This is a genomic window from Streptomyces sp. NPDC003284 (assembly GCF_053589675.1).
This window is the reverse complement of sequence record NZ_JBSFSI010000025.1, coordinates 1-55,344: the sequence shown is the minus strand read 5'-3', so window position 1 is coordinate 55,344 and position 55,344 is coordinate 1. Positions and strand designations below refer to the sequence as shown.

Annotated in this window: 53 protein-coding genes, 3 pseudogenes and 1 riboswitch (1 of these 57 only partly in view); of the genes and pseudogenes, 28 read left to right on the top strand and 28 right to left on the bottom strand. The window is 72.4% G+C overall.

The genetic code is table 11. From position 1 onward, the window contains the following. The 3 genes in view from cobN to ACWDYF_RS33335 are tightly spaced (each overlapping or abutting the next) and all read right to left on the bottom strand, a layout consistent with a single transcriptional unit that may run on beyond the window. Positions 1-35, bottom strand: the 5' end (the start) of a protein-coding gene (cobN, locus tag ACWDYF_RS33345; protein ID WP_389473072.1) for a cobaltochelatase subunit CobN. Its footprint begins 3,619 nt before the window's first position; the window shows 35 of its 3,654 coding nt (coding positions 1-35); it begins with the start codon at positions 33-35; the stop codon falls past the left edge of the window. Further along, positions 32-1,552 (bottom strand): cobyric acid synthase, encoded by a 1,521-nt coding sequence (locus tag ACWDYF_RS33340; RefSeq protein WP_389473074.1) that lies wholly within the window; start codon positions 1,550-1,552, stop codon positions 32-34. Before ACWDYF_RS33340 ends, cobN begins: the two co-directional genes overlap by 4 nt. Then, positions 1,549-2,523: a cobalamin biosynthesis protein gene (locus ACWDYF_RS33335; RefSeq protein WP_389473076.1), complete on the bottom strand. Its 975-nt coding sequence runs from the start codon at positions 2,521-2,523 to the stop codon at positions 1,549-1,551. The genes ACWDYF_RS33340 and ACWDYF_RS33335 overlap by 4 nt, the downstream gene beginning before the upstream one ends. 100 nt (positions 2,524-2,623) lie before the next feature. Beyond that, a riboswitch (cobalamin riboswitch) is annotated at positions 2,624-2,764 on the bottom strand. 127 nt (positions 2,765-2,891) lie between these two features. Between ACWDYF_RS33335 and ACWDYF_RS33330 the strand changes: the two genes are divergently transcribed. Continuing rightward, complete coding sequence (locus ACWDYF_RS33330) at positions 2,892-3,143, top strand: DUF397 domain-containing protein (protein WP_078509980.1); 252 nt, start codon at positions 2,892-2,894, stop codon at positions 3,141-3,143. A gap of 270 nt (positions 3,144-3,413) precedes the next feature. Here the strand turns inward: ACWDYF_RS33330 and ACWDYF_RS33325 are convergent, their stop codons facing one another. From ACWDYF_RS33325 to ACWDYF_RS33310, 4 genes are all read right to left on the bottom strand, one after another. Then, on the bottom strand, positions 3,414-3,878 hold the full coding sequence (locus tag ACWDYF_RS33325) for a hypothetical protein (protein ID WP_037893784.1): 465 nt from the start codon (positions 3,876-3,878) through the stop codon (positions 3,414-3,416). Between the two features lie 46 nt (positions 3,879-3,924). Then, positions 3,925-4,782 carry a helix-turn-helix domain-containing protein gene (locus ACWDYF_RS33320; protein WP_389473078.1) on the bottom strand — a complete coding sequence of 286 codons (858 nt, stop codon included), beginning with the start codon at positions 4,780-4,782 and terminating at the stop codon, positions 3,925-3,927. Positions 4,783-5,027: 245 nt separating this feature from the next. Then, positions 5,028-5,249 (bottom strand): hypothetical protein, encoded by a 222-nt coding sequence (locus ACWDYF_RS33315; RefSeq protein WP_018567688.1) that lies wholly within the window; start codon positions 5,247-5,249, stop codon positions 5,028-5,030. Positions 5,250-5,295: 46 nt separating this feature from the next. Beyond that, positions 5,296-6,606 carry an inorganic phosphate transporter gene (locus ACWDYF_RS33310; RefSeq protein WP_389473080.1) on the bottom strand — a complete coding sequence of 437 codons (1,311 nt, stop codon included), beginning with the start codon at positions 6,604-6,606 and terminating at the stop codon, positions 5,296-5,298. Positions 6,607-6,774: 168 nt separating this feature from the next. Here ACWDYF_RS33310 and ACWDYF_RS33305 point away from each other — a divergent pair, with 168 nt between their 5' ends. The 3 genes from ACWDYF_RS33305 (at position 6,775) to ACWDYF_RS33295 (ending at position 10,578) form a co-directional block, all read left to right on the top strand. Next, entirely contained in the window at positions 6,775-7,563 is a 789-nt protein-coding gene (locus tag ACWDYF_RS33305; RefSeq protein WP_389473081.1) for a class II aldolase/adducin family protein, read from the top strand. Between the two features lie 179 nt (positions 7,564-7,742). After that, positions 7,743-8,864: an alpha/beta hydrolase gene (locus ACWDYF_RS33300; protein WP_381743891.1), complete on the top strand. Its 1,122-nt coding sequence runs from the start codon at positions 7,743-7,745 to the stop codon at positions 8,862-8,864. Between the two features lie 412 nt (positions 8,865-9,276). After that, positions 9,277-10,578, top strand: a complete 1,302-nt coding sequence (locus ACWDYF_RS33295) for a hypothetical protein (RefSeq protein ID WP_389473084.1) — start codon at positions 9,277-9,279, stop codon at positions 10,576-10,578. Between the two features lie 22 nt (positions 10,579-10,600). Here the strand turns inward: ACWDYF_RS33295 and ACWDYF_RS33290 are convergent, their stop codons facing one another. Beyond that, on the bottom strand, positions 10,601-11,014 hold the full coding sequence (locus tag ACWDYF_RS33290) for a VOC family protein (protein WP_018567693.1): 414 nt from the start codon (positions 11,012-11,014) through the stop codon (positions 10,601-10,603). A gap of 258 nt (positions 11,015-11,272) precedes the next feature. Here ACWDYF_RS33290 and ACWDYF_RS33285 point away from each other — a divergent pair, with 258 nt between their 5' ends. The 3 genes from ACWDYF_RS33285 (at position 11,273) to ACWDYF_RS33275 (ending at position 14,451) form a co-directional block, all read left to right on the top strand. Then, entirely contained in the window at positions 11,273-12,871 is a 1,599-nt protein-coding gene (locus ACWDYF_RS33285; RefSeq protein WP_018567694.1) for an ABC-F family ATP-binding cassette domain-containing protein, read from the top strand. 377 nt (positions 12,872-13,248) lie between these two features. Continuing rightward, on the top strand, positions 13,249-13,470 hold the full coding sequence (locus tag ACWDYF_RS33280; RefSeq protein WP_018567695.1) for a helix-turn-helix domain-containing protein: 222 nt from the start codon (positions 13,249-13,251) through the stop codon (positions 13,468-13,470). Between the two features lie 159 nt (positions 13,471-13,629). After that, positions 13,630-14,451, top strand: a complete 822-nt coding sequence (locus tag ACWDYF_RS33275) for an enoyl-CoA hydratase/isomerase family protein (protein ID WP_389473087.1) — start codon at positions 13,630-13,632, stop codon at positions 14,449-14,451. 147 nt (positions 14,452-14,598) lie between these two features. On the opposite strand, the gene ACWDYF_RS33270 is transcribed toward ACWDYF_RS33275, so the two are convergent. From ACWDYF_RS33270 to ACWDYF_RS33255, 4 genes are all read right to left on the bottom strand, one after another. Next, positions 14,599-15,354, bottom strand: a complete 756-nt coding sequence (locus ACWDYF_RS33270; protein WP_381743896.1) for an SDR family oxidoreductase — start codon at positions 15,352-15,354, stop codon at positions 14,599-14,601. 63 nt (positions 15,355-15,417) lie between these two features. Further along, entirely contained in the window at positions 15,418-16,248 is an 831-nt protein-coding gene (locus ACWDYF_RS33265) for an SURF1 family cytochrome oxidase biogenesis protein (RefSeq protein ID WP_389473089.1), read from the bottom strand. 85 nt (positions 16,249-16,333) lie between these two features. Further along, the gene (locus tag ACWDYF_RS33260) at positions 16,334-16,567 is read right to left on the bottom strand and encodes a hypothetical protein (protein WP_389473091.1); all 234 of its coding nucleotides are present in this window, start codon (positions 16,565-16,567) and stop codon (positions 16,334-16,336) included. Positions 16,568-16,662: 95 nt separating this feature from the next. Then, a complete protein-coding gene (locus ACWDYF_RS33255) occupies positions 16,663-17,649 on the bottom strand; it encodes a DEDDh family exonuclease (RefSeq protein ID WP_389473093.1) in 987 nt (328 codons plus the stop codon). Between the two features lie 201 nt (positions 17,650-17,850). Here ACWDYF_RS33255 and ACWDYF_RS33250 point away from each other — a divergent pair, with 201 nt between their 5' ends. Then, a complete protein-coding gene (locus ACWDYF_RS33250; protein ID WP_018567701.1) occupies positions 17,851-18,561 on the top strand; it encodes a VIT1/CCC1 transporter family protein in 711 nt (236 codons plus the stop codon). 108 nt (positions 18,562-18,669) lie between these two features. Here ACWDYF_RS33250 and ACWDYF_RS33245 read toward each other — a convergent pair whose 3' ends face one another. Together ACWDYF_RS33245 and ACWDYF_RS33240 are read right to left on the bottom strand one after the other, a co-directional pair. After that, positions 18,670-20,100: a CoA transferase gene (locus ACWDYF_RS33245; protein WP_389473095.1), complete on the bottom strand. Its 1,431-nt coding sequence runs from the start codon at positions 20,098-20,100 to the stop codon at positions 18,670-18,672. An 82-nt stretch (positions 20,101-20,182) separates the two neighbouring features. After that, positions 20,183-21,715: a S8 family serine peptidase gene (locus tag ACWDYF_RS33240; protein WP_389473097.1), complete on the bottom strand. Its 1,533-nt coding sequence runs from the start codon at positions 21,713-21,715 to the stop codon at positions 20,183-20,185. A gap of 541 nt (positions 21,716-22,256) precedes the next feature. Here ACWDYF_RS33240 and ACWDYF_RS33235 point away from each other — a divergent pair. From ACWDYF_RS33235 to moaA, 3 genes are all read left to right on the top strand, one after another. Further along, on the top strand, positions 22,257-22,613 hold the full coding sequence (locus tag ACWDYF_RS33235; RefSeq protein ID WP_018567704.1) for a DUF485 domain-containing protein: 357 nt from the start codon (positions 22,257-22,259) through the stop codon (positions 22,611-22,613). After that, complete coding sequence (locus ACWDYF_RS33230; protein ID WP_389473099.1) at positions 22,610-24,250, top strand: solute symporter family protein; 1,641 nt, start codon at positions 22,610-22,612, stop codon at positions 24,248-24,250. The genes ACWDYF_RS33235 and ACWDYF_RS33230 overlap by 4 nt, the downstream gene beginning before the upstream one ends. 257 nt (positions 24,251-24,507) lie before the next feature. After that, positions 24,508-25,497: a GTP 3',8-cyclase MoaA gene (gene moaA, locus ACWDYF_RS33225; protein ID WP_389473101.1), complete on the top strand. Its 990-nt coding sequence runs from the start codon at positions 24,508-24,510 to the stop codon at positions 25,495-25,497. 67 nt (positions 25,498-25,564) lie between these two features. On the opposite strand, the gene ACWDYF_RS33220 is transcribed toward moaA, so the two are convergent. Continuing rightward, positions 25,565-25,786, bottom strand: coding sequence for a hypothetical protein (locus tag ACWDYF_RS33220; RefSeq protein WP_018567707.1), 222 nt, complete (start codon positions 25,784-25,786; stop codon positions 25,565-25,567). Between the two features lie 222 nt (positions 25,787-26,008). Then, positions 26,009-26,497 carry a DUF3099 domain-containing protein gene (locus tag ACWDYF_RS33215; RefSeq protein ID WP_389473104.1) on the bottom strand — a complete coding sequence of 163 codons (489 nt, stop codon included), beginning with the start codon at positions 26,495-26,497 and terminating at the stop codon, positions 26,009-26,011. A 241-nt stretch (positions 26,498-26,738) separates the two neighbouring features. Between ACWDYF_RS33215 and ACWDYF_RS33210 the strand changes: the two genes are divergently transcribed. Beyond that, positions 26,739-27,026, top strand: coding sequence for a GlsB/YeaQ/YmgE family stress response membrane protein (locus tag ACWDYF_RS33210; protein WP_037893825.1), 288 nt, complete (start codon positions 26,739-26,741; stop codon positions 27,024-27,026). A 66-nt stretch (positions 27,027-27,092) separates the two neighbouring features. Here the strand turns inward: ACWDYF_RS33210 and tyrS are convergent, their stop codons facing one another. The 3 genes from tyrS to ACWDYF_RS33195 form a co-directional block, all read right to left on the bottom strand. After that, positions 27,093-28,361, bottom strand: a complete 1,269-nt coding sequence (gene tyrS, locus ACWDYF_RS33205; protein WP_389473106.1) for a tyrosine--tRNA ligase — start codon at positions 28,359-28,361, stop codon at positions 27,093-27,095. Positions 28,362-28,489: 128 nt separating this feature from the next. Next, a complete protein-coding gene (locus ACWDYF_RS33200; RefSeq protein WP_381743904.1) occupies positions 28,490-29,884 on the bottom strand; it encodes a metallopeptidase TldD-related protein in 1,395 nt (464 codons plus the stop codon). An 82-nt stretch (positions 29,885-29,966) separates the two neighbouring features. Next, a complete protein-coding gene (locus ACWDYF_RS33195) occupies positions 29,967-31,529 on the bottom strand; it encodes a TldD/PmbA family protein (RefSeq protein WP_451584319.1) in 1,563 nt (520 codons plus the stop codon). A gap of 230 nt (positions 31,530-31,759) precedes the next feature. Here ACWDYF_RS33195 and fabG point away from each other — a divergent pair, with 230 nt between their 5' ends. Beyond that, positions 31,760-32,464 (top strand): 3-oxoacyl-[acyl-carrier-protein] reductase, encoded by a 705-nt coding sequence (gene fabG / locus ACWDYF_RS33190; RefSeq protein ID WP_381743906.1) that lies wholly within the window; start codon positions 31,760-31,762, stop codon positions 32,462-32,464. A 5-nt stretch (positions 32,465-32,469) separates the two neighbouring features. After that, positions 32,470-33,237 carry an enoyl-ACP reductase FabI gene (fabI, locus tag ACWDYF_RS33185; protein WP_381743907.1) on the top strand — a complete coding sequence of 256 codons (768 nt, stop codon included), beginning with the start codon at positions 32,470-32,472 and terminating at the stop codon, positions 33,235-33,237. 112 nt (positions 33,238-33,349) lie between these two features. Here the strand turns inward: fabI and ACWDYF_RS33180 are convergent, their stop codons facing one another. Further along, a complete protein-coding gene (locus ACWDYF_RS33180) occupies positions 33,350-34,042 on the bottom strand; it encodes a FadR/GntR family transcriptional regulator (RefSeq protein ID WP_389473111.1) in 693 nt (230 codons plus the stop codon). Between the two features lie 91 nt (positions 34,043-34,133). On the opposite strand from ACWDYF_RS33180, the gene ACWDYF_RS33175 reads away from it, so the two are divergent. The 4 genes from ACWDYF_RS33175 to ACWDYF_RS33160 all read left to right on the top strand — a co-directional run bounded on the left by ACWDYF_RS33175 (position 34,134) and on the right by ACWDYF_RS33160 (position 36,764). After that, positions 34,134-35,510: a CynX/NimT family MFS transporter gene (locus ACWDYF_RS33175; RefSeq protein ID WP_389473113.1), complete on the top strand. Its 1,377-nt coding sequence runs from the start codon at positions 34,134-34,136 to the stop codon at positions 35,508-35,510. 48 nt (positions 35,511-35,558) lie between these two features. After that, positions 35,559-35,678 (top strand): SGM_5486 family transporter-associated protein, encoded by a 120-nt coding sequence (locus tag ACWDYF_RS33170; RefSeq protein ID WP_018567718.1) that lies wholly within the window; start codon positions 35,559-35,561, stop codon positions 35,676-35,678. A 249-nt stretch (positions 35,679-35,927) separates the two neighbouring features. After that, a complete protein-coding gene (locus ACWDYF_RS33165; RefSeq protein WP_018567719.1) occupies positions 35,928-36,134 on the top strand; it encodes a hypothetical protein in 207 nt (68 codons plus the stop codon). A gap of 111 nt (positions 36,135-36,245) precedes the next feature. Then, a complete protein-coding gene (locus tag ACWDYF_RS33160) occupies positions 36,246-36,764 on the top strand; it encodes a SixA phosphatase family protein (RefSeq protein WP_018567720.1) in 519 nt (172 codons plus the stop codon). Between the two features lie 341 nt (positions 36,765-37,105). Here ACWDYF_RS33160 and serB read toward each other — a convergent pair whose 3' ends face one another. Next, on the bottom strand, positions 37,106-38,314 hold the full coding sequence (gene serB, locus ACWDYF_RS33155; RefSeq protein WP_381743910.1) for a phosphoserine phosphatase SerB: 1,209 nt from the start codon (positions 38,312-38,314) through the stop codon (positions 37,106-37,108). 886 nt (positions 38,315-39,200) lie between these two features. On the opposite strand from serB, the gene ACWDYF_RS33150 reads away from it, so the two are divergent. Beyond that, a complete protein-coding gene (locus ACWDYF_RS33150) occupies positions 39,201-41,741 on the top strand; it encodes an ABC transporter ATP-binding protein/permease (protein WP_389473120.1) in 2,541 nt (846 codons plus the stop codon). Between the two features lie 153 nt (positions 41,742-41,894). On the opposite strand, the gene ACWDYF_RS33145 is transcribed toward ACWDYF_RS33150, so the two are convergent. After that, complete coding sequence (locus ACWDYF_RS33145) at positions 41,895-42,635, bottom strand: transglycosylase SLT domain-containing protein (RefSeq protein WP_381743912.1); 741 nt, start codon at positions 42,633-42,635, stop codon at positions 41,895-41,897. Between the two features lie 619 nt (positions 42,636-43,254). Here ACWDYF_RS33145 and ACWDYF_RS33140 point away from each other — a divergent pair. The 3 genes from ACWDYF_RS33140 to ACWDYF_RS33130 all read left to right on the top strand — a co-directional run bounded on the left by ACWDYF_RS33140 (position 43,255) and on the right by ACWDYF_RS33130 (position 45,528). After that, positions 43,255-44,400, top strand: a complete 1,146-nt coding sequence (locus tag ACWDYF_RS33140) for a GAF domain-containing sensor histidine kinase (protein WP_026252518.1) — start codon at positions 43,255-43,257, stop codon at positions 44,398-44,400. Next, a complete protein-coding gene (locus ACWDYF_RS33135) occupies positions 44,393-45,034 on the top strand; it encodes a response regulator (protein WP_018567725.1) in 642 nt (213 codons plus the stop codon). The genes ACWDYF_RS33140 and ACWDYF_RS33135 overlap by 8 nt, the downstream gene beginning before the upstream one ends. A gap of 248 nt (positions 45,035-45,282) precedes the next feature. Continuing rightward, positions 45,283-45,528, top strand: a complete 246-nt coding sequence (locus ACWDYF_RS33130) for a chaplin (protein WP_018567726.1) — start codon at positions 45,283-45,285, stop codon at positions 45,526-45,528. 114 nt (positions 45,529-45,642) lie between these two features. Here the strand turns inward: ACWDYF_RS33130 and ACWDYF_RS33125 are convergent, their stop codons facing one another. Next, the gene (locus ACWDYF_RS33125; RefSeq protein ID WP_381743914.1) at positions 45,643-46,440 is read right to left on the bottom strand and encodes a hypothetical protein; all 798 of its coding nucleotides are present in this window, start codon (positions 46,438-46,440) and stop codon (positions 45,643-45,645) included. Positions 46,441-46,592: 152 nt separating this feature from the next. Between ACWDYF_RS33125 and ACWDYF_RS33120 the strand changes: the two are divergent. From ACWDYF_RS33120 to ACWDYF_RS33110, 3 genes and pseudogenes are all read left to right on the top strand, one after another. Beyond that, a pseudogene (locus ACWDYF_RS33120) lies at positions 46,593-47,123 on the top strand (ABC transporter ATP-binding protein); the annotation flags it as partial. A 427-nt stretch (positions 47,124-47,550) separates the two neighbouring features. Next, a complete protein-coding gene (locus ACWDYF_RS33115) occupies positions 47,551-47,982 on the top strand; it encodes an NfeD family protein (RefSeq protein ID WP_381743915.1) in 432 nt (143 codons plus the stop codon). Between the two features lie 126 nt (positions 47,983-48,108). Continuing rightward, entirely contained in the window at positions 48,109-49,089 is a 981-nt protein-coding gene (locus tag ACWDYF_RS33110; RefSeq protein WP_389473124.1) for an SPFH domain-containing protein, read from the top strand. 126 nt (positions 49,090-49,215) lie between these two features. Here ACWDYF_RS33110 and ACWDYF_RS33105 read toward each other — a convergent pair whose 3' ends face one another. The 3 genes from ACWDYF_RS33105 to ACWDYF_RS33095 form a co-directional block, all read right to left on the bottom strand. Then, positions 49,216-49,722: an HNH endonuclease gene (locus tag ACWDYF_RS33105; RefSeq protein WP_018567731.1), complete on the bottom strand. Its 507-nt coding sequence runs from the start codon at positions 49,720-49,722 to the stop codon at positions 49,216-49,218. Between the two features lie 164 nt (positions 49,723-49,886). Further along, a complete protein-coding gene (locus tag ACWDYF_RS33100) occupies positions 49,887-50,426 on the bottom strand; it encodes a YbhB/YbcL family Raf kinase inhibitor-like protein (protein WP_037893844.1) in 540 nt (179 codons plus the stop codon). 59 nt (positions 50,427-50,485) lie between these two features. Beyond that, a complete protein-coding gene (locus tag ACWDYF_RS33095; protein WP_389473127.1) occupies positions 50,486-51,268 on the bottom strand; it encodes a sporulation protein in 783 nt (260 codons plus the stop codon). Positions 51,269-51,428: 160 nt separating this feature from the next. On the opposite strand from ACWDYF_RS33095, the pseudogene ACWDYF_RS33090 reads away from it, so the two are divergent. Beyond that, positions 51,429-51,569, top strand: a pseudogene (locus ACWDYF_RS33090) (DNA-3-methyladenine glycosylase); the annotation flags it as partial. Positions 51,570-51,610: 41 nt separating this feature from the next. Further along, entirely contained in the window at positions 51,611-52,222 is a 612-nt protein-coding gene (locus ACWDYF_RS33085) for a DNA-3-methyladenine glycosylase (protein WP_389473129.1), read from the top strand. On the opposite strand, the gene ACWDYF_RS33080 is transcribed toward ACWDYF_RS33085, so the two are convergent. Beyond that, positions 52,150-53,064, bottom strand: coding sequence for a helix-turn-helix domain-containing protein (locus ACWDYF_RS33080; protein WP_389473131.1), 915 nt, complete (start codon positions 53,062-53,064; stop codon positions 52,150-52,152). The genes ACWDYF_RS33085 and ACWDYF_RS33080 overlap by 73 nt on opposite strands. 228 nt (positions 53,065-53,292) lie before the next feature. Then, a complete protein-coding gene (locus ACWDYF_RS33075) occupies positions 53,293-54,663 on the bottom strand; it encodes a recombinase family protein (protein WP_389473133.1) in 1,371 nt (456 codons plus the stop codon). A 69-nt stretch (positions 54,664-54,732) separates the two neighbouring features. Between ACWDYF_RS33075 and ACWDYF_RS33070 the strand changes: the two are divergent. Continuing rightward, positions 54,733-55,000: pseudogene (locus ACWDYF_RS33070) on the top strand (DNA-3-methyladenine glycosylase); the annotation flags it as partial. Positions 55,001-55,344 lie beyond the last annotated feature (344 nt).

The following is a 55,344-nucleotide window of genomic DNA, read 5'->3' as shown; positions in this document are numbered from 1 at the left end:
GTGTCGGCGGTGGACAACAACAACACTGTGCTCATGCGGGCGCTCCCGGTGGAATGAAAGGCAGTCCTTGCGGCGCGCCGGACTCGATGAGCCGCCACAGCGCGTCCGTGTCCGCGTGCTGTTCGATCAGGTCGCCGAGCCGGTCGAGCTGCTCCTCGCGCAGCGCGGCGAACGACGTGGTGGGCGAGGGCACGAAACGGCGGCCCGCGGCGGCGGCGACCACCCGCAGGAAGGCCCGGCGGAAGCCGTCCGACTCCAGCGAGCCGTGCCAGTGCGTGCCCCAGACCGAGCCGGCCCGGCAGCCGTCCAGGAACGGTTCGCCGCCGGTGACGTCGGCGACGCCGTGATGGATCTCGTAGCCCTCGACCCGCTCGCCCAGGGCCGTGCCCTCGGGCCGGGCGAGGGTCTTGTCCGGGGCGAACCGGACGCGTACGGGCAGCAGTCCGAGCCCGTCGACCCGGCCGCGACGGCTCTCGACGTCGTCCTCGATGTGCTCGCCGAGGAGCTGGAAGCCGCCGCAGACACCGAGGACGGGCCGCCCCTCGGCGGCCCGGCGCCGCAGGGCGTCCGCGAGGCCCCGCTCGCGCAGCCAGTCCAGCGCCCGCACGGTGCCGCGGGTGCCCGGGACCACGACGAGATCGGCGTCGGCCAGTTCCTCGGGCCGGTCCACGAACCGCACGACGACGCCCGGTTCGGCGGCCAGCGCGTCCACGTCGGTGAAGTTGGACATCAGCGGGACGGCGCAGACGGCGACCCGCAGCACGTCCTCGCCGACCGGCGGCGCCACGGCGGACTCCCGTACGGCACCGCGCAGCGACACCCGCAGTCCGTCCTCCTCGTCGATGCCGAGCCCGTGCCGGAAGGGCAGCACCCCGTAGGTGTGCCGCCCGGTGAGCCCGTGCAGCATGCCGATGCCGGGTTCGAGCAGCGAGACGTCGCCGCGGAACTTGTTGACGAGGAAACCGGCGACCAGTTCCTGGTCCTCGGGGGAGAGCAGGGCCACGGTGCCGAAGAAGGAGGCGAAGACGCCGCCGCGGTCGATGTCGCCGACGACGACCACCGGCAGCCGCGCGCCGCGCGCGATGCCCATGTTGACGATGTCGGTGCGGCGCAGATTGATCTCGGCCGGACTGCCCGCGCCCTCGCAGATCACCGCGTCGTAGGAGCCGCGCAGTTCGGCCAGGCAGTCCAGCACCGTGCCCAGCAGCCGCTGCTGGCGCCCGCCGTGGTAGCCGCGCGCGCTCATCTCGCCCACCGGCCTGCCCAGCAGCACCACTTGGCTGCTCTGCTCGCCGCCCGGCTTGAGCAGCACCGGGTTCATCAGCGCGGTCGGCTCGATCCGGCACGCCTGCGCCTGCATGGCCTGCGCCCGGCCGATCTCGGCGCCCTCGCGGGTGACGAACGAGTTGAGGGACATGTTCTGCGCCTTGAACGGCGCGACCTTGACGCCCTGGCGCGCCAGCCACCGGCAGATCCCGGCGGTGACGACGCTCTTCCCGGCGTCGGAGGTGGTCCCGGCGACGAGCAGCCCGCCGCCCCGGCCACCGCTCATGACGTACGTCCCTTCGTCCGACGGCCGCGACGGCCGCACAGGAGCCTCACGGCGGCGCATGTGCCGAGCGCGAGCCAGCTCACGCGCCGTGAGAGCCGTACGGCCCGGTCGATGTCACCGGCCTGCACCGCGCGCCCCGCCGCGCCGTTCAGTACCGGCCGGTGCTCCACGCGCCCGGCGTACGACAGCGTGCCGCCGAGGCGGACGCCGAGCGCGCCCGCGAACGAGGCTTCCACCGGCCCGGCGTTGGGGCTCGGGTGCCGTCCGGCGTCCGCGCGCCAGGCGCGCACGGCGCCGCGCGGATCGCCGCCCGCCGCGGTGGCCAGGACGGCGGTCAGCCGGGCGCCCGGCCAGCCCGCCAGGTCGTCCAGGCGGGCGGAGGCCCAGCCGAAGCGCCGGTGGCGGGGCGACTTGTGGCCGACCATGGCGTCCAGGGTGTTGACGGCACGGAAGCCGAGCAGGCCGGGCACGCCCGCGACGGCGCCCCAGACGAGGGCGCCGACCACGGCGTCGGAGGTGTTCTCGGCGACCGACTCGACGACCGCGCGGGCGATCTGGGCGGCGTCCAGCGCCTGCGGGTCGCGCCCGCACAGATGCGGCAGCCGCGCCCGCGCGGCCTCGATGTCGCCGGACTCCAGGGCCTGTCCGACGGCGCGGGCCTCGCGGGCCAGCGAGGTGCCGCCGACCACGGCCCAGGTGGCGGCGCCGGTCAGCAGGACGGAGGCGGTGTACGGGAAGCGGGGGGCGCGGGCGGCGCGGGCGGCGGCGGCCCCCAGCGCGACGGCGCCGCCGGCGCACACGGCGGTGTGCAGCGCGCCCCAGCCACGGTGGTCGTGCCACAGCACACGTTCGACGGCGCCCGCGGCCCGCCCGAACACGGCGACCGGATGCCCGCGGCGCGGGTCGCCGAGGAGCAGGTCACCGAGGAGGCCGGCGGCGGCGCCGTACGCGAAGACGCGATCGGCACCCATCGGGTCAGCCGGCCGCGGGGTCGGTCAGGGAATCGCTGATGAACCTCGGTCGGCAGCCGCGCATGGCGATGGTCCTCACTCAGGGTGTCCGCGCCCTGGTTCGACGTGACCGGCGGCGAGAGTTCCTGGCTTCCGGGGATGTTCCTCCCCGGTGACAGTGGCGGGACCGCGCCGGATTCGCACCGGCTTCCTCTTCTGCCGCCGTACATGGCCCCGGAAGTCCACCACGGCCCCGGAACAGCCGTCAACTTGCCGTTGACCTGCGGCGGGGTGGTGTGCCGAGGCTCATATCCCCGATCCGGGCCCGCGGACTTGAAACGGCTCCTTCTGGCCTCTTTCCCGGCGGCGAAGCTGGGAAGACTCCTGTCATGAACATCCATGGGGGCTGGAGGAGGCGGGCGTTGGCAGGCAGGGAGCCGACAGGGCGCGCCTGGGTCAGGAGCAGCTACTCGGCGAGCGGCGGAGAGTGCGTGGAGGCAGCTTGGGAGCAGGGCCGTGTGCTCGTGGGCGACTCGAAGCGGCCGGTGGACGGCGCGAGCGGGCCCGTGCTCGCCTTTCGCCGTACGGCGTGGTGTGGTTTTCTGGCGGGGCTGGTGAACCCGGAAGCGGGCGGCTCGTGATCGCCCCGGGGGGGGCGGGAGGTGCACCTATGCGGGACCGAGCTGACGGAACGGCGTCGGCGGTGGGAAACCGCGACGGAACCATGGAGAACCGGACGTCCGCGGCGCTCCCGCTGATCCTCTTCTCCTCGGCCACGGGGATCCTCGCGGTGGGGGCCGGCGCGTTGGCGGCGCTGCTGGTACCGGACGGCGCGGCGCGCGGCGTTGTCTGGCTGCTGGTCACCGCGCTGGTGGCCGCCGGCGGCGGACTGTGGTGGGGGCTCACCCCGCTCACGGAGCGGCTGAGGGTCCTGAACCGGGCCCTTGAGACGGTTCAGCCCCGGGGCGAGCCCCCTCGCTGACCCCGCCGGGCACGGCGGCACCGGAGCGCCGACGCAGCGCTCTGCCCACGGTGGCGCCGAGCGCTGTGAGGACCGCCGCGCCGACCGCCCCGGTGACAGTGGTAGTCAGCGGGGTGGCCGCCGCGAACGGAACGGCGGGAGTGACCCGGGTGGCCACGGCGATGCTCAGCAGGAGGACGCTCGCGCACGCCGTGGCCACCAGCATGCGGGCGGACAGCAGCCGGATCTCGTTGGAGACCCGGGCGTTCTCCAGCTCGATCAGCCGCTGAAGCCACTCGGGCTGCTTGATCGCCTCGACCTTGACGGTGTTGTCGTCGAGTGGAGCAGCGTTCTCCGGCTCGGCGCCCCCCGTACGCAGGCGCTGCCACCACGTTCGTATTCCGAAGACCGCCATGGTCCTCCCACCCCGTTCCCGCCCGGGTCGTCGTCCCGTCCCGGGGTCAGCTGTTGTCCAGGCTCCCTCTGACCGCGCCGAGCAGGTCGGTCATCCGGTCGCCCTCGTACGCGATGGCGCTGATCTCCTCGAAGCACTCCTGGTAGCGGGCCATCAGGGCCAGATCATCGCGGCTCGACAAGCCGCCTCCTGGTCCCTCCACGTAGAGCAGGTCGTCGTCGTCGCGGAAGCTGAGCAGGATGAACGGCGTCGCGACGCTGAAGTGCGCCCCGGCGGAGAACGGCAGCACCCGCAGATTGGTGCGCGGGTGCTCCGTGAGGGACAGCAGATGATCGATCTGCCGTCGCATCACGGCGGGTCCGCCGACCTGCCGCCGCACGGCCGCCTCGTCCAGGACGATGTCGATCCGGGGACCGTCGCTCCCGTCGAAGAACCGCTCCTGCCGGGAGAGCCGGAGGTCCACCTGCTGGCGCAGCAGCGACTCGGGGCCCAGCGCCGACAGCAGCGCCGTGGCGTAGTCCTCCGTCTGCACGAGCCCCGGCAGGATGGTCGGGTTGTACATGCGGATCGTGTCCGCCGACCCCTCGTACCCCAGGTACAAGGCGTACTGGGGCGACACCACGTCGCTGTACTGCGCCCACCATGACTGTCCTTTCGAGCCGCGTGCCGCGTCCTCCAGCTCCGCGACCAGACCGGCGTCCGTGACCTCGTACAGCTGGAGCAGGGCCCGCAGGTCCGTGACCCCGAGACTGACCGTCCCGGCCTCGATCCTGATCAGTTTGGAGAGCGACCATTCGAGGGCCTTCGTTGCGTCCCGCTGGGTCAACCCGGCGTTCTCGCGTGCCTTGCGCAGTTCGATTCGCAGCCTGCGTCGGTTGAGGCTCGGATCGATGTCTCTTGGCATGGTGCTCCCTGCCACATGTCGGCGTTGACTTGTCGGGCTGCCACCATCGAACAGTTAACTACCCACTAGAGTAGGTGGCTTAGAGCTCGGCGACCAGCCTCTGGCAGTATGACATGTGTCCTTTCGGTGAGGTCACGAAGAGGGGTCGAAGGCAGCAAAAACCCCCGTAAGCGTCATAGAACGACTCACGGGGGTCGATGCGGATGGTGCGGCCGGGGCCTGAGTGGCCGCAGGGCTTCCTGTGGTCAGCCCAGGATCAGGGAGATTCCGTAGGCGACAGCCGCCGCACACAGCGCGAAGCACGCATAGGCACCGGCGGTGGCGGCGACGGCCGACTCGCCGCGGGTCGACGCGGCCTCGCGGCGGGACAGGCCCGCGATGCCGAGGGTGAACAGGGCCACCAGGCCGACGGTGGCCACGAGACTGACGCCGAAGACGGAGCCGAGCGCCGCCCAGTCGATCTTCATGTCGGAGCTGCTTTCTTGATTCTCGGGAGCCGGGTGGGGCGCGCGGTCAGACGGCCGCGGCGGGTGGGGTGGCCGCCGCCGGGGCCGCGACCGGGCTCGGGTCGAGGACGGGGACGGGCGCCGGGGCGGGGATGGTGGCCATCAGGCCGTCGGCCGCCGGTGCGTCCGTCAGGGGCGCCGCCGGTGCCGCGGCCGGGGGCGGGGCCACCGCGGCGATCGCCTGGGTCACCACACCGGCCGGTTCCCCGGCGGCGGGCCCGGTCGCGTTGACGTTGGTGTGGTCGACGACCTGACGGCGGGAGATCTTCCAGATCGCGAAGCTCGCGGCCACCAGGAACACGGCGACCAGCGTGGTGCCCCAGTCGCCCAGGCCGGTGACGGCCTCGGCGCCCGCGCCGACCACCGCGGCGGCCGGCAGCGTCAGCACCCAGGCGACGGCCATGCGGCCCGCGGTGGACCAGCGGACCACACCGCCCTTGCGGCCCAGGCCCGCACCCATCACCGAGCCGGAGACGACATGCGTGGTGGAGAGCGAGAAGCCCAGGTGGGAGGAGGCCAGGATGGCCGCGGCCGAGCTGGTCTGGGCGGCGAAGCCCTGCTGCGGCTGGAGATCGGTCAGGCCCGTGCCCATGGTGCGGATGATGCGCCAGCCGCCGATGTAGGTGCCGAGCGCGATGGCCAGCCCCGCGGAGAGGATCACCCAGGTGGGAGGGTTGGCGCCGGGGGAGACGGCGCCACCGGCGATCAGGGCGAGGGTGATGATGCCCATCGTCTTCTGCGCGTCGTTGGTGCCGTGCGCCAGCGAGACCAGGCCCGCGGAGGCGATCTGCCCGGCCCGGTGGCCCTTCTCGGCGGCCTTGCCGTCCGTCTTCGCGCCGATCCTGTACGACAGCCGGGTCGCGACCACCGCGGCGACGCCCGCGACGACCGGCGCGGCGACCGCCGGGATCATGACCTTGGTGACCAGGACGTCGCCGTGCACGGCACCGACGCCGGCCGAGGCGATGGTGGCGCCGATCAGACCGCCCAGCAGGGCGTGCGAGGAACTGGACGGGAGTCCGACCAGCCAGGTCAGCAGATTCCAGAGGATCGCGCCGACCAGGGCGGCGAAGATGACCTCGGGACGGATGCCGGTCTCGTCGACGAGACCCTTGGAGATCGTGTTGGCGACCTCCACGGAGAGGAACGCGCCCACCAGGTTCAGTACGGCGGACATGGCCACCGCGACCTTGGGCTTGAGTGCGCCGGTGGAGATGGTGGTGGCCATCGCGTTGGCGGTGTCGTGGAAACCGTTCGTGAAATCAAACGCGAGTGCGGTTACCACCACAATCGCGAGGATCAGCGAGAAGCTTTCCATTTACCCAGGCAATCGTTCGAGCGTCATTGGCTCGTCGAACGTAGGTAACCCGGGTGAACGGAAGATGAACTGGGACGGTCGCAGTGGTGTCCGAACCTGTGGCTTGTCTCCCACTTCCGGGAGATCCGCTTCCGGTCCGGACCCCCGCCGGGCTGGCAGGATCGCCGCATGGCTGAACGACGGCGGGAGACCGGGCACACGGGACGCGCGAGCGGCACCCAGGAGAAACACAGGACCCAGGAGACACACGGCACCCAGGCGGCACAGGAGACAGGGGAGGCGCCGCCGGACGAGGACGAGACGGCCCGCGCCTGGCGGGACCTGGTGGACACGGCCCGCCGCACCGTCGCCGACGGCCTGGTCGTCGGGACCTCGGGCAATGTGTCGGTACGGGTGGGGGACACCGTCCTCGTCACCCCGTCGGGCGTCCCCTACGACCGGCTCACCCCGGACGATGTGACGGGCGTCGCACTCGACGGCCGACAGGTGCTGGGCACCCTGGTCCCGACCAGCGAACTCCCCATGCACCTGGCCGTCTACCGCACCACCGACGCGCGCGCCGTCGTGCACACCCACGCCGTGCACGCCACGGCCGTCTCGACGCTGGTGTCCGAGCTGCCGCTGATCCACTACATGGCGGGCGCGCTCGGCGGCCCGGTGCGCGTCGCCCCCTACGCGACCTACGGCACCGAGGAACTGGCTGCGCACATGCTGGCCGCGCTCGACGGCCGCTCCGGCTGCCTGCTGCGCAACCACGGCACCCTCACCCACGGCGCCACCCTCGACCAGGCGTACGACCGCACCGCCCAGCTGGAGTGGATGTGCCGCCTGTGGCTGACCGCCTCCTCGGTGCCGGGCCTGACCCCGTCCCTGCTCTCACCGGAGCAACTGGCCCAGGCGTCGGACCGGCTGCGCGGGTACGGGCAACGCGGCGGGGCGCGCGGCACGGGCCGGTGACGGCGACGGCTCGCCGGGGTGGGCGGACACGGGCCGGTGACGGCTCGCCGGGGCGGGCGAACACCGGCCGGTGAAGGCTCGCAGGGGTGAATTCCGCCGTTCCTGGAACTCGCGAGGACATGTCACCCCGACCGCACCTTCCGCTGGCCGGTGACCCGGTACGCCCGGACACTGGACCCGTGCGCACAGTCAAAGCGGCGGCCGCGGCCGTCACCGCGGCCCTGGCGGCCGGCGCGGCGAGCGTCGCCGCCGGCCGGCTCGCCAGCGACGCCGCGCTCAAGTCGCCCCCGGGCCGGCCCCTGCCCACCGAGCCCCGGCTCACGGTGCACAGCACGGCCGCCGGTCAGATCACCCTCACCCGGGACCTGGCCTCACTGCGCCCCGGCAGCTACGGCCTGGCCGGCAACGGCTCGCACGCGGTCGTCGGCCCCGTCCTGCGGGACGCGCCGCACCTGCCCGACACCGTCGTACGCCGCCTCGAACGCGTCACCCACGGCTCGCTGCACCCCCGCGACCGGGTCTGGCTCACCCCCAACCTGCACGTCGGCAACCCCGGCACGGCCCTCGGCCTGAAATACGCCGACATCGACGTGCCCGGCGAACTCGGCCCGCTGCCCGCCTGGTTCGTGCCCGCGGTGCGCGAGACCTGGGTGATCACCGTGCACGGCCTGGGCGCCACCCGCGAGCACCCGCTGAACATCATGGAGTTCCTGCACCGCAGGCACTTCCCGGTGCTGGACCTCGCCTACCGCGGCGACCTCGGCGCCCCCCGCCCCCCGGACGGTCTCAGCCACCTCGGCGCGACCGAGTGGCGCGACCTGGACGCGGCGATCCGCCACGCCGTCGGGAACGGCGCCGAACGCGTCGTCCTGCACGGCTGGTCCACCGGCGCCACCATGGCGCTGCGCGCCGCCCTGCACTCGAAGCTGCGCGAGCGGGTCTCCGGACTGATCCTGGACTCGCCCGTGCTCGACTGGGAGGCGACGCTGCGGGCCCTGGCCAGGGCCCGGCACACCCCCGGCCCGCTGCTGCCGCTCGCGGTGCGCGCCGCGCAGGGCCGCACGGGCCTGTACGCCGACGGCGACACCGGCGCCCCGGCACCGCTCACGGTCCCGACCCTGATCTTCCACGGCCCCGACGACGAGGTCGCCCCCTGGGCGGCCTCCCGCCGCCTCGCCGCCGACCACCCCAACCTGGTCGCCCTCCGCCCGGTCCCGCACGCCTCCCACGGCGCCATGTGGAACGTCGACCCGGAGGCGTACGAGGAGACGCTCCGGCGCTTCCTGACCCCGCTGATGTGAGGCGGGCCGGGTCCCGGTCCGGAACGAGGTGCTCCGGGCCGGGACCCGGCCCCTCCGGCCTCTCTTCTCCGTCCTCCCCGCCGCCTCCCCGCCTTCCTCCGCCCAGCTCCCGCGACCCTCTCCGGAGGTTCCGGTTGAGGGGCGGCGGGATGGCCTGAATGCGGTGTGTCGCGGCCGTCCCGGAGGTCTGCCTTGGCCCTCTCCGTCGCCCGCCGTGACATTCCGTTTGGGTTTTCGGACCGTCAACCGGAAGACTGCACCCGTGACGTCCCGTATCCCGCGCGACTCCAGGCTTCGACTCGTCCGCCCACGACCCCTGGCCGCCGCCCCCCGAGCCGTGAACCAGCGGCGCTCGCGCCGCCCCGCCCCGCGTCCACCGGAGGGCACCCCGGCGCCCGCGGAGCTGGCCAGAATGGCGCGCTCCGGCCTGGCCGGGGCAGCCCGCGTCGCCCGCTGGGCCGATGCCGCCCTCGGACCCGGCCGGGCCGGGGCGACCGCGGACGGCAAGGCCACCCTCTCCCCGGCCACCGCCGAGCGCGCGGCCGATGAGCTGGACCTGACCGCCGCTCAGGTCCGTGCCGAGTGGGACACCGCCCGCCTCGCCGGACTCATCGAGGTGCACGGCGACAGAGCCCGCCCCGGCTGGCGGCTGCGCGCCTGGGACCGCGACGACAGCGCCGTGCTGCGCGGCTGGGTCGCCCTCTTCGACGCCTGGTCGCTGGCCTGCCCGGAGCCCGACGGCCATGAGGCCGCGGCGGTCGCCGAGGTCGTCTCGGCCATGCCGCAGGTGCTCTCCTTCCTCCAGCTCTCCGCCGGTCCGGTCCCCGTCGACCAGCTCCTCGACCTGCTCCAGCAGCGCGTGACCGAACTGCGCACCGAACGCTGCGAGGTCCCCTACGGTCCCCGGACCCAGGAACCGGAACAGAGACAGGAACCGGAACAGGGACAGGGGCAGGCACCGGAACCGGAACCGGCGCAGGAGCCGCTCCCGGCCGCCCTCGCCCCGCTGCTCGACTGGGCCCTGCGCGCCCTCGGCGCCGTGGGAGCGCTCACCTACGGCGAGGGGCAGGCCACGCTCACCCCGCTGGGCAGCTGGGCGGTCTGGGTCAAGCTGGAGCAGATCTGCGTCGCCGCGCAGAGCCCCGCCGGCAACATCGAACAGGCGGCCGAGGGCATGCTGCGCGGCTGCGCCCAGCTGCGCCCCAACGCGGCCCGTGCCGAGTACCGCGCCTGGCTCGCCGCCCGTCCCGTGGGCAGCGCCATCACCGAACTGCTCGGGGCCGCCCGCGGTGAGGACGCCCTGCTGCGCGGCCTCGCCTTCGAGGCGCTGCGCGTCGTCGGCGCCCCCGCCGAGCCCGAGGTGCGGGCCGTGCTCGACGAGCCCGCGCTGCGCCCGTACGCCCTGCTGTGGCTGGCCGAGCACGACGGAGTGGACCCGGAGGACGCCCATGAGGTCCTGACCCGCGAGGAGGCCACCTGGCTGTGGGTGGACACCGCCGCGGCCGTCGCCGACCACGGCGAGGCCCCGATGCTCGTCCGGCACCTGGAGTCGGCGCTCCAGCCCACCGTCCCCGCCCTGCTCGACGAGGTGCGGGCGGTGGGGCACCCGCGCACCGTGCAGGTACTGGTCGCCCTCGCCGCCGCGCACCCGGACCCCGCCCTGGCCAAGGCCGTCCGCAGGGCCGCCTTCCAGGTGCACACCGGCGGGAGCTAGCCCACCGCCGGGCCGTGCGCCGTCAGCCCTCCGTGCGAGGGGCGTACGTGCCGAAGCTCCAGACGTTGCCCTCGGCGTCCCGGGCCATGTAGTCCCGGGAGCCGTACTCCTGGTCCGTCGGGGGCATCAGGATCTCCGCGCCGTGGTCCACGGCCCGCTGGTGGTGGCCGTCCACGTCGTCCACGACGACATAGACCCCCACCGGGCCGGAGCCGCGCATCGCCTCGTCGAAGCGCCCGCCGCGCCCCTTGGAGCCGAGCATCACCGCGCCGTTGCCCTGCACCAGCTCGGCGTGCTGGACGAGCCCGTCCTCGCCCTCGTACACCGACAGCTCGGTGAAGCCGAAGGCCTCGGTGAGCTGCCGCAGGGCCGCCCTCGCGTCCGCGTACAGCAGCGTCGGGTAGATGCTCGGACGTCCGCCGGCCGTGTCCGCCATGCCGATCACTCCCTTGTGCGTCGTGCCGCGCGAGCCGCCGCCCGCCCGGTTTCGCCCCGTCCATCCGGTTCGCGGACCAGTGTGGCACCGGCCACCGACAACGCCCCGCCGCGGCCGCCGCACCCCTGGGCAAACACCCGGGAAAACAGCTTGCACACCCCCGTTAGACTGTTCCGCATGGCCTTTCTCCTCGCGCATTAGACGGCGGGAACGTCCTCAGCCGCCCAACCCGCCAACGACCTGCCCTGGAGTCTGTCCGTGATCTCCGCTTCCGGCATCGAGCTGCGCGCCGGTGCCCGCATCCTCATCGAGAGCGCCACCTTCCGCGTCGCCAAGGGCGACCGCATCGGCCTCGTCGGCCGCAACGGCGCAGGCAAGACCACGCTCACCAAGTGCCTGGCCGGCGAGGGCGTCCCGGCCGGGGGCACCATCACCCGTTCGGGTGAGGTCGGCTATCTCCCGCAGGACCCCCGCACCGGCGACCTCGACGTGCTCGCCCGTGACCGCATCCTCTCCGCCCGCGGCCTGGACGTGCTGATCCGCAAGATGCGCGAGAACGAGCAGCGCATCGCCAACGGCAAGGGCGCCACCCGCGACAAGGCGATGAAGCAGTACGAGCGCCAGGAGACGGAGTTCCTCACCAAGGGCGGCTACTCCGCCGAGGCCGAGGCCGCCACCATCGCCGCCGCGCTGAACCTGCCCGACCGGGTGCTCGGCCAGCCCCTGCACACGCTCTCCGGCGGTCAGCGCCGCCGGATCGAGCTGGCCCGGATCCTGTTCTCCGACGCGGACACCCTGCTGCTGGACGAGCCGACCAACCACCTCGACGCGGACTCGATCATCTGGCTGCGCGACTATCTGAAGACCTACCGCGGTGGCTTCATCGTGATCTCCCACGACGTGGAACTGGTCGAGACGGTCGTCAACAAGGTGTTCTACCTGGACGCCAACCGCTCCCAGATCGACATCTACAACATGGGCTGGAAGCTCTACCAGCAGCAGCGCGAGGCCGACGAGAAGCGCCGCAAGCGCGAGCGCGCCAACGCCGAGAAGAAGGCCGCCGCGCTCAACGCCCAGGCCGACAAGATGCGCGCCAAGGCCACCAAGACCGTCGCCGCGCAGAACATGGCCCGGCGCGCGGACAAGCTGCTCTCCGGCCTTGAGGCGGTCCGCCAGTCCGACAAGGTCGCCAAGCTGCGCTTCCCCGAGCCCTCGCCCTGCGGCAAGACCCCGCTGATGGCCGAGGGCCTGTCGAAGTCGTACGGCTCGCTGGAGATCTTCACCGACGTCGACCTGGCCATCGACAAGGGCTCCCGGGTCGTCATCCTCGGCCTCAACGGCGCGGGCAAGACCACGCTGCTGCGGCTGCTCGGCGGGGTGGAGAAGCCCGACACCGGCGAGGTCGTCCCCGGTCACGGCCTCAAGCTCGGCTACTACGCCCAGGAGCACGAGACCCTGGACCCGGAGCGCACCGTCCTGGAGAACATGCGTTCGGCCGCGCCCGACATGGATCTCGTCGAGGTCCGCAAGGTGCTCGGCTCGTTCCTGTTCTCCGGCGACGACGTCGACAAGCCGGCCGGGGTCCTCTCCGGCGGTGAGAAGACCCGGCTCGCGCTGGCCACCCTGGTCGTGTCCTCGGCCAATGTGCTGCTCCTGGACGAGCCCACCAACAACCTCGACCCGGCCAGCCGCGAGGAGATCCTCGGCGCGCTGCGCACCTACAAGGGCGCCGTCGTCCTCGTCACGCACGACGAGGGCGCCGTCGAGGCGCTCCAGCCGGAGCGCATCATCCTGCTGCCCGACGGTGTCGAGGACCTGTGGGGCGCGGGCTACGCGGACCTGGTCGCCCTCGCCTGACCCCGCCCGACACTGCGTCCCCGGCCCCGTCCGCCGACCCGGCCGGGGCGCTGATCAACAGGGTATGGATCATTCGGCCTATCGGTGATCCATCATCTGCGTGAGATCTCCTCGTATCGAGGTGTGTCTGCCACGTATTTCCCGGCCGAGCCCTTATGTGCCAAGGGCTCGGCCGTCGTGCGTCTCTGACCTGGCACTTCGCGGAACAACCCGTTCGGCCGTACGGACGGTGACGTGCGGAATCGGCAATTCCGCATGTGGGGACGTGCTCCTGTCGTCACAAGCCTGTCTCACGGACCTTGCCGAATGGGTGGCCATGCGGCCCCGGAGGGGTGATCATGAGGAGACCAGAGCGCACTTCCCATGAGGAGGCACGGGTGGCCGAGACTCTGAAGAAGGGCAGCCGGGTGACCGGCGCCGCGCGCGACAAGCTCGCGGCAGACCTGAAGAAGAAGTACGACGCCGGTGCGAGCATTCGGGCGTTGGCCGAGGAGACCGGCCGCTCGTATGGCTTCGTGCACCGGATGCTCAGCGAGTCGGGCGTCACGCTCCGTGGGCGTGGCGGGGCGACACGCGGCAAGAAGGCCGCTTCGGCCTGACCGACCGCGGGCGGTCCATCGGCTCCTACGGTGGCCACCCGGTCGGTCGACCGGCCGGCCGGGTGGTTACTGTGCAGTCACTTACGGGCGCCCGTACGTCTCGCACGACAGTGCGGCCGTACGGCGTCCAGAGCTGACCGCACCCATCGGAGGCGCCCCATGGCTTCGCCCGGAATCGAGCACGACCTCGAACCAGTACGCGACACAGTTCTCGACAAGGACGGCGTACGGCTCACCGTCGACGACGCGCTCGCCACGGTGACGCTGACCAACCCGGCCAAGCGCAACGCGCAGAGCCCCGCGCTGTGGCGCGCGCTCGCCGAAGCCGGGCGGCTGCTGCCGGGCTCCGTCCGCGTCGTACTGCTGCGCGCCGAGGGGAAGTCCTTCTCCGCCGGGCTCGACCGGCAGGCGTTCACGCCCGAAGGCTTCGACGGTGAGCCGTCCTTCCTCGACCTGGCGCGCGGCGGCGACGCCGAGCTGGACGCGACCATCGCCGAGTACCAGGAGGCGTTCACCTGGTGGCGGCGCCCGGACGTGGTGTCCGTCGCCGTGGTCCAGGGGCATGCCATCGGGGCCGGCTTCCAGCTGGCGCTCGCCTGCGATCTGCGGGTCGTCGCGGACGATGTGCAGTTCGCGATGCGCGAGACCAGCCTCGGCCTGGTCCCGGACCTCACCGGCACGCATCCGCTGGTGGGTCTCGTCGGCCAGGCCCGCGCGCTGGAGATCTGCCTGACGGGCCGCTTCGTCGCGGCCGAGGAGGCGGTCGCCACCGGGCTGGCCAACCTCGCCGTGCCCCGCGACCAGCTGGACGCCACCGCGCGTGATCTGGCCTCGGCGGTCCTCGCCGCGCCCCGCGGCGCGGTCATCGAGACCAAGGCCCTGCTCCAGGGCGCCCGGGAGCACTCCTACGAGGAGCAGCGCGCCGCCGAGCGGCAGGCCCAGGCCCGCCGCCTGCGCGACCTGGCCGGCCTCGGCGAGTAGCCCCCGGCGAGCGCCCGCGCGCCCCGCCGCCGCAGCGCGCCCGGCCACCGCACCCCGCCCCTGCCCCGCCGTCGCACCGCGATCGGGCGGGAGGGCGGGGGCGGCGGTGGTCCGGCGGTGCCGCGGCGGCGGGTGCCCGGCCGGCGGTCAGAAGCCGTGCCGGAACCCGCCGTCCACGGGCAGCATCACGCCCGTGACGTAGGAGGCGGCCGGGGAGAGCAGGAAGGCCGCGGTCCGTCCGAACTCCGCCGGGGTGCCGTACCTGCGCAGCGGGACGCGGGACTCGTTCGCGGTCCGCGTCGCCACCGGGTCCGCCGACAGACCGTCCAGCTCGCGCATGCGGTCGGTGTCGATCCGGGCGGGCAGCAGGCCGACCACCCGGATGCCGCGCGGGCCCAGCTCGTCCGCCAGCGACTTGGCGAACCCGGCGAGTCCGGGCCGCAGACCGTTGGAGATGGTCAGCCCCGCGATCGGCTCGTGCACCGACCCCGACAGCACGAAGCCGATGACGCCGCCCTCCTCCAGCTCCGCCGCGGCAGCCCGTGCCAGCCGCACCGCGCCCAGGAACACCGACTCGAACGCCGACTGCCACTGCTCGTCGGTGGTGTCGGCGACAAGGCCCGGCGGCGGTCCGCCGACGCTGACGAGGATGCCGTGGAAGCCGCCGAAGTGCTCGCGCGCCGCCGCGATCAGGCGCTCGGCCGCGCCGGGATCCGCGTTGTCCACGGCCACCCCGACGGCGTTCGGGCCCAGCTCGGCCGCGGCCTCGGCGGTCCGCTGCTCGTCCCGCCCGGTGACGACCACCTTCGCGCCGTCCGCGACCAGCTCGCGCGCCGCGGCGTTGCCCAGCCCGCGGGTGGCCCCGGTGACGACGTACACCCGGTCCTTCAGTCCAAGATCCATGGCCCTATCCTGCCCGCTCGTCCCGGCGCGGGGCGAGGGCGGGGCGGCGGCCGTGCCGCGCGGCTACACCGCGGCGGGTGCGGACTCCTCGCGCGCGGGCTCCTCCCGGGCCCTGCCCGCCCGGTCCCGCAGCTCGCGGCGGACCAGGATCAGCCAGCCCACGGGGACGCAGGCGGCGAACAGCCACCACTGGATGGCGTACGGCAGGTTGATGTCGTCCACGCCGATCCAGCTCGTGTCCTCCTTGGGCGACGGCACCGGCTCGGGGCTGCCGCCCCCGGGCACGGGCGCCGTCAGCTCGACGTAGCCGCCCAGCACCGCGGAGGCGGAGGGGGCGCCCCGGTCGCGCAGGAGCGCGCCGACCTGCTCGCTGTTGATCAGCATGATCTGGCGGTCCGGCAGTCCCTTGACGTTCTTGATGCCGCTGGCGGCCGTCGTCTGGTCCTGCATCAGCCGCCCGGTGATCGTGAGGTCGCCGGAGGGCGGTGCCGGGATCTTCGGGAAGGCGGACTGCGAGGTGGGTGACGGGACCCATCCCCGGTTGACGAGGAGGACCTTGCCGTCGTTCGTCACGAACGGCGTCAGGACGTGGTAGCCGATCCGGTCGTCCGCGTTGGTGCGCCGGCGCACCACGAGTTCGTGCGCGGTGTCGAAGCGGCCCTCGGCGGTGACCCGGCGGTAGATGTCGTCGTGCGCGACCTCGCCACCGACCGAGGTCAGCGACTCCACGGGCACGGGCGGGGCCGCCAGCGAGGCCTCGATCACCTGGTTCAGCGCCTGCCGGTGGTCGTGGCGGTGCAACTGCCAGAAGCCCAGCCAGGCCATCGTCGGGATCAGCGCGATCGCGAAGAGAGTGAGGATCACCCACTGGCGGGTCAACAGGAAGCGGTACACCCCACGACGGTACCTCCCGCGCCGCAGGGTGTTTCCGGCAGGGGTCGCGTCGGGCGGCGCCGCACCCCCGGACGCGGAGGCGTCCTCAGACACTGTCGACGATGCCGACCCTCCCCTCGGCACGGGCGCAGTGGCCGCCGCAGTACCAGTGCCCCTCGACCTCGACGCCCTGCCCGATGACCTGGACCCGGCAGTGCTCGCAGATCGGTGCCATGCGGTGGATCGCGCAGGCGAAGCAGTCGAACACGTGCACGGCACCCTGGGCGTGCACCTCGAAGGTCATACCGTAGTCATTTCCACATACTTCACATCTCGTCATGCGCCACAGAGTGAGCCGTGGCCGTCGCGCGGGCGAGCGGGCGCCGGGCGCGTCGCCCGGCAATCACCCGTACGCCGCCGGTCGCCCGTACGCCCTCAGTCGCCGTCCGCGGGCTCCACGTCCCGCAGGAGCTGCCCGAACGCCGCCTCGTCGATCACCGGTGTGCCGTACTGCCGGGCCTTGGCCGTCTTCGACGTGCCGGAGTCCGGGTCGTTGGTGACGAGCAGGCTGGTCAGCCGGGACAGACTGGTGGCGACATGCAGTCCGGCCTCGGTGGCGCGGTCCTCCAGGAGGTCGCGCTCGACGGAGGTGTCACCGGAGAAGGCGACCCGCATGCCCTGTTTGAGTCGTTTGCCCGCTTCATAGCGTCCCGGGTTGGGATGCGGGCATGCGGGCCTCTTGCGGGACGGGCGCCAACTCCCCGCGCGGTAGCCGCCGTAGCCGCCCGACTGCTGCCGGGGCACCGGCCGGTCCGACCACTCCGTCAGCGGCCGGCACTCCAGCAGCGGCAGCCGGACACCGCCCGCCGCGGCGGCCCGCAGACTCGGCCGGAACGCCTCCGCCAGGACCCGGGCGTCGTCCAGCGCGTGGTGCGCCCGCTGCTGCACCACGCCGAAGTGCGCGGCCAGCGACTCCAGCTTGTGGTTCGGCAGGGGCAGCCCCAGCTCCTTGGAGAGCGCGATGGTGCACAGCCGCTGCCGCACCGGCGCCTCGCTCTTCGCGCGCGCGTACTCGCGGGCGATCATCTGCCAGTCGAAGACCGCGTTGTGCGCGACGAGCACCCGGTCCGCCAGCCGGGCGGCGAACTCCTCGGCGATGTCCGCGAAGAGCGGCGCGCCCTCCAGCACGTCGCTCGTCAGCCCGTGGATCCACACCGGACCGGGATCGCGCTCCGGATTGACCAGCGTGTACCAGTGGTCCTCGACCTCGCCGCGCGCGTCCAGCCGGTAGACCGCCGCGGAGATGATGCGGTCGTCCCGGGCCAGGCCGGTGGTCTCCACGTCAACGACCGCGTATCCCCGGGGATACGCGGCCGGCCACGGTGTGGGGGAGGGCCCTGCGAGGGTGCGGTCTTCGAGCATGGTCAATGAGGATACGGGCCACGACTGACAGCCCGGTCCCTCAGGTGCCCCGCACGCCGTCCACGCGCCCGCGCGCGGGCGCGTTCCGGCCACCGCGGAGGTGAGACCGCGTCAGGGGCGCCACGGGGACCCGCACGGGCGCGCGCCACTCACCGACCGGGTTCGCCGGTCCCGGGACGCGGCCGTGCGATCCTCCCTGCTGTGACCGGACCCACGCACGACGAGGCGCACGGCGGGGCGCTCGGCTCCCGCCTCAACTGGCTGCGGGCCGCCGTCCTCGGGGCGAACGACGGCATTGTCTCCACCGCCGGACTGGTCGTCGGCGTGGCCGGTGCCACGGACTCCCGCACGGCGCTGCTCACCGCCGGGCTGGCCGGTCTGCTGGCCGGTTCGATGTCGATGGCCGCGGGGGAGTACGTGTCGGTGTCCACCCAGCGGGACTCGGAGCGGGCCGCGCTGGCGCAGGAGCGGCGCGAACTGCGCGAGCAGCCGGAGGCCGAACTGCGGGAGCTGACCGAGCTGCTGCGGGCGCGCGGCCTGTCGCAGGAGGTGGCCCGCGACGCGGCCCGCCAGCTCACCGCCCGGGACGCGCTGCGGGCCCACGCGAGCGTCGAGCTGGGCATCGACCCCGACGCGCTGACCAATCCCTGGCACGCCGCCTGGGCCAGCTTCCTGGCGTTTACGGTGGGCGCGCTGCTGCCGCTGCTGGCGATCGTGCTGCCGCCGCCCGGCCTGCGGCTCGCGGTCACCGTCCTCTCCGTCCTGGCCGCCCTCGTCCTCACCGGCTTCAGCAGCGCCCGCCTGGGCGCGGCCCGGCCCGGCCGGGCGGTCCTGCGCAACACGGCCGGCGGCGCCCTGGCCATGGCGGTCACCTACGCGGCGGGCGCCCTGCTCGGCGCGGCGGGCGCGTGACCCCCGTCCCGTCCCGCCCCGCCGCCCTCCACGGCCGAACCACCCGCCCTTCACGCGCGCGTACCGGGAGCCTCACGCCTCACGGGGCGTTGCGTGCCGGCCGTCCCCTCAGGTCCAGTGCGGCGCGTCCGTCCCCCAAGGGCCCGGGGGGCGGGTCCAGGTGGTGGGGCCGTCGGTGAAGGCGACGGGGGACCGGGCGTGGCGGAGCCTGCCGATCCGGCTGCCGGTCTCGTCGAGCCAGGGGGCGGGGCTGTCGTACGGGGCGTCCTGGACCCGTTCCGGCCCCCGCGCGGCCCCGGGGGCGGTCTCCGTCAGCCAGGCCGCCGTCCGGGCCAGGGCCAGGCGTACGAACCGGCCGCCGCCGTCACGGGACTGTTCGGTCAGGGCCCGCAGCACGGCAGCCGCCAGCAGATAGCCCGAGCCGTGGTCGAGGGCCTGCGCGGGCAGCGCACCCGGCTGCCCGTCGCCGCCCTCGACGGCCGCGATGCCGGTGGCGACCTGCACGAGGCTGTCGAAGCCCCGCCGCCGCGCCCACGGCCCGTACGCGCCCCACGCCGACAGCTCGGCCACGACCAGACCGGGCCGTCGCTCGGCCAGCGCCTCGGGGGAGAGGCCGAACCGGTCCAGGGCACCCGGCCGATAACCGGTGACGACCACGTCCGCCCCGGCGAGCAGCTCCTCGAAGGCGGCCCGGTCGGCCGCGAGGTCCAGCGCCGCCGACCGCTTGCCGAACCCCGTGTCCGCGTGCTGGTCGGCCAGTTCGGGCAGGTGCGGCGGGTCCACCCGCAGCACGTCCGCGCCGAGGAGGGCGAGCGTGCGGGTGGCGACGGGACCCGCGATGACCCGGGTCAGATCGAGTACGCGTACTCCGGCGGCGGGCAGCAGCGGGGTGCCGGTGCGGGACGGCAGCACGCGCGCGCGTGCCGCACCGAGCCGCCCGCGCTCGACCAGCGGGCGGGCGGCCAGTTCGGCGTGCTGCGGGTGCGCCGCCCACTCCTCGGGGGTGCGCAGCGCCACCGCCAGACCACCGGCGGCGTACACGGCCTCCTCGACGTCGAGGGCGGAGCGCTCGGCGAGCACGGACGCCACGGACGCCACCAGGGCGTCGTCCTGGTCACCGTCCCTGCCCCCGCTCCCGTCGCGCTCCTCCCCGGACGGCAGTCCGAGCGCGGTCAGCAACCTGGCGCGGTGGTGCGGGTAGTTGGCGTGCGTGCGCACCCAGCCGTCGGCGGTGCGCCAGAACCGCGACAGCGGCGCGAAGGTGACCGGCGCCCGCCCGTCGATCAGCAGATGCCGCTCACTGACGAACGCGGTCGCCAGGGCGCCGTCGTCGACGCGTACCGCGGGCACCTCGGCGAGGGCGGCCCGCCGCGCCGCCAGTTCGGCGGCGGCCAGCGCGCAGGCGCCCACGCACGCGCGTGCCAGGTCCCGTACGGGAAGGCGGGCCGTGAGCGCGCCCTCCCGTTCCACCGTGGTGATCCGCTGCACGAGGCCGGGATCGCCGCCCAGCGCGGACCATGCGAACGAGATGTCGGTCATGACGGCACTATGCACCCCCGGACGCGTGCGTCCCGTCCGGGGGTGCGATCAGTGCCACCGGCGGTGCGGTGCGCCTACCGAGTCACCGCGTCACCGCGGCCAGCGCGTTCGCCGTGCCCCAGCCGTAGAAGCCGTTGCGGTTCTTCGGGCCCTTGCACACCGCGTCGATCTTGCCGTCCCCGTCGATGTCGTAGGGGTCGGTGCACGGCGTGGCGTCGGCCTCCGCGTACAGCAGCGCCTTGACCAGGGCGGGCGAGGCGTGCGGGTGCGTCGACTTGATGAGGGCGGCCACCCCGGCGACGTGCGGGCTCGCCATCGACGTACCGGCCATGTAGCCCCACGTGCCGCCGGGCAGCGGGCCGAGGATCAGTCCGCTGGTCGCCGGGGCCTGCGGCGCCTGGTACGCCGTCGAGTCGCCGCCCGGCGCGGCGATGTCGATGACCCCGAGGCCGTAGTTGGAGAACGACGACTTGATCCCCTTGGCGCCGGTCGCCGCGACCGTGACGACACCCGGCAACTGGGTCGGGATGTCGTAGCACTTGTGCGGGTCGACCGTACGGCTGCCCGGCGTGGAGTCGTTCGGGGAGGCCGGGTCGGTGATCGAGCGCGAGTCGAGGTCGTAGTTCTCGTTGCCGGCCGCTGCGACGTTGACCGTGCCCTTGCGCTCCGCGTACTGCGAGGCCCGCCGGACGGCGGTGACGAGCGCCTTCTGGTCGGGATCGTCGGTGCAGTTGAAGTACCAGGGGTCGGTGTAATAGCTGTTGTTGGTGACGTCGACGCCGTGGTCGGCCGCCCACACGAAGCCGCACACCACGGCCTCCGTGTAGAAGAAGCCGTCCGGGTTGCCGACCTTGATGCCGGCCACCTTCACGCCCGGCGCCACACCGGTGATGCCGACGCCGTTCTTGGCGCCCGCGATCTCCCCGGCCACATGGGTGCCGTGCGGGCTCTCGGAGGCGCTGGGCCGCCAGGCGCCGTCCGCGGTGTCCGGCTTGCCGGTGACGCAGTTGACGGAGGCCCGGCGGTCGAAGTTCGGGGCGATGTCGGGGTGGGTGTCGTCCACACCGGTGTCGATGACGCCGACCGTGACCCTGGGGCTGCCGAGCGTCTTCTGGTGCGCCTTGTCCGCCTTGATGGCGGGCAGGTCCCACTGCAATGGCTCCAGCGGGTCCTGCCCGGCGGCGGCCCGGGACCCCGCACCGGCCAGCTGGGCGGCGGTGAGCGGCGTCGGGGTGCCGGTGTCGGTGGTCGACTGGGCGGGCAGCGGCGCCGTGCGCGTGGCACCGGCCGACTCCACGCCGCGCACCGTGCGGACGGTTCTCGCGAAGTCGGGGTTCGCGGAGTGGACGACGACGACGCCTATGCGGTCGTAGGAGGTCACGATGGTGCCCCCGGCCTTGCCTATCGCCTTCCGCACCTGTGCCGGGACTCCGTACCCGGGACGGACGTTGACGACGTAGCTGAGCGAGGTCGCGTCCGCCTGTGCGGCGCCGGCGGCGGGCGCGGCCGGGGTCGCCGAGGCGGTGGCGCCCGGCAGGAAGGCCAGGGCACCGGCCATGGCCATACCGAGCGGAAGGGCGAGGACGCGGCGAGCGCGCGGCTGAGACGCTGTCATGTGTCTGTCTCTCCAGTGTGTTCGCGGTGGCATGGGTGCAGCGGTGCGCGAGTCGTGCCCGAGCGGATGCCGCGAGGGTGACGGCCCGCGCCGGTGTTGACGGCGCGGACCGGCGTGCGCGGGCCCGCGGCCCGGACCGCGCGGCGGATGCCGGAGGCAGCCGGTGCCGGGTCCGTGCGGACGCCGGACACGGCGGCCGGGACGGGCACCGGCCGGACCGCCGGGGCCGGCCGGCGTCCGGAACGCGGACGGACCAAGGGATCTCCACATCTCCGGGCACGGCACCGCCCGAGCCACGGGTACGGCTCGGGCAGGTACATGACGGGTGGTGCAGGGCGAAACTATCCCGCCACCTCACCGGCCAGCAATGAGCGGGTCATGACTTGTCCAAGGCCACTTGCCGGAAGAACTCATAGGACTTGAACCGGACCTCGCGTGGCGCCGTGGACCTCGGACAGGGGGTCCGAGCACGATCGAGCCCCCGTCGCACCATCCGCGAACCTCCGTATCCGCACACGAGATCCGCACCGAGGAGACAGACGTGGCCACCGAGACACCGCCACCCCCGAAGACCGGGGCGCCCCTTCCCTCCGCCCAGGAGTTCACCACGGTGGCCCAGAGCGCCGAGTTCGGTGAACTGCGCCGCTCCCACCGCTCGTTCGCCTTCCCGCTGACCATCGCCTTCATCGCCTGGTACCTGCTCTACGTCCTGCTGTCCAACTACGCGGGCGGCTTCATGGGCACCCGCCTGTTCGGCAACATCAACGTCGCCCTCGTCCTCGGACTCGCCCAGTTCCTCACCACGTTCCTCATCGCCTGGTGGTACGCGCGGCACGCCGCGGCGAAGCTCGACCCCCAGGCGCAGGAGATCAAGTCCCGGATGGAGGGCGGCGCATGAGCCCCGCGACATATCCCACGGCCCACACCCTGCTGGCCGCGGGCGGCGCCGCGAGCGAGCACCGGACCCTGATCGTCACGCTGTTCTCGGTGTTCGTCGCCGCGACCCTCGTCATCACCGTGTGGGCCGGCCGCCAGACCAAGGACGCGGCCGACTTCTACGCGGGCGGACGGCAGTTCACCGGCTTCCAGAACGGACTCGCCGTCTCCGGCGACTACATGTCCGCCGCGTCCTTCCTCGGCATCGCCGGCGCCATCGCCCTCTTCGGCTACGACGGCTTCCTGTACTCCATCGGCTTTCTGGTCGCCTGGCTGGTCGCGCTGCTCCTGGTCGCCGAGCCGCTGCGCAACTCCGGCCGCTACACCATGGGCGACGTCCTGGCGTACCGCATGCGCCAGCGCCCGGTGCGCACCGCGGCGGGCACCTCCACGATCGTCGTCTCGATCTTCTACCTGCTGGCCCAGATGGCGGGCGCCGGTGTCCTGGTCTCCCTGCTGCTCGGCATCACCAGCGACGCCGGGAAGATCGGCATCGTCGCGCTGGTCGGCGTACTGATGATCGTCTACGTCACCATCGGCGGCATGAAGGGCACCACCTGGGTCCAGATGGTCAAGGCCGTTCTGCTCATGGTGGGCGCGATCCTGCTGACCTTCCTGGTGCTGCTGAAGTTCGACTTCAACATCTCCGACCTGCTCGGCCGCGCCGCCGACAACAGCGGCAAGGGCGCCGCCTTCCTGGAGCCCGGACTGAAGTACGGCGCGAGCGGCACCACCAAGCTGGACTTCCTCTCGCTCGGCATCGCCCTGGTGCTCGGCACCGCCGGACTGCCGCACATCCTGATCCGCTTCTACACGGTCCCCACCGCCAAGGCCGCCCGCAAGTCCGTGCTCTGGGCGATCGGCCTGATCGGCGTCTTCTATCTGATGACCCTCGCGCTCGGCTTCGGCGCCGCCGCGCTCATCGAACCGGACGAGATCATCGGCTCCAACAAGGCGGGCAACACGGCGGCCCCGCTGCTCGCGCTGCACCTCGGGGGAGTCGACTCCGACTGGGGCGCCATCCTGCTGGCCTCCATCTCCGCGGTCGCCTTCGCCACGATCCTCGCCGTCGTCGCGGGCCTCACCCTGGCCTCGTCGTCCTCCTTCGCCCACGACATCTACGCCAACGTCATCAAGAAGGGCCGGGCCACCGAGAAGCAGGAACTGGGCGCCGCCCGCTGGGCGACCGTCGGCGTCGGCGCGGTCTCCATCGTCCTGGGCGCCCTCGCCCGCGACCTGAACGTGGCCGGCCTCGTCGCCCTCGCCTTCGCGGTGGCCGCCTCCGCCAACCTGCCCACGATCCTCTACAGCCTGTTCTGGAAGCGGTTCACCACCGCGGGCGCCCTGTGGTCGATCTACGGCGGCCTGGTCACCGCCGTCGGCCTGGTGCTGTTCTCCCCGGTGGTCTCCGGCAAGCCCACGTCGATGTTCCCGGACGTCGACTTCCACTGGTTCCCGCTGGAGAACCCGGGCCTCATCTCCATCCCGGTCGGCTTCCTGCTGGGCGCGGCCGGCACCCTGCTGTCCAAGGAGAAGCCGGATCCCGCCAAGTACGCGGAACTGGAGGTCAGGTCCCTGACCGGCACCGGAGCGCACTGACACGCGCGCACTGACACGCGCGCACCGGGACGAGCGCACCGGCACCCGTGTCCGCGCCCGGGACCGGCGGCCGTGCCGTGGAGATCGTAGAGATCTACGACACGGCCGCCGCGCACGTCGTGGGATCGGGCCCGGTGTCGCTGTCGGTCCCGTCACGTAGGCTCGGTGAAGGAAGAAGAGATCGACGGGAAAGCTCGACGCCACCGCCGCCGAAGGGTCCGCCGGTCCGCCGACACGCGACGAGGGAGGGGGCCCACGTGCTCATCGACACCTACGGCCGGGTCGCCACCGACCTGAGGGTCTCGCTGACCGACCGGTGCAATCTCCGCTGCACGTACTGCATGCCCGAGGAGGGCTTGCAGTGGCTGGCCAAGCCCGATCTGCTCACCGACGACGAGATCGTCCGGCTCATCGGCATCGCGGTCACCTCCCTGGGTATCGAGGAGGTCCGCTTCACCGGCGGCGAGCCGCTGCTGCGCCCCGGCCTGGTGGGCATCGTGGAGCGCGTCGCCGCCCTGGAACCGCGCCCCCAGATGTCCCTCACCACCAACGGCATCGGCCTGCGGCGCACCGCGGCGGCCCTGAAGGCGGCGGGCCTCGACCGGGTCAACGTCTCCCTGGACACCCTGCGTCCGGACGTCTTCAAGACCCTCACCCGCCGCGACCGCCACCGCGACGTCCTCGACGGCCTGCTGGCCGCCCGCGAGGCGGGCCTGACCCCGGTGAAGGTGAACTCCGTCCTGATGCCGGGACTGAACGCCGACGAGGCCCCGGACCTGCTGGCCTGGGCCGTGGAGCACGACTACGAACTGCGGTTCATCGAGCAGATGCCCCTGGACGCCCAGCACGGCTGGAAGCGCGAGGGCATGGTCACCGCGGCCGACATCCTGGCCTCCCTGCGCAGCCGCTTCGAGCTGACCGCCGAGGGCGCCGACGCGCGCGGCGCGGCGCCCGCCGAGCGCTGGACCGTCGACGGCGGCCCGCACCGGGTGGGGGTCATCGCCTCCGTCACCCGCCCGTTCTGCGCCGCCTGCGACCGCACCCGTCTGACCGCCGACGGGCAGATACGCACCTGTCTGTTCGCCACCGAGGAGACCGACCTGCGCGCGGCCCTGCGCGCGGACGCCCCCGACGAGGAGATCGCCCGTCTGTGGCGGGTGGCGATGTGGGGCAAGAAGGCGGGCGCGGGCCTGGACGACCCGTCGTTCGTCCAGCCGGAGCGGCCGATGTCCGCGATCGGCGGCTGACCGGGCCGGACCGCACAGCCCGGCGGCCGCGGGAGCCCAGGGGGAGCCAGGGAGGGAGCCGAAGGGCTCAGCCCTCGTGCGCCGCCTGCCACTCGGCCAGCGCGACCACGTCCTTCAGGAACCCGCGCACCCCGAGGAACTGCGACAGATGCTCCCGGTGCTCCTCGCACGCCAGCCAGGTCTTGCGCCGCTCCGGCGTGTGGATCTTCGGATTGTTCCAGGCCAGCACCCACACGGCGGCGGCACGGCAGCCCTTGGCGGAGCAGATCGGGGCGGTCTCGTCACTCACAGTTCGTCTCACAGCCACTGCACACAAGGCGACGCCGAGCAGCCACGGGGGGAGCTGCCCGGCGTCGGTCCGTCGCTCCGACGGGGGATGCGGAGCGCGTACGAAGTATGTCACGGCAGACCCGTCGCCCGGGACCGGAACAACACGATTGATCTTGAGCATTTATTGAGGTTCGCCTGACGCGGCCCGCCGCCGGACCGTCCCGGCGGGGAACGCCGCCGGTCACAGCCCGTCGCGATGCTCCCGCGCGGATCCGGCCGCGCCCGCCGCCGGGTCACGCGCCGTGTCCCCGGCGGCGGACTGCGTCAAGTCGTCGTTCCCGAAGGCACCGTGCGCGCCGTCCTGACCGCTGTCCCGTACGCCGCCGCCCTGACCGTTGTCCCGCGTGCCGTCCTGCGCCGTGCGCGGCGGCGAGATCATCGGCTTCACCGGCGTGGTCACGAAGGTCGACGGCAGTCCCGGCGCGTTCTCCCGCCCGGCGTTGGCGATCACCACGGCGATGTAGGGCAGCGCCGCGCCGAGCACCAGGGCCACGATCGCCACGTACCGCTGGACGTCCCACAGCACCACCGCGAGCAGCACCGCCACCGTACGGACCGCCATGGAGATGACGTACCGGCGCTGCCGCCCGCGCACGTCCTCCTGGAGGCCCGTGCGGGCTCCCGTGATCCGGAACACCTCGGCGCCGCCACCGCCATGCTGCTTGCGCATCGCACTTCCACCATTCGCCCGCATCGGACAGTCCCCCGGCCCGTTCCGGCTCCCGGCCGGTCGGGGACACCGGCCCGCACTTCCTCGACGTCCACGGTACGCCGCGGGCACCGCGCCGACGAGGCCGGGGCGCCCTTCTGCCTGCGCGAACGACCCGGGCGGCGGCGTCCGAGGTGCGCCGCAGGGTGGACCGGCCGACACTGGCGGTGATGCTCGTGTCGAGCGGGACGAGGAGGCAGCCATGGGCTGGTTGTGGGCGATCATTGTGGGTTTCGTGCTCGGCCTGATCGCCAAGGCGGTCATCCCCGGAAAGCAGCACAGTCCGCTCTGGCTGACCACCATCTTCGGCATGCTCGGCGCCATCGCGGGCAACGCGGTCGCGCGGGCGGCCGGGGTCGCGTCCACCCGCGGCATCGACTGGACCCGGCACATCTTCCAGCTCATCGCCGCGATCATCATCGTCTTCGTCGGCGACATGCTGTACATGGCGCTGTGGGGCAACAAGCACCGGCGCCGCGAACGGGCGTGAGCCACGCGCGGGGGCGGTTCCCGGGACCCGTGGTCCGGGGAACCGCCCCCGCGGCACGCTTCCGCGTCAGCCCGCGGTGACCTCGACCGCGGCCAGGTTCTTCTTGCCCCGGCGCAGCACCAGCCACCGGCCGTGCAGCAGGTCCTCGCGGGACGGCACGGCGTCCTCGGCGGTGACCTTCACGTTGTTCACGTAGGCGCCGCCCTCCTTGACCGTGCGGCGGGCGGCCGACTTGCTGGACACCAGGCCGACCTCGGCGAACAGATCGACGACCTGGGCCGGCTCCGCGACCACGATGTGCGGCACCTCGGACAGCGCCGCGGTGAGCGTGCGCTCGTCCAGCTCCGCCAGCTCGCCCTGGCCGAACAGCGCCCTGGACGCGGCGATCACGGCGGCCGTCTGGTCGGCGCCGTGCACCAGTGTCGTCAGCTCCTCGGCCAGCGCCCGCTGCGCGGCCCGCGCCTGCGGCCGCTCCTCGGTCTGCCGCTCCAGCTCCTCCAGCTCGGCCCGGGAGCGGAAGGACAGGATCCGCGCGTACTTGGAGACGTCCCGGTCGTCCACGTTCAGCCAGAACTGGTAGAACGCGTACGGCGTGGTCAGCTCCGGGTCCAGCCAGACGGCGCCGCCCTCGGTCTTGCCGAACTTGGTGCCGTCCGCCTTGGTCATCAGCGGCGTCGCCAGCGCGTGCACGCTCGCCTCCGGCTCCAGCCGGTGGATCAGGTCCAGGCCCGCCGTGAGGTTGCCCCACTGGTCGCTGCCGCCCTGCTGGAGCGTGCAGCCGTGGCGCCGGTACAGCTGGAGGAAGTCCATGCCCTGGAGGAGCTGGTAGCTGAACTCGGTGTAGCTGATGCCCTGGTCGGACTCCAGACGGCGGGCCACCGAGTCCTTCGTCAGCATCTTGTTGACCCGGAAGTGCTTGCCGATGTCCCGCAGGAACTCGATCGCGGACAGGCCCTCGGTCCAGTCCAGGTTGTTCACCATGACCGCGGCGTTCTCGCCCTCGAAGGACAGGAACGGCTCGATCTGGCGGCGCAGCTTCTGCACCCAGCCGGCCACCGTCTCCGGCGAGTTCAGCGTGCGCTCGGCGGTCGGGCGGGGGTCGCCGATCAGCCCGGTCGCGCCGCCGACCAGGGCCAGCGGCCGGTGCCCGGCCTGCTGGAGCCTGCGCACGGTGAGCACCTGCACCAGATGCCCCACGTGCAGCGACGGCGCGGTCGGGTCGAAGCCGCAATAGAACGTGACGGGACCGTCCGCGAGCGCCTTGCGCAAAGCGTCCTCGTCGGTGGACAGGGCGAACAGCCCACGCCACTTCAGCTCGTCGACGATGTCCGTCACGGTTCTCGTGTCTCCTAGATGAGGTGCTGCTCGTGCAGATGATGCTCGTGGATGAGGTGCTGCCCGGCCGGCGCCCCGCCGGCCGGTGCGCCGCATCCCCGGCGGTCGGGTGACAGCCGCCTACGAGGTTATACGCCCTGGCTGACAGAGCTCATGTTGAAATCCGGGACGCGCAGCGGCGGCATGGCGGCCCGGGTGAACCAGTCGCCCCACTCCCGCGGCAGCGTCCGCTCGGTGCGCCCGGCCTCTGTCGCCCGGCCCAGCAGGTCCACCGGCGACTCGTTGAACCGGAAGTTGTTGACCTCGCCCGTCACCTCGCCGTCCTCGACCAGGTACACGCCGTCCCGGGTCAGCCCGGTCAGCAGCAGCGTCGCCGGGTCCACCTCGCGGATGTACCACAGGCACGTCAGGAGCAGGCCGCGCGCGGTCCCGGCGACCATCTCCTCCAGCGAGCGGTCCCCGCCGCCGTCCAGGATCAGGTTCCCGGCCGAGGGCGCCACGGGCAGCCCGGTCAGGCCCGCGCTGTGCCGGGTGGTCAGCAGATGCTCCAGGCGCCCGTCGCCGATCCAGCGCACCGGCCGCACCGGCAGCCCGTTGTCGAACACCGACTGGTCGCCGCCGGAGGAGTGCGCGACGACGAAGGGCGCGCACTGGAGGCCCGGCTCGGCCGGATCGCTGCGCAGGGTCAGCGGCAGCTCGCTGAGCCGGTCACCGATCCGGGTGCCGCCGCCGGGGCGGGAGAACACGGTCCGCCCCTCGGCCGCGTCCCGGCCCGACGCCGACCAGATCTGGTAGATGAGCAGGTCGGCGACCGCGGTCGGCGGCAGCAGCGTCTCGTAGCGCCCCGCGGGCAGCTCCACGCGCCGCTTCGCCCAGCCGAGCCGTACGGCCAGCTCCGCGTCGAGCGCCGCCGGGTCGACGTCCTTGAAGTCCCGGGTGGCCCGGCCCGTCCAGGCCGAGCGCGTACGGTCCGGGCTCTTGGCGTTCAGCTCCAGCGTGCCGCTGGGCTGGTCGTGCCGCAGCCGCAGCCCCGTGGACGTGCCCAGATAGGTGGACACCAGCTCGTGGCTGGCGAAGCCGTACAGCTCGCGGCCACCGGCACGCGCGCGGGCGAACGACTCCCCGAGGGCGGGCGCGAAGTCCGCGAACACCGCCGAGGAGGTCTCGGCGGGCGCCTCGGTGAAGTCGGCGGCCACCGGCACGTCCGCGACCAGCGGCTGCGCGTCCTCGGCGGCCCCGGCCGCGCGGGCGGCGGCCTCGGCGGCCCGCACCAGCGGCTCCAGCTCGTCGGCGGTGACGGCCGACCGGGACACGACACCCGAGGCGGTGCCCTCCCGGCCGTCGACCGTGGCGACGACGGTGAGCGTGCGCCCGCGCGTGACACCGTTCGTGGTGAGCGCGTTGCCCGCCCAGCGCAGATTGGCGCTCGACTCCTCGTCCGCGATGACCACGCACCCGTCGGCCCGGGACAGGGCCAGGGCCCGCTCGACGATCTCGTGCGGCTTGCTCGTACGCGGGCTCATCGGCCGGCCTCCTGGGTGGTGTTCAGGCTGTGCTTGCCCGGGGGGCGACCCCCGGACCCCCGGCAGACGGTGCGGTCGGTTTTCATCGGCCGGCCTCCTGGGTGGTGTTCAGGATGTTGACGCCCTTGAAGAGGGCCGAGGGGCAGCCGTGGGAGACGGCCGCGATCTGGCCCGGCTGGGCCTTGCCGCAGTTGAAGGCGCCGCCCAGGACGTACGTCTGCGGGCCGCCCACCGCGGCCATGGACCCCCAGAAGTCGGTGGTGGTCGCCTGGTAGGCCACGTCCCGCAGCTGCCCGGCCAGCCGCCCGTTCTCGATCCGGAAGAACCGCTGCCCGGTGAACTGGAAGTTGTAGCGCTGCATGTCGATCGACCACGACCGGTCCCCGACCACGTAGATGCCCCGCTCGACCCCGCCGATCAGGTCCTCCGTCGACATGCCCGCCGGGTCCGGGCGCAGCGACACGTTCGCCATGCGCTGCACCGGGACGTGCCCGGGGGAGTCGGCGTACGCGCAGCCGTTGGACCGCTCGAACCCGGTCAGCCGCGCGATCCTGCGGTCCAGCTGGTAGCCGACCAGCGTCCCGTCCTTCACCAGGTCCCAGGACTGCGCGGCGACGCCCTCGTCGTCGTAGCCGACGGTCGCCAGGCCGTGCTCGGCGGTGCGGTCGCCGGTGACGTTCATCAGCTCGGAGCCGTAGCGCAGCTTGCCGAGCCGGTCGAAGGTGGCGAAGGAGGTGCCGGCGTAGGCGGCCTCGTAGCCGAGCGCCCGGTCCAGCTCGGTGGCGTGCCCGACGGACTCGTGGATGGTCAGCCACAGGTTGGACGGATCGACGACCAGGTCGTAGACGCCCGCCTCGACGCTCGGCGCCCGCATCTTCTCGGCGAGCAGGGCGGGGATCCGCTCCAGCTCGTCCGCCCAGTCCCAGCCGGTCCCGGTCAGATACTCCCAGCCGCGGCCCACCGGCGGCGCCAGCGTCCGCATCGAGTCGAACTCCCCGCTGGCGGCGTCCACCGACACGGCCGTCAGCTGCGGATGCAGCCGCACCCGCTGCTGCGTGGTCACGGTGCCCGCGGTGTCGGCGTAGAACTTGTTCTCGTGCACGGCGACCAGCGAGGCGTCCACATGGTCCACGCCGTCCGCCGCGAGCAGCCGCGCGCTCCAGTCGGCCAGCAGCGCCGACTTCTCCTCGTCCGGCACCGCGAAGGGGTCGATCTCGTACGAGGACACCCAGGTCCGCTCGGCGTGCACGGGCTCGGCCGCCAGCTCCACCCGCTCCTCGGAACCGGCCGCGGCGATCACCCGCGCGGACAGCTTCGCCATCTCCACCGCCTGCGAGGCGACCTTCGCGGCGGCGTCCATGGTCAGGTCCACGCCGGACGCGAAGCCCCACGCCCCGCCGTGCACCACCCGCACCGCGTACCCCAGGTCGGTGGTGTCCGACGCCCCGGCCGGCCGCGCGTCCCGCAGCCGCCGGGACGCGCTGCGCACCCGCTCGCACCGGAAGTCCGCGTGCTCCGCGCCCAGCGCACGCGCGCGTGCGAGGGCGGCGTCGGCCAGCGCGCGCAGCGGAAGGGCGGTGAAGGCCTCGTCGATCGTATGTGGCACGGGGGTCTCCCTGCTCTCGTCGCCTGTCGGACCGATCATGTCGCGCGGGCGGCACCGCGGACCACACGTTTGCCGGTCGAGTCCGCCGCTTTCTGTAGGGACTCGACAGCGCGGCCCCCCTGCCACTGTCGGTGCCCGATTGTCCGCCGTAGCGGCCCTACCGATAGGTTTTCGGATGAAGCCGCCTGTCATCGCCTGCCGCCGCCCGTCGTCGGCGGGGCGCGGGCGTGCTGTCGGAACGATAGAGACCGCTAGGAAAGGGTGATCCGTTGAGCCGCTCGGTTCTCGTCACCGGAGGCAACCGGGGCATCGGCCTCGCCATCGCCCGCGCGTTCGCCGATGCCGGTGACAACGTAGCCATCACGTACCGGTCCGGGGAGCCGCCGGCCGGCTTCCTCGCGGTCAAGTGCGACATCACCGACCCCGAGCAGGTGGAGCAGGCCTACAAGGAGATCGAGGCCCAGCAGGGCACGGTCGAGGTCCTGGTCGCCAACGCGGGCGTCACCAAGGACCAGCTCCTGATGCGCATGACCGAGGAGGACTTCGCCACGGTCGTCGACACCAACCTCACGGGCACCTTCCGGGTCGTCAAGCGCGCCAACCGCGGCATGCTGCGCGCCAAGAAGGGCCGGGTCGTCCTGATCTCCTCGGTCGTCGGACTGCTCGGTTCCGCGGGGCAGGCCAACTACGCCGCCTCCAAGGCCGGCCTGGTCGGCTTCGCGCGCTCCCTCGCCCGCGAGCTGGGCTCGCGCAACATCACCTTCAACGTCGTCGCCCCCGGTTTCGTCGACACGGACATGACCCGGGCGCTCAATGACGAGCAGCGCGAGAACATCGTGGCGCAGGTGCCGCTCGGCCGGTACGCGCAGCCGGAGGAGATCGCCGCCGCGGTGCGCTTCCTCGCCTCGGACGACGCCTCGTACATCACTGGAGCCGTCATCCCCGTTGACGGCGGACTGGGAATGGGTCACTGAACACCATGAGCGGAATTCTCGAGGGCAAGCGCGTCCTGATCACCGGTGTGCTGACGGAGGCGTCCATCGCCTTCCACACCGCGAAGCTGGCCCAGGAGCAGGGCGCCGAGGTCATCCTGACCGCGTTCCCGCGGCCCACGCTGACCGAGCGCATCGCCAAGAAGCTGCCGAAGCCCACCAAGGTCATCGAGCTGGACGTCACCGACGAGGAGCACCTCGCGCGCCTGGCCGACCTCGTCGGCGAGGAGCTGGGCGGCCTGGACGGCGTCGTGCACTCCATCGGCTTCGCCCCGCAGGACGCGCTCGGCGGCAACTTCCTGAACACGCCGTTCGAGTCGGTCGCCACGGCCATGCACGTCTCGGCGTACTCCCTGAAGGCGCTGACCATGGCCTGCCTGCCGCTGATGCAGAACGGCGGCTCGGTCGTCGGCCTCACCTTCGACGCGCAGTTCGCCTGGCCGCAGTACGACTGGATGGGCCCGGCCAAGGCCGCCCTGGAGGCCACCAGCCGCTACATCGCGCGGGACCTGGGCAAGCAGAACATCCGCTGCAACCTCGTCTCCGCCGGACCGCTCGGCTCCATGGCCGCCAAGTCCATCCCGGGCTTCAGCGACCTCGCCGCCGTGTGGGACTCCCGTTCCCCGCTGGAGTGGGACCTGAAGGACCCGGAGCCGGCCGGCCGCGGCATCGTCGCCCTGCTGAGCGACTGGTTCCCGAAGACCACCGGCGAGATCGTCCACGTGGACGGCGGACTGCACGCCATCGGCGCCTGATCCCGGTCTCCCGGCCGCGACGGCCGCTGTACGTCGAGGGGCCCGCACCCGCCAGGGGTGCGGGCCCTCCGCGTCGCCCGGCCCGTCCGGCGGGTGGCCCGCGCGGGGCGGATCAGGCGTGCGCGGGCGGACCGAACCGGCCCGGGGCGCACTGGAACGGATAGCTCGCGGCCTCGGCGGCGGCGGCCTCCGCGTCGCCCGCGCGGATCGCGTCGACCAGCCGGGCATGGTCCATGTACGCCCGCGGGGTCAGCTCCGCGCCCACGTCCGCGCGCAGCGCGTCCCGCGTGACCTCGCCCAGGTCGGCGTACATCGCCGTCATGACGTCGTTGTGCGAGGCGGCCACCACCGCCAGGTGGAAGGTCGCGTCCGCCGCCACGAACGCCTCCGCGTCACCGCTCTCCCAGGCCTCCTCGCGCCGCACCAGCAGGGCGTCGAGCTGCCTGAGGTCCTTCTCGCCGCGCCGCTCGGCGGCCAGCTTCGCCGCGGCCGACTCCAGCGTGGAGCGCAGCTCGGCGAAGTGCCGGGGATCCGCCCCGGCGAACCGGCGCTGCATCACCCCCGCCAGCTCACTGGTGGCCACCACGTACGTGCCGGACCCCTGGCGGATGTCCAGCAGACCGTTGTGGGCGAGGGCCCGGACCGCCTCACGGACGGTGTTGCGGGCGACGCCGAGCTGCTCGACCAGTTCGGGCTCGGTCGGGATGCGGGAGCCGACCGGCCACTCCCCGGAGGTGATCTGGCTCCGTAGCGCGGCGATGACCTGCTCGGACAGGGCCGAGCGGCGGGGATGGCTCAGAGGCATGGCACACCTTCGCGCGCGGGGACCGGGACGGGTGCCCCGGGCCATGGACGGACTGGACAGCTAATCATCCCATCATTCTATGATGGGCCTCATGGCACGTGAGGAATCAACCCGGACGACGACACCGACCGAGCGGCAGGCACCGGCCGTGCCCCCGGCCGCGCCCGCCGCCGCCCGGACACCCGGGACGACGGCCGGGGCCGCGGCGAAGCACGCCCCGCGCGCGTGGGCGACCCGGCTGGTCGTCGTCGGCATCGTGCTGGCCGCGCTGAACCTCCGCCCCGCCATCACCAGCCTCGGCGCGCTCCTCGAAGAGGTGCGCGACGGCCTCGGCATGAGCGGCGGCGTCGCCGGACTGCTCACCTCCGTGCCCCCGCTCTGCTTCGCGGTCTTCGGTGTCATGGCCCCCCGGCTCGCCCGCCGGTTCGGACCCGCCGCCGTGGTGTGCGCGGGCATGGCCGCCATCGGCGCCGGACTGCTCATCCGCCCCTACGCGGGCGGCACCGCCGGATTCCTGGCCGCCAGCGCCCTCGCCCTGATGGGTATCGCCGTCAGCAACGTCCTGATGCCGGTCATCGTCAAGCGCTGGTTCCCCGACCGGGTCGGCTCCATGACCGGCCTGTACTCGATGGCCCTCGCCCTGGGCACCTCGACCGCCGCCGCCGCGACCGTGCCGCTGACCGACGCGCTCGGCGGCGACTGGCAGCCCGGCCTGGCCGTGTGGGCGGCGCTCGCCCTGGCCGCCGTGCTCCCGTGGCTGCCGCTGGTCCGGGACCGCGGCCCGGCCCCCGCCACCCCGGAGGCCGTACGGCAGGACCGGGAACCGGCGGAGGGGGAGGCGTCCGCGTCCGGTACGCCGGCGGCCGCGCGGCCCGCGCCGGCCCTGCGCATCACCCGGAGCCGTACCGCCTGGGCCCTGGCCGTCTTCTTCGGCCTCCAGGCCACCGCCGCCTACATCACGATGGGCTGGATGGCGCAGATCTTCCGCGACGCGGGTGTGTCCGCGGGCACCGCCGGACTGCTGCTCGCCGTGACCATGGTGATGGGCGTACCGCTGGCCTTCGTCATCCCGCGCGTGGCCACCCGGCTGCCCCACCAGGGCCCCATCGTCCTGGTGCTCGGCCTGTGCGGTCTCGCCGGATACGCGGGCCTGTACTTCGCCCCGTCCGGCGGATCCTGGGCCTGGGCCATCCTGCTCGGCGTCTCCAACTGCGCCTTCCCGCTCGCGCTCACCATGGTCGGCATGCGCGCCCGGACCGGCGCGGGCGTGGCCCAGCTGTCGGCGTTCGCCCAGAGCACCGGCTACCTGATCTCCATCCCCGGGCCGCTGCTCGTCGGCGTGCTGAACCAGAGCAGCGGCGGCTGGGGCTTGCCCATCGCGCTGATGAGCGGCCTGATGATCCCGCAGATGGTGGTGGGCTGGCTGGCGGGCCGCGACCGCACGGTCGAGGAGGAGGCGGCGCGCTGAGCCGCCCCCCGGCGCACTCCCGCGGGGCGGGAGTGCGAGACTGGGGCCATGCAGCCTGTGCTCGACCCGAACCCGAAGAACAGCCAGAAGAAGATGCTGCTGGTCTTCGGGTCGTTCTTCGCCATCTTCGTGATCATCGCCATCGTCGCGACCGTCGTCGCTCCCTGACACCCGGCGGCACCCACCCGGCACCCACCCGGCCCCGGCGCCCGCCCGGTGCTCACCGGCACCCCTCGTGACGGCTCGGGGCGTGGCCGGGGTACCGGGGGTAGGGCTATCCCCCCGTCCCCTAGGGGGTACGGGTCAGGGTCAAGTGGGTGGGATTCCGGATGGGCCGGGGCCCGCCGTTTCCGTACCTTCGTGGTGTGGCCGCGGGACAGCGGTCCGCGGAGCGCCCGAAGACCAGCGGAGGCAAGCATGTCGGCCCGTACGCAGACCCGGCCCCACCCGGCGACCTCGGGTGGCGTCGGCATCCGGTTGCCGTGGTGGGCTCTGGCCCTGCCGGCCCTCGCCTTCGTCGCCCTGCTCGTCCTGATATCGAACCCGTCGAACGCCCATGCGGCAACCGGCGAGCCCGCGATCACCCAGCTGCTGGAGCACGCCCAGCACCTCCTCGGCCACTGAGCCGTACAGCCCCGACCGGCACGGTCCGCGCAGGTCCCCGGTCCGCCCACAGCGCGGTGCCCCTGTCAACTCCCTGCGCCCCATGGCCTGTTTCGTGCGAAGCTGGGAGTCATGAGCGCCGCAGAACCCCGCAGGATCGTCCTTTTCCGCCATGCGAAAGCCGACTGGCCGCAGGTGACCGACCACGAGCGACCGCTCGCCGAGCGGGGCCGCAAGGACGCCGCGGTGGCCGGCCGCAGACTGGCCGACGCCGGTGTCCCGTTCGACCTGGCCCTGTGCTCGACCGCGGTCCGGACCCGGGAGACCTGGAAGCTCGCCGTCCACGAGCTGCCGGACCGGCCGAAGACCGTCTACGAGGAGCGGATCTACGATGCCTCGCCCGGCGAGTTGATCGCCGTGCTCAACGAGACCCCTGACGATGTGCGCAACGCCGTCCTGATCGGCCACAACCCGGGCGTCCAGGGACTGGCCGAGATCCTCTCCGGCACGGCCGAGGACGACGCCCGCGAGCGGATGGGCCGCCGCGGCTTCCCGGCCGCCGCCTTCGCCGTCGTCACCTTCGACGGCTCCTGGAAGAGCCTGGAACCGGGCGTGGCCACACTGACCGACTACTGGGCACCGTCGGAGTAACCCGCCCGGCCCGCCCGGCCCGCGCGGGATCGGTGGCACGGGCGGGGGCCGCGTACGGCCGTGGCCCGGCCCGGCCCGCTCGGGCACGGGCCCTGTCGGGGGCCTGCGCGAGGACGATCCCGTGCGGGCCCGGACCGGACCCCGCACGGGCAAGGGCATGACATGCGCGGGCGCGCGCGGGCATGGCCCCCAGGCCCAGGCCAGGCCCCCGCGCCCGGCCTCGGGCCGACGCGCCCCGCCCGGCGGACACGCACAGCAGGCTCCTGGCGCGCCCCCGGACCAGGTGACCGCAGGCCGTCCCTCCGGGCGCCCACCGGTGGGCGCCCGGAGGGACGGACCGCTCAGCGCTCCTCGTGCGCGTCCGCCGCCTCGACCTCTTCGCGGGTCACGCCGAGCAGATACAGGACCGTGTCGAGGAAGGGCACGTTCACCGCGGTGTACGCGGCCTCGCGCACCACCGGCTTGGCGTTGAAGGCGACCCCGAGGCCCGCCGCGTTCAGCATGTCCAGGTCGTTGGCGCCGTCACCGATCGCCACGGTCTGCGCCAGCGGAACACCCGCCTCGGCGGCGAACCGCCGCAGCAGCCGCGCCTTGCCCGCCCGGTCGACGATCTCGCCCGTGACCCGGCCCGTGAGCTTCCCGTCGACTATCTCCAGCGTGTTGGCCTGTGCGAAGTCCAGCCCGAGCCGGTCCTTCAGATCGTCCGTGACCTGGGTGAAGCCGCCCGAGACCACGCCGACCTGGTAGCCGAGGCGCTTCAGCGTACGGATCAGCGTCCGCGCGCCCGGCGTGAGCCGCACCTCGCTGCGCACCTTGTCCACCACCGAGGCGTCCAGCCCCGCCAGCAGCGCCACCCGGGCGTGCAGCGACTGCTCGAAGTCCAGCTCCCCGCGCATCGCGGCGGCCGTCACCTCGGCGACCTGGTCCTCGCACCCCGCGTGCGCGGCGAACAGCTCGATCACCTCGTCCTGGATGAGGGTCGAGTCCACGTCCATGACGACCAGGCGCTGCGCCCGCCGGTGCAGGCCCGCCGCGACGACCGCGACATCGACGCCCAGGGCCGCCGCGTCCGTCGCCAGCGCGGTGCGCAGCGGCTCCGTCTCCACCCCGGACACCGCGAACTCCACGGCCGTCACCGGGTACTTGGCGAGCCGGAAGACACGGTCGATGTTGCCGCCGGTCTTGGTGATGCGCGCCGCGATCTGGGCGGTGGCCTCGGCGGTGAGCGGATGGCCGAGCACAGTGACCAGCGAGCGCCCCAGGCCGCGCGGCCGGTTGTCGCCGCGGCCGGAGATGATCTCCGCCTGCATCCTCATGGACTCGGCCCAGCTGTGCACCGTGGCGCGCAGGTCGCCCTCAAGACCGGCGGGCGGCTGGGTGACGAGCGCGCACAGCACCATCCGGCCGCGGGTGACGACCTGCTCGATGTCGACCACGTCGACGGAGTAGGCCGCGAGGGTGTCGAAGAGGCCGGCCGTGATGCCGGGCCTGTCCTTCCCGAAGATCTTGACGAGAAGGGTGAGGTCATCGGAACTCTGCGAAGCACTCATGGTGCCTTCCACCGTATCCGGCACCCAGTGCCTTCTGCCCCTCAGGTCCGCCTGGCGGACAGCGAACACTGGGGGTCGGCCGGATGACCGCCGCCCGACGATCCGGCCACGGCACCGGGACGCACGGCGTGTCACTCCTCCGGAGCGTCCGGCGGGCCACCACGGAGGGGGCGGGGCGGCGCGTCTCCGCGCGTACGCCCCCTCGGGGCACCCGGTGCCATGGCCGCCCGCCGTCCGTCCGGTGGCGCGATCTCGACGGCGGAGTGCGCACCGACGGCCTCGGCGGCAGGGTGGCCCGCCGCCGCACCGAGTGCGTACGGGCCCCCGGGACCGGAGCCGCACCCGTCCGCCCCGACCGCGCCCTCACGCTCCGTCCGCCCCGGCCGTGCCGCCCGTCATCACCGACCCGGCGCCTCCGCGACCGCCGCGGCGACCGTCCCGGAGGCTCCGTCCGAGCCCGCCCCCACCGCCGGGGACCGGACGCACCCGCACCGCCTCCGCCCGCCTGACCGCCCAGCTCACGCGGGCGGGCGGCGACCGACGACGCCTCGCCCGCGAGGGCACGGCGCCGACCCCCGTCCCGCATCCCGGACCGCGCACCCCAGCCTCGTGGCCGTACTTCGGACGGACCGTCCGTCACTTCCGGCGGACCGCCCGCCGCTCGGCACGGGCGGCCGCCACCGCATGTCCGCCTCGGGGCGAATGCCACACTCCGTCCGCGTTTCCACCGGACGTGCGTCACCGACCGGTTGCCTGCGTTACCTACTCATGACAAGGCCCGGCTTTCGGTCAGAGGGCGGAGCCTGGAATAGTTCAGCACGATGTTCGACATCCCTAGACTCCCCGCGACGGGGGCAATTCGGGGGACAACTCAGTGGGGCTTGGAGTGCCGGAACTCGTACTGGAAACAAATGGACGGACCTGGACGCTCGATCCGTCCCGGACCTACACCCTCGGCCGTGATCCGCAGGGTGACATCGCATTCGACGACGCCAGGGTCTCCTGGCGCCACGCCACGGTCAGCCACAACGGCCGCAGTTGGCTGATCGAGGACCACGGCAGCACCAACGGCACGTTCGTACGGGGGCAGCGGGTCCAGCAGACGGAGATCGGCCCGGGTTCGGCCGTCCACCTCGGCAATGCCACCGACGGCCCGTGCCTGAACCTCTCGGCCGCGGCGGCGGCCGCCGCGGCACCGCAGGCGCAGCCCTACGCCGCGCAGGGCGCCGGGGCGGGCTGGGCCGGGCAGCAGCCGCCGGCCGCCCAGCCGGACCCGCAGGCCGGCTGGCAGCACGCCCAGGCACAGGCGCAGGCCCAGGCACCGTTGGCGGCGGCGATCCCGCAGCAGCCGGTGCCGCAGCAGGGCCCCGGTGGTGGCGCGGGGGCGCCGCCGGCCTACGGCGACCGCAGCCCCACCACGTTCCACCAGTTCTCCCTGGGCCGTGTGATGCGCATCGGCCGTGCCCTGGAGAACGACCTGGTCGTCTCCGACCTCCAGGTCTCCCGCAACCACGCGGAGTTCCACGCGACGCCCGACGGCCGCATGGAGATCCGCGATCTGGGCTCGCACAACGGCACGTACGTCAACGGCCAGCCGATCACCAAGGGCGGCTCGGCGACGCTCGGCCCGACCGACATCGTCGGTGTCGGCCACTCGACGTTCCGGATCGTCGGCGACCGCCTGGAGGAGTTCGTCGACACCGGTGAGGTGTCCTTCTCCGCCCGTCATCTGACCGTCACGGTCGACGGCGGCAAGCAGATCCTCAAGGACGTCTCCTTCGGGGTCCCGGAGAAGTCGCTGATCGCGGTCATCGGCCCGTCCGGCTCCGGCAAGTCGACCCTGCTCAAGGCGCTCACCGGCTACCGCCCGGCCGACCAGGGCGAGGTCCTCTACGACAACCGGAACCTGTACAAGCAGTTCGCCGAGCTGCGCCAGCGCATCGGTCTGGTCCCGCAGGACGACATCCTGCACAAGGAGCTGACCGTCAAGAAGGCCCTGAAGTACGCGGCCAAGCTGCGCTTCCCGGCCGACACCACGGGCGCCGAGCGCGACGCCCGGATCGACGAGGTGCTGCGCGAGCTGAAGCTCGACCCGCACAAGGACAAGAAGGTCACCTCGCTCTCCGGCGGCCAGCGCAAGCGCGTCTCGGTCGCCCTGGAGCTGCTGACCAAGCCGTCGCTGATCTTCCTGGACGAGCCGACCTCCGGCCTCGACCCGGGCATGGACCGCGATGTGATGACGCTGCTGCGCGGCCTCGCCGACGACGGCCGCACCGTCCTGGTCGTCACCCACTCGGTGGCCGAGCTGGCCATCTGCGACAAGCTCCTGGTGATGGCGCCGGGCGGCAGCGTCGCCTACTTCGGTCCGCCCGAGGAGGCGCTGAACTTCTTCGGCTACGAGAGCTGGGCCGACGTCTTCTCCGCGTTCGAGAACTACCGCGACTACGACTGGGCGGGCCGCTGGAAGGGCTCGCAGCACTACCAGATGTACGCCGCGGACATCGACGCGGTCGCGCCGCAGTCGGCGGCCGTCCCGCCGCCGCAGGCCATCAGGCCGCCCAAGCCGCAGGCGTGGGGTTCGCAGCTGCTGACCCTGATCCGGCGGTATGTGTCGGTGATCGTCTCCGACAAGGGGTTCCTGGCGCTGACGGTGATCCTTCCGGCGGTGCTCGGCGCGGTCAGCCTGCTGATCGACCACGAGAAGGGCCTGCTGGTCAATCCGATCAACTCGCGGACGCATCTGCCCACCCCGAACGGCACCGCGACCACGGTCCTGCTGATCCTCGCGGTCGGCGCGTGCTTCGCGGGCGCGGCGAACTCGGTGCGCGAGCTGATCAAGGAACGGGTGATCTACGAACGGGAGCGGGCCACCGGCCTGTCCCGGTCGGCGTACCTGATGTCGAAGGTCGTCGTGCTCGGCCTGATCACCGTGCTCCAGGGGCTGATGGTCGGCCTGATCGGCTTCTCCAGCCGGGAGATCCCCGGCAAGGGCCTGGTCCTGGGCAGCGCCACCCTCTTCGAGCTGTGCCTGCCGATCATGGCGCTCGGCTTCACCTCGATGATGGTGGGCCTGGTCATCTCCTCGCTGGTGAAGACCGCCGAGAAGACGATGCCGCTGCTGGTGATGTTCGCGATCATCCAGGTCGTGTTCACCGGCTGCCTGTTCACGCTGCACGGCACGCTCGGCGTCAACGAGTTCTCGTACCTGATGCCCTCGCGCTGGGCGGTGGCGGGCGCTGGCACCACGCTGGACCTCAACAACATCGCCCCGAACGTCGACGACCCGACCAGCACCGACCCGCTGTGGGACCACACGGTCTCGGCCTGGAGCCTCGACATGGCCGCGCTGATCGCGCTCGGTGTGGTCTGCGGCTTCCTGGTGGCGCGCTTCCTGCGCCGCCACGAGCCGGAGGTCATGCGCAAGTGACGGCCGGCGCACCCCACGCGCGGTGAGACGCGGGCGGTGACACGGGCCGCGGGGACCGCGGCGCACCGTGCGCAGAGCGGCGAAGGGCGGCACCCGTACCGGGTGCCGCCCTTCCGCGTCGTGCCGTCAGAGGTCCGCGCCGACCCCCTGGGGTCAGTACGCGCTGTTGACGTTGTCGATCGAGCCGTAGCGGTGGGCGGCGTAGTTGGCCGCGGCGGTGATGTTGGCGACCGGGTCGTAGATGTTCGCCGACGTGCCGGGCACGTGGTAGGCGTTGAAGGTCGGCTGGATGACCTGGAGCAGACCCTTGGAGGGTATGCCGTTGCGGGCGTTGATGTCCCAGCCGTTCATGGCCGCCGGGTTGCCCGAGGACTCCCGCATGATGTTGCGGTGCAGGCCGCTGTAGGAGCCGGGGATGTTGTGCTGGCGCATGATCGACAGCGACTTGCGGATCCAGCCGTCGAGGTTGTTGCCGTAGCTGGTGGCCGCCGCGACCGTCTCCATGCGGGGACGCTCGGCGGACCGGGAGGCGGCCTTCGCGGCCTTGTGGGCGGCCTGCGCCTTGTGGCGGGCCGCGGCCTCGGCCTTGTGCTGCGCGGCGGCGGTACGGGCCTTGTGCTGCGCGGCGGCCTGCTTCTTGGCCTCGATGGCCTGGATCTTGACGCTGGTGCCGGCGAGCTGGTCGGTGACGCTGGCCTTGACGTCCTTGACCGGCTGCGAGCCGATCTGCACCGGGGCCGCGACGGTGTCGGCGGACGCGGTGGTGTGGGCGCCGCCGGGGACGGCGGTGAAGGCGATCGCGGCGGCACCGAGGGTGGCGACACCGGCGACGGCGGCCTTGTGGGTTCGGGTCAGGGCACGACTGGATCGGGGGATGCGGAAGTTTGCAGGCATGGTGAAACGGACCTCTTCGAGTAGCGCGGAGGTCGCTCTCCGGACTGCGGGAGGGGGTCCTACCCACACGAACGCCGCGAACGGAAACCCGCGGCGCTGAGCGACGAGAGCCATTCTTAGCTGCCGCAAAATCCGAGGGCAAAGGTGTGACGTACGAAGCCGGGTAGTGGATCAGGAAGCGACAAAACGGGACAGACTGGGATGCCTGTCCCGTTCATCGAGGGACGGTCCTCTCCTATGCCCCTTCGTACGTGATGTGCGCCCTATGTGCGTCCTCACATCGGAGGAGGGGCATTCTCACCGATCGTTGCCGTCGCAACGCATTGCGTGAACGGCCTCCTCCGCAAGGAGGAGACGAGCGCGGCCGACGTGATGCCACAGGCGTGCCCGCGTACGGCCTCCGCACGACCCACGCACGACCACGCACGGCCGCGTACGACGACACACGGCTCCGCCCCACCTCCATCCCCTCCCTGCCTCCTCCATCCCCTCCCTGCCTCCGGCCCGCGCTCGCTCCCGGCCGCGTCCCCGTCCCCGTCCCCGGACCTAGGTCCGGCGGCCCCGCGGAGGCGTCCCCAGGTCCCATCCCCCTGTCACACCGCGCCGGTACCGTGAGGTCATGAGTCAAGGCCCCCGGTCCGGCCTCGGTGCGGTGAGTGCCGCGCTGCTGGCCATGAGCAGGCACCTGGAGGTGCGCGACGTCCTGAAGACGATCGTCGCCTCGGCCCGCGAGCTGCTCGACGCGCAGTACGCCGCGCTCGGCGTCCCGGACGACCACGGCGGCTTCGCCCAGTTCGTGGTCGACGGCGTCAGCGAGGAGCAGTGGCGGGCCATCGGCCCGCTCCCGCGCCAGCACGGCATCCTCGCCGCGATGCTGCACCAGACGGAGTCCGAACGCCTGGCGGACGTGCGCACCGACCCGCGCTTCGGGGGCTGGCCGGCCGCCCACCCGGAGATGTCCGACTTCCTGGGCCTGCCCATCCGCGACGGCGACGAGGTCATCGGGGCCCTGTTCCTGGCCAACAAGCGCTGCCCCAGACCGGCGGGCGGCTGCGGCTTCACGGAGGAGGACGAGGAACTGCTCGCCCTCCTCGCCCAGCACGCCGCCATCGCCCTCACCAACGCCCGCCTCTACGAGCGCAGCCGCGAGCTCACCATCGCCGAGGAGCGCTCCCGCCTCGCCCACGAGCTGCACGACGCGGTCAGCCAGAAGCTGTTCTCTCTGCGCCTGACCGCCCAGGCCGCCGCCGCCCTCGTCGACCGCGACCCGGTGCGCGCCAAGGGCGAGCTTCAGCAGGTGGCCGTGCTCGCCGCGGAGGCCGCCGACGAGCTGCGCGCCGCCGTGGTCGAGCTGCGCCCGGCCGCCCTCGACGAGGACGGCCTGGTCGCCACCCTGCGCACCCAGATCCAGGTCCTCGACCGCGCGCACAGCGCCCGTGTCACCTTCACCGCCCGCGGCTTCCGCGCGCTGCCGGCCGCCCAGGAGGAGGCCGTGCTCCGCGTCGCCCAGGAGGCCCTGCACAACGCGCTGCGCCACTCCGGCGCCGCGCACGTCGACGTCACCCTGGACCGCCGCGGCCCCGGCGCCGTCCTGCGCGTCACCGACGACGGCACCGGCTTCGACCCGCGCACGGTGCGCCGCGCCGGCCGCCATCTCGGCCTGGTCTCCATGCGGGACCGGGCGAGCGGCACCGGCGGCACGCTCACGGTGGAATCGGCGCCCGGCAAGGGCACCACGATCGAGATGGAGGCCCCGGGTGGCTGACGCAATCAAGGTGCTGGTCGTCGACGACCACCAGGTGGTCCGCCGGGGCCTGCGCACCTTCCTGGAAGTACAGGACGACATCGAGGTGGTCGGTGAGGCGGCCGACGGCGCCGAGGGGGTGCAGCGGGCCGAGGAGCTGAGACCCGACGTGGTCCTCATGGACGTCAAGATGCCCGTCATGGACGGCGTCGAGGCGCTGCGCAGGCTGCGCGAGCTGGGCAACCCCGCGCGCGTGCTCATCGTCACCAGCTTCACCGAGCAGCGCACCGTGGTCCCGGCCCTGCGCGCGGGCGCCGCCGGGTACGTGTACAAGGACGTGGACCCCGACGCGCTGGCCGGCGCCATCAGATCCGTGCACGCCGGTCACATCCTGCTCCAGCCCGAGGTCGCCGGTGCCCTGCTGTCCCAGGAGGACACCGGCCTCGGCCAGGGCCGCGGCACCTCCCTCACCGACCGGGAGCGCGAGGTGCTGGGCCTCATAGCGGACGGCCGCTCCAACCGCGAGATCGCCCGCGCCCTGGTCCTCTCCGAGAAGACCGTCAAGACCCACGTGTCCAACATCCTGATGAAGCTCGACCTGGCGGACCGCACCCAGGCCGCGCTGTGGGCCGTACGGCACGGGGCGGCGGGCTGACCCGGCCGCACCGCGCACCGCGCACCGCGCGCCGCGCACCGGCACGGCGCACCGCGCACCGGCGCCGCGCACGGCACCTGGCGCACAGCACATGGCACCTGGCGCATGGCAACGGAGCGTTCCGTTCCGGACTGAGATTCATACCGTCGTGGGAATGTCCCCCGGATGGCGCAACCTCCAGGCATCCCGGCCGTTCTCCAGTGCGTGCCGCGGCGACTGCCGCGGCGGACACCAGAAGGGCTTGGAACGTGAAGAACCTGAAGAAGGCAGCGGCCGTGACGATGGTGGCCGGCGGACTCATCGCCGCCGGTGCCGGAATGGCCTCCGCCGCCGACGGCGCCGCGGCGGCCGGTGCCGCCAAGGGCTCCCCGGGCGTCGTCTCGGGCAACACCATCCAGGTGCCCGTCGCCGTCCCGGTCAACGCCGTCGGCAACAGCGTCAACGTCATCGGCGTACTGAACCCGGCCTTCGGCAACCTCGGCCTCAACCGCTGAGAACGGCGCCACACCGATGCCCACGGCCTCCCGGGTCCGCCCCGGGAGGCCGGTCGGCTCAGCACACCCCGCGCACCACCCCCGCCGTTTCTCCTTCTCCTTCTCCTTCTCCTTCTACCGGGTGCCCCTCTCCCGCTTCTCCCGCTCCTCGATCACGGAGTTGTACGCCGCCACCTGCGCCCGCCGCGCCGTACGCTCCACCGGCCGCAGCGCGGCCCCCCGCGCGGCCATCTCCGACGCGCTCACCGCCCCGCCGTGCCCGTTGCCGTACGCCAGCGACACCAGCAGCCCCACCCGCTGCGCCAGCTCCAGCACCCGCACCGCCCGCGGCGGATACCCGGGCGCGAGCACCTCGCGGCCCCGCTCGGCCCGCGCCCGGTAGGCGTCGAGCGCCGCCTCCGCCACCGGCCCCGACCCGGCGACGTCCAGCCGCGACAGCACCTCGGTCGCCTCCCGCAGCGCCTCGGCCAGCTCCCGCTCGGCCTCGCCCAGCGACGGCACGTCGGCGGGCGGTGCCTCCCGCACCGGCAGCACATGCCAGACCACCTCGGCGTGCACATCACCCGCCGGCCCCGCCTCGTGCACCTCGGGCACCAGCCCGAGCGCGGCACCGTGGCACACCACCGCCTCACCGGCCTCCAGCGCCCGCGCGTTGAACTCCGGCGGACCGCTCAGCCCCAGCGGATGACCCGGCACCGGCAGCGCCACCCGCAGGGCACCGGCCCCGAGCGTGCGCAGCCGCCCCAGCGCGAGCGTGAGCCCGACCGGCCCCGACTCGCCGGGCAGCCCCGCCACCCGGTGGACGGCGTCCTCACCCACCACGGCGAGCACGGCGTCGTCCGGCGCGACAAGTCCGGCAAGAAGGGCATTTCCCCAAGCTGCGAGGCGTCCTGAACGCGGTTCCGAGAGCATGCGTCCACCCTAAGGACCGGACCGATGGAACAGCCCGCCCGGCCGGTGGCGTAGATTCGGTGGGGGCTGCGCCCACCGGCGCGGCGGACCGAGCCACAGGCGTACGCGACAGCCGAGACCGGCGGCACACTGCAAGGGGAGACAACGCGCTCATGAGCGATGTTCTGGAGCTTCAGGACGTATCCGTGGTCCGCGAGGGCCGGGCTCTGGTGGACCAGGTCTCCTGGTCGGTCAAGGAGGGCGAGCGCTGGGTCATCCTCGGCCCGAACGGCGCCGGCAAGACCACCCTCCTGAACGTCGCCTCCAGCTACCTCTACCCCAGCAAGGGCACCGCCACCATCCTCGGCGAGACCCTCGGCAGGCCCGGCACCGACGTCTTCGAACTGCGCCCCCGCATCGGCGTGGCCGGTATCGCCATGGCCGAGAAGCTCCCCAAGCGCCAGACCGTCCTCCAGACCGTGCTGACCGCCGCCTACGGCATGACCGCCGGCTGGCAGGAGGAGTACGAGGACGTCGACGAGCAGCGCGCCCGCGCCTTCCTCGACCGCCTCGGCATGACCGACTACCTCGACCGGCGCTTCGGCACCCTCTCCGAGGGCGAGCGCAAGCGCACCCTGATCGCCCGCGCCCTCATGACCGACCCCGAACTGCTGCTCCTGGACGAGCCCGCCGCCGGACTCGACCTCGGCGGCCGCGAGGACCTGGTCCGCCGGCTCGGCCGGCTGGCCCGCGACCCGATCGCTCCCTCCATGATCATGGTCACCCACCACGTCGAGGAGATCGCTCCCGGCTTCACCCACGTCCTGATGATCAACCAGGGCAAGGTGCTCGCCGCCGGACCGCTGGAGCTGGAGCTGACCTCCCGCAACCTCTCCCGCTGCTTCGGCCTCCCGCTCGTCGTCGAGCAGGTCGGCGACCGCTGGACCGCCCAGGGCCTCCCGCTCTCCTGACCCGCGCCGAACTCCCCACCCGCGCAGCCGACTCGCTCTCCCGCCGCCGTCAACGGCCGCCCCCTCGGCCCCGGTTGACGACCACTTCTCCCGAACCCTGCACCGAGGCACCCCCCGTGCGCCCTGTCGGTCTCGCGACCCGCGGTCCTACCATGACCATGTGAACGACATCGACGCATGGGTGTGGTGGCTCGTCGGCGCGGCGGCGCTCGGAATCCCGCTCGTGGTGACCGCGATGCCCGAGTTCGGCATGCTCGCGGTCGGCGCCGTCGCCGCCGCGGTCGCCGCGGGACTCGGTTTCGGGACCGTCGTCCAGGTCCTCGCCTTCCTCGCCGTCTCCGTCGCCCTCATCGCCGTCGTACGCCCCATCGCGGCCCGGCACAGCAGGCAGAGCCCCCGACTCGCCACCGGCATCGACGCGTTGAAGGGCAGGCAGGCCCTCGTGCTCGAACGCGTCGACGGCACCGGCGGACGGATCAAGCTCGCCGGTGAGACCTGGTCCGCGCGGGCGCTCGACCCCGGCCGCAGCTACGAGCCCGGGACCGAGGTCGACGTGGTCGAGATCGAGGGAGCCACCGCCATCGTCATGTGACCTGCGCCGAACACCCCACGAGGCGGACGACGGTCTGTCAGACTCGACCAGCAAGATCTTCAACAGCCGCAGAGCCCATAAGATCTTCCTAGAGCGCCGAGGCGGAGAGGGGACAGGGAACCCACGATGGAACCGGTCATCATCGTCCTGATCATTCTGGTGGTGTTGGTCTTCATCGCCCTGATCAAGACCATCCAGGTCATCCCACAGGCCAGCGCGGCCATCGTGGAGCGCTTCGGCCGCTACACGCGGACACTGAACGCGGGCCTCAACATCGTCGTCCCGTTCATCGACACCATCCGCAACCGCATCGACCTGCGCGAACAGGTCGTGCCGTTCCCGCCGCAGCCGGTGATCACCCAGGACAACCTGGTCGTCAACATCGACACCGTCATCTACTACCAGGTGACCGACGCCCGCGCCGCGACCTACGAGGTCGCCAGCTACATCCAGGCGATCGAGCAGCTCACCGTCACCACCCTGCGCAACATCATCGGCGGCATGGACCTGGAGCGCACCCTCACCTCCCGCGAGGAGATCAACGCGGCCCTGCGCGGCGTCCTCGACGAGGCCACCGGCAAGTGGGGCATCCGCGTCAACCGCGTCGAGCTGAAGGCCATCGAGCCGCCCACCTCCATCCAGGACTCGATGGAGAAGCAGATGCGCGCCGACCGTGACAAGCGCGCCGCCATCCTCCAGGCCGAAGGTGTGCGGCAGTCCGAGATCCTGCGCGCCGAGGGCGAGAAGCAGTCCCAGATCCTGCGCGCCGAAGGTGAGGCCAAGGCCGCCGCGCTGCGCGCCGAGGGCGAGGCCCAGGCCGTCCGTACGGTCTTCGAGGCCATCCACGCCGGAGACCCGGACCAGAAGCTCCTCTCCTACCAGTACCTCCAGATGCTGCCGAAGATCGCCGAGGGCGACGCCAACAAGCTCTGGATCGTCCCCAGCGAGATCGGCGACGCCCTCAAGGGGCTCTCCGGCGCCATGGGCAACTTCGGTCCCCTGGGCGGCAATTCAGGCGGCGGCAACGGCGGCGGCAGCACCGTACCGGCCCAGAACGACGGCAGGAACGCCCCCGCCGAACGCCGCGAGAAGCCCTTCATCGACTGAGGCGCCGGGCCGCCAGGACTCCGGGGCAGCGGGCCGCCAGGACACCGGGCCGGCAGAACACCGGGGCAGCGGAGAACGGGCACCCGGAGACGGGTGCCCGCAGCCCGCGCCGACGGCGGGAGGACGTCAGGCGGCCGCGCGGCCCAGCCAGTCCGGCAGCGCCGCACGGTCGTCCGCGCCCAGCGCGAACAGCATCGCGTCCGCCGGTGTCGGCTCGAACGGCTCCCGCAGCAACGGCATCCCCGCCTGCTGAGGAGTCCGGTCCGCCTTGCGGTGGTTGTCCTCCGCGCACGAGGCCACCGTGTTCAGCCAGGTGTCCTGCCCGCCGTGCGACCGCGGTATGACGTGGTCCACGGTCGTCGCCCGACGGCCGCAGTACGCGCACCGGTGCCGGTCGCGCACCAGGACGCCCCGCCTCGACCACGGTGCTTGTCTTCGGAAGGGCACCCGTACGTACCGGCACAGCCGGATCACCCGGGGTGCGGGGATGTCCACCGCGGCCCCGCGCATCCGCAGTTCGGGGTGGGCCTGCTCGACGACGGCCTTGTCCTGGAGCACCAGCACCACGGCTCGGTTCAACGTCACCGTCGACAGCGGCTCGAAGCTCGCGTTCAGCACCAGCGTGTCCCGCATCCGGCCCACCTCCCGTGTGCACCTGCCCACCCCCCGGCGGGCCCGGCTCAACTCTCTACGGGCGCGTCGGGATGGACAACGCAATAAAAATGCCCGCCTCCGATCACTTCCAAGACCAGAGGCGGGCAAACGTTCCGTGAACGCGAAAACGCGCGGCGGGGGGCTCAGCTTTCGGCGGGCACCTCGTACTCACCGATCAGCTGCGCCCGCGCCAGCGTGTGGAACCGCAGGTTGAAGCCCACCACGGCGGGCGAGGCGGCGGCGTCCGGACCGAGCTTGTCCTGATCGACGGCGTACACCGTGAAGACGTACCGGTGTGGCCCGTCCCCGGGCGGCGGCGCGGCACCGCCGAAGTCCTTCGACCCGTAGTCGTTGCGCGCGTGCACCGCGCCCTCGGGCAGCCCCTCGAACTTCCCGCCGCCCGCGCCCGCCGGCAGCTCCGTCACCGAGGCCGGGATGTCGAACACCACCCAGTGCCAGAACCCGCTGCCCGTCGGCGCGTCCGGGTCGTAGCAGGTGACGGCGAAGCTCTTGGTCCCGGCCGGGAAACCTTCCCAGCGCAGCTGCGGCGAGGTGTTCCCCGCCGACTGGACCTGGGCGTCCTTGAGCCTCGCACCCTCCTGCACGTCGTCACTCGTGACCGTGAACGACGGCACGGGCGGATGGAAGTCGTGGGGGAGTGGCCGCCGCTTCAGCTCGGGCACCTCGGTACCTCCTGGTCGTTCTGATCGTTCCGGCTGTCGGTACCGACCTTAGGGCCTTGTCAGAACCAGCTCCGCTTGCTGCCGACCTCGGCGATCCACTGGTGCAGATACGCCGCCCAGTCGGTCTGCCGGTAGTCGTGCAGGCCCACCTGGAACGAGCGGTAGGTGTCGCTGCCCTCGCTGAACAGACCGGGCTTCTTGTCCATCTCCAGCACCACGTCCATCGCCTGCTCGTCGGCGACGAAGCTCAGCTCGACCTCGTTCAGACCCCGGTACTCCGACGGCGGGTAGAACTCGATCTCCTGGTAGAACGGCAGCCGCTGCCGTGTCCCGCGGATGTGACCGCGCTCCATGTCCGCGTGCTTGAACCGGAAGCCCAGCTGGATGAACGCGTCCAGGATCGCCTTCTGCGCCGGCATCGGGTGCACATTGATCGGGTCGAGGTCACCGGAGTCCACGGCACGGGCGATCGCCAGCTCCGTCGTCACCCCGATGTTCATACCGCGCAGCGCCTGCCCGTCGATCATCGTGACCGGCGTCTCCCAGGGGATCTCCAGACCGAAGGGCACCGTGTGCACGGCACCGGCCTGGAGCTCGAAGGCCCCACCGAGCCGCACCTTGGTGAACTCGATGTTCTGCTTGTACTCCTCGTCGCCGCTCTCCACCTCGACCCTGGCCTGCAAGCCGACCGAAAGGCCCTCGATCGCCTGGTTCACGGACCCGCCCTGGATCCGCACCTCGCCCTGGACGACACCGCCCGGCACGACGTTGACCTCGTGCAGTTCGGTCTCGACGGACGCCCCGCCGGCTCCGAGGCTCGCGAGCAGCTTCCTGAACGCCATGACTCTCCTTATACGGTGTGGATCCCCGACCCCACGGCGCGGATCCCTGATCCCTACATACGCGACGCGGCCCCGACCGGTTCCGCGTCCACACCCTGGCAAGGGGAGGGATCTTTGACCAGTCCTTGAGACCCACCCGTCTGGACTACGCTCGGACGCCATGATCGCGCCCCCGGACCGTACGCCGCTGCCCAGAGAGTTCTTCGACCGTCCCGTCCTGGAGGTCGCCCCCGACCTCCTGGGGCGGACCCTGCTCCGGACGACCCCCGACGGCCCGATCGCCCTGCGCCTGACCGAGGTCGTGTACGTCTACTTCACCTACGGCATGTCAAGGCGGTCAGCATGAACGTCGATCTTCTCGCCCACCCTGCCGAAGAAGTCGCCCCCAAGCTGCTCGGGAGTGTACTCACCTGCAAGACCCCGGAGGGAACCGTGAGCATCGCCATCACGGAGACCGAGGCGTACTCCGGCGCGGCGGACCCGGCTTCCCACGCCTACCGGGGCCGGACACCCCGTAACGCGGTCATGTTCGGACCCGCAGGACACCTGTACGTCTACCGCTCCCACGGCCTGCACTGGTGCGCCAACGTCGTCACCGGGACGGACGGCACCGCCTCGGCCGTCCTCATCCGGGCGGGCAGGGTCATCGAGGGGGAGGACCTGGCCCGCCAGCGGCGAGGGGAGAAGGTAGAGGGCGCACGGCTCGCCCGAGGCCCGGGGAACTTCTGCCAGGCACTCGGCATCAGGGCGGAGCACAACGGCGCAGACCTCCTGGCAGGTACCTCGGTCATGCTGGCCAAGGGTGAGCCGGTACCTGCCGCGCTCATCCAGGTTGGCCCTCGGGTAGGCGTGAGCAAGGCTCATGACTGGCAACACCGGTTCTACCTGGCCGGTGATCCGACGGTGTCGGCGTACCGACTGAGCCCCAGAGCAAAACCGTCCGCCGGAGCCTGAGCAGGCGATGCGTGATCGTCCGCCAGCGCAGCGCGTGACGCGTTCCTGGCCGGTCGATCGACTGCGGACGGGAGGGCTCCCCAACGAGGCCCTCCCTCCTTTGTGCAGGATGCGTCGGCCGATCCGTCGGCCAGGTCGCCGCCGTCGCTCTGCTCGGCGAGTGCCAGCAGGGAGACGACCGGCCAGCGAACCGCCCGCTCGGTCAGAACGAACGTGAACCGCTTCGAGGCGTCGTAGAGCACGGCTTGCCGTCGGAGTTTTCGGAGGTTCCGCCACTCGGTGTTCGCCATCCTGGCGAGGGCGGAGACCTCGGCGACCAGTGCCGGGGGAGCATCCAGCGCTCGCAGGGTCTGCTCGACGTCGATTAGGGACGGCCGTGTCCGGCCGTTCTCGATGCGAGACACCTTCGACTGGGACATGTTGCAGCGCGCCGCAAGCCGTTCCCCTGAGAGGCCGGCTTGCCTGCGCAAGTCCCGAAGCAGAGAGGCGAGTTCGGTGCCGGAGTCGCCAAGCTGCTCAGCTTCGAACGTCACTCCGCCACGCGCTCCGCGTACTCCAAGAAGGGAACCGACTCGGAAACGGGCGATGCGCTGCCACTCGACGAACGGCGCAGGGTCACCCCCGTACAGCTCCCGGCTGATCTGTGTGCCGTCGACCTCGTAGTGCATCAGGACGACCGTCGAGCGGTCGAGCATCCAGAAGTCCCCAACTTCCGGCAACGGGTTCTCGCGCTCGGTCACGTCAAGGACGCGGATGTCCTCCCCGACGAGCACGTGCGGGGCGTAGTACCGGGAGAACTCGAAGCGCAGGTACTCGGAGAGCGGCCGAGTCAGGACGTGCACTCGAACTGGGCAGCGAGAGGTGCGCACAGAGGCTCCGAGGGATGTACGACTCCTTCCCGCCGGGTATGACGACGGGTCCCGCCCGACTCTCGTCAGACAGGGCCCGTCGTCACTCGGCGCCGACGTCCGGCTCGGCCCTCCGCGCGGATCTCAGGGGTTCCGGAACGTGATCCGGCAGTGCTCGCCCTTGAAGGACCGGACCCCTCGACCGCGCGGCATCAGCTCGACTCACTCGCAGACCTGCATGACGACGGTCCGCACGTAGTCGATGCGGTCGGGGTCCTCGTAGTCCAGTTCCTCCCAGAGGTACTCGACGTCGCCCAGGTCGACTCGTACCCGCTGCGATGCCAGGTCTGCCAGCTCTGCGCGAATCTTGGTCAGGTCGGCGTCACACCTGCCGATGCCCGTCCGCAGGGTCGACGCGTCGATGTTCCCGACGGCGAACATCTCTGCCAGGGCGGTACGCCTCTCGGATGCGGCCGTCTCCTCGGCCAGCAACTCGGCCTCCCGCTTCTCGTCTGCGGCATCCGTGGCCGGTGCCGCGTTCCACTCCTCGGCCCTGTCGATGACCTTCCTGACTACGAAGGAGTCGAGCGGGTCCGCGGGGCAGGTGATGCACCGGCCACCCGAACAGGTGTAGATGCGGTACCGCTCGCCTGCCGCGTTCTTCTTGCTCCACCCCTGAGTGACGACGGCCTGACACTTCGAGCAGCGGACCACGCCGGACAGCAGGGCCTTGCGCTTGCCGCCGCCGCCCGTCTTGCGCTCCGGGTCGCTCAGGTAGCGGACCAGGGCCCGGAATATGCCCTCGGAGACGATCGCCTCCCAGTTGCCCGCGCCGGTCTCCTCGGTCCGCCGCACGTGCGTCCCGTCCGGCTTCTCGACCCACTGCGAGTACGTCTGGATTCCCGCGTTCCGCGGCTTCAAGAGGACCATCCGAAGGTTCGAGCTGCGCCACTCCTTCCCGTGCGGCGAGAGCAGCCCACGCGTGTTCCAGTCCTTCGCGACGGACCAGAGGGTGACGCCGGCCAGGACGTCCCGGTACGCCTGCCGCAGGGCTTCCGCCTCTGCTTCCCGGTGCCTGCCGTCCCGCTCGAAGCCGAAGGGGCGAGTACTCCAGAAGGGCCTCCCCGACTCCCGGCGCCGCTGGTGTCCGAGTACCTGACGCTCCACTCGCATCTCGGTCTCGTTGCGAGCCACCACAGCGCCGATGCGAGCAGCGAGACGCCCGGACGGGGTGGACAGGTCGAGCACTCCCTGCGCCTGTGCGGCGGCCAGAGTGACGCCGGTCGCCTCGGCCAGGTCCACCAGATCCTCAAGGTCCCAGGGGGTGCGGTACATACGGTCGTAGTGGCGGGACACGATGGCGTCCGCCTGGCCGTCCTCCACCAGAGCCTTGACGCGTTCCCACTCCGCGCTCCGCCTGGTTCCCCGTTTCGTCGAAGCCGAGGTGTCCTTCTCGACGATCGTGGCTACGACCGACCAGCCCTTCCGGTCGCACAGCGCCTGACTCAGCTCGACCTGTTGTGACAGGTTCCCACCCTTGGACTCCTCGCCCCTCGGGGTGGGGCTGAGCCTGGCGTAGATGATCGCTCGCACTGCCTGTCTCCTGCTTGTCGTCTGCTGTGCCGATGCTGCCGGGCCAACGATGTACGTGCCTAGTGAGTTACCTATGGCATGTGGCACTGCATGAACCTGGTGTGCGGACCGGAAGGACAGGCGAGCGGGGTCCTGCTGCGGGCCGGCGAGATCACGGAAGGCGCCGAACTCGCCCGCACCCGCAGACTCTCGGCCCGGCCAGGTCCGCAGCGGCCCGCGCACCGGCGTCGCCGGCGAGGGCGGCGACGGCGACGCCCACCCCTGGCGCTACTGGGTCGCCGACGACCCGACGGTGAGCCCGTACCGCGCCCACGTGCCCAAGAAGCGCCGAAGTTGACTCGTCTCGGGAAGGTGCGTAATGTATCCCGAGCCGCTGAACCGGGTACGGCGTTTGCCAGCAGCCGGAGCGGCCAACCCACTATCTAGCTCGCACCCCTTCGCCGGGGTCCATTCTGGTGTGCCCGCATGCCCGAATTCGAACCCGTCGGACCCGATTATGAATCGGGACGGGAATCGGCTAACGTAGTGAATGTCGAAAGGCCGGACGGCGAAAGCCGGAAAGCCCGAGGCAAACCCCCCGACTGGGAATCGGATCGGAAAAAGATCTGATAGAGTCGGAAACGCAAGACCGAAGGGAAGCGCCCGGAGGAAAGCCCGAGAGGGTGAGTACAAAGGAAGCGT

Excerpts from the sequence above, each read along its gene's own strand:
- ACWDYF_RS33085 (WP_389473129.1), top strand. The coding sequence starts at position 51,611 with ATGAACGTCGATCTTCTCGCCCACCCTGCCGAAGAAGTCGCCCCCAAG.
- ACWDYF_RS33165 (WP_018567719.1), top strand. The coding sequence starts at position 35,928 with ATGTCGGCCCGTACGCAGACCCGGCCCCACCCGGCGACCTCGGGTGGC.
- ACWDYF_RS33245 (WP_389473095.1), bottom strand. The coding sequence starts at position 20,100 with ATGACCGACATCTCGTTCGCATGGTCCGCGCTGGGCGGCGATCCCGGC.
- ACWDYF_RS33215 (WP_389473104.1), bottom strand. The coding sequence starts at position 26,497 with ATGCGCAAGCAGCATGGCGGTGGCGGCGCCGAGGTGTTCCGGATCACG.
- ACWDYF_RS33140 (WP_026252518.1), top strand. The coding sequence starts at position 43,255 with ATGAGTCAAGGCCCCCGGTCCGGCCTCGGTGCGGTGAGTGCCGCGCTG.
- ACWDYF_RS33180 (WP_389473111.1), bottom strand. The coding sequence starts at position 34,042 with ATGCCTCTGAGCCATCCCCGCCGCTCGGCCCTGTCCGAGCAGGTCATC.
- ACWDYF_RS33145 (WP_381743912.1), bottom strand. The coding sequence starts at position 42,635 with ATGCCTGCAAACTTCCGCATCCCCCGATCCAGTCGTGCCCTGACCCGA.
- ACWDYF_RS33110 (WP_389473124.1), top strand. The coding sequence starts at position 48,109 with ATGGAACCGGTCATCATCGTCCTGATCATTCTGGTGGTGTTGGTCTTC.
- ACWDYF_RS33305 (WP_389473081.1), top strand. The coding sequence starts at position 6,775 with ATGGCTGAACGACGGCGGGAGACCGGGCACACGGGACGCGCGAGCGGC.
- serB (WP_381743910.1), bottom strand. The coding sequence starts at position 38,314 with ATGAGTGCTTCGCAGAGTTCCGATGACCTCACCCTTCTCGTCAAGATC.
- ACWDYF_RS33310 (WP_389473080.1), bottom strand. The coding sequence starts at position 6,606 with ATGGAAAGCTTCTCGCTGATCCTCGCGATTGTGGTGGTAACCGCACTC.
- ACWDYF_RS33200 (WP_381743904.1), bottom strand. The coding sequence starts at position 29,884 with ATGAGCCCGCGTACGAGCAAGCCGCACGAGATCGTCGAGCGGGCCCTG.
- ACWDYF_RS33325 (WP_037893784.1), bottom strand. The coding sequence starts at position 3,878 with ATGGCGGTCTTCGGAATACGAACGTGGTGGCAGCGCCTGCGTACGGGG.
- ACWDYF_RS33320 (WP_389473078.1), bottom strand. The coding sequence starts at position 4,782 with ATGCCAAGAGACATCGATCCGAGCCTCAACCGACGCAGGCTGCGAATC.
- ACWDYF_RS33270 (WP_381743896.1), bottom strand. The coding sequence starts at position 15,354 with ATGGATCTTGGACTGAAGGACCGGGTGTACGTCGTCACCGGGGCCACC.
- ACWDYF_RS33210 (WP_037893825.1), top strand. The coding sequence starts at position 26,739 with ATGGGCTGGTTGTGGGCGATCATTGTGGGTTTCGTGCTCGGCCTGATC.
- ACWDYF_RS33125 (WP_381743914.1), bottom strand. The coding sequence starts at position 46,440 with ATGCTCTCGGAACCGCGTTCAGGACGCCTCGCAGCTTGGGGAAATGCC.
- ACWDYF_RS33195 (WP_451584319.1), bottom strand. The coding sequence starts at position 31,529 with ATGATCGGTCCGACAGGCGACGAGAGCAGGGAGACCCCCGTGCCACAT.
- ACWDYF_RS33330 (WP_078509980.1), top strand. The coding sequence starts at position 2,892 with ATGAACATCCATGGGGGCTGGAGGAGGCGGGCGTTGGCAGGCAGGGAG.
- ACWDYF_RS33175 (WP_389473113.1), top strand. The coding sequence starts at position 34,134 with ATGGCACGTGAGGAATCAACCCGGACGACGACACCGACCGAGCGGCAG.
- ACWDYF_RS33255 (WP_389473093.1), bottom strand. The coding sequence starts at position 17,649 with ATGCTCGAAGACCGCACCCTCGCAGGGCCCTCCCCCACACCGTGGCCG.
- ACWDYF_RS33230 (WP_389473099.1), top strand. The coding sequence starts at position 22,610 with ATGAGCCCCGCGACATATCCCACGGCCCACACCCTGCTGGCCGCGGGC.
- ACWDYF_RS33095 (WP_389473127.1), bottom strand. The coding sequence starts at position 51,268 with ATGGCGTTCAGGAAGCTGCTCGCGAGCCTCGGAGCCGGCGGGGCGTCC.
- ACWDYF_RS33295 (WP_389473084.1), top strand. The coding sequence starts at position 9,277 with ATGGCGCGCTCCGGCCTGGCCGGGGCAGCCCGCGTCGCCCGCTGGGCC.
- ACWDYF_RS33260 (WP_389473091.1), bottom strand. The coding sequence starts at position 16,567 with ATGACGAGATGTGAAGTATGTGGAAATGACTACGGTATGACCTTCGAG.
- ACWDYF_RS33315 (WP_018567688.1), bottom strand. The coding sequence starts at position 5,249 with ATGAAGATCGACTGGGCGGCGCTCGGCTCCGTCTTCGGCGTCAGTCTC.
- ACWDYF_RS33340 (WP_389473074.1), bottom strand. The coding sequence starts at position 1,552 with ATGAGCGGTGGCCGGGGCGGCGGGCTGCTCGTCGCCGGGACCACCTCC.
- fabI (WP_381743907.1), top strand. The coding sequence starts at position 32,470 with ATGAGCGGAATTCTCGAGGGCAAGCGCGTCCTGATCACCGGTGTGCTG.
- ACWDYF_RS33290 (WP_018567693.1), bottom strand. The coding sequence starts at position 11,014 with ATGGCGGACACGGCCGGCGGACGTCCGAGCATCTACCCGACGCTGCTG.
- ACWDYF_RS33335 (WP_389473076.1), bottom strand. The coding sequence starts at position 2,523 with ATGGGTGCCGATCGCGTCTTCGCGTACGGCGCCGCCGCCGGCCTCCTC.
- ACWDYF_RS33275 (WP_389473087.1), top strand. The coding sequence starts at position 13,630 with ATGGCTTCGCCCGGAATCGAGCACGACCTCGAACCAGTACGCGACACA.
- ACWDYF_RS33240 (WP_389473097.1), bottom strand. The coding sequence starts at position 21,715 with ATGACAGCGTCTCAGCCGCGCGCTCGCCGCGTCCTCGCCCTTCCGCTC.
- ACWDYF_RS33105 (WP_018567731.1), bottom strand. The coding sequence starts at position 49,722 with ATGCGGGACACGCTGGTGCTGAACGCGAGCTTCGAGCCGCTGTCGACG.
- ACWDYF_RS33160 (WP_018567720.1), top strand. The coding sequence starts at position 36,246 with ATGAGCGCCGCAGAACCCCGCAGGATCGTCCTTTTCCGCCATGCGAAA.
- ACWDYF_RS33170 (WP_018567718.1), top strand. The coding sequence starts at position 35,559 with ATGCAGCCTGTGCTCGACCCGAACCCGAAGAACAGCCAGAAGAAGATG.